The organism is Bacillus sp. BD59S, assembly GCF_007363175.1.
In the GTDB taxonomy this organism is placed as follows: domain Bacteria; phylum Bacillota; class Bacilli; order Bacillales; family Bacillaceae_G; genus Bacillus_A; species Bacillus_A pacificus.
On sequence record NZ_CP034686.1, the window covers coordinates 1,807,133 to 1,864,319 of the forward strand.

General features: G+C 34.4%; 66 protein-coding genes and 1 pseudogene (2 of these 67 cut by a window edge). 47 read left to right on the plus strand and 20 right to left on the minus strand.

Annotated features, from left to right (window positions below):
- Together EKQ63_RS11325 and EKQ63_RS11330 are read left to right on the plus strand one after the other, a co-directional pair.
- Positions 1–543, plus strand: partial view of an aldo/keto reductase gene (locus EKQ63_RS11325; RefSeq protein WP_087952857.1) — the 3' portion only. The gene continues 393 nt to the left of window position 1, outside the view; only the last 543 of its 936 coding nucleotides appear in the window; the start codon falls outside the window, past its left edge; its stop codon occupies positions 541–543.
- 49 nt (positions 544–592) lie between these two features.
- On the plus strand, positions 593–1,768 hold the full coding sequence (locus tag EKQ63_RS11330) for an MFS transporter (protein WP_087952855.1): 1,176 nt from the start codon (positions 593–595) through the stop codon (positions 1,766–1,768).
- A 186-nt stretch (positions 1,769–1,954) separates the two neighbouring features.
- Here EKQ63_RS11330 and EKQ63_RS11340 read toward each other — a convergent pair whose 3' ends face one another.
- Both EKQ63_RS11340 and EKQ63_RS11345 read right to left on the minus strand, forming a co-directional pair.
- Positions 1,955–2,179, minus strand: a complete 225-nt coding sequence (locus EKQ63_RS11340) for a hypothetical protein (RefSeq protein WP_000162601.1) — start codon at positions 2,177–2,179, stop codon at positions 1,955–1,957.
- A gap of 84 nt (positions 2,180–2,263) precedes the next feature.
- Positions 2,264–2,611 (minus strand): DUF4257 domain-containing protein, encoded by a 348-nt coding sequence (locus EKQ63_RS11345; protein WP_000426313.1) that lies wholly within the window; start codon positions 2,609–2,611, stop codon positions 2,264–2,266.
- Between the two features lie 196 nt (positions 2,612–2,807).
- Between EKQ63_RS11345 and EKQ63_RS11350 the strand changes: the two are divergent.
- The 5 genes and pseudogenes from EKQ63_RS11350 (at position 2,808) to EKQ63_RS11370 (ending at position 7,922) form a co-directional block, all read left to right on the plus strand.
- Positions 2,808–3,334: pseudogene (locus tag EKQ63_RS11350) on the plus strand (DinB family protein).
- Positions 3,335–3,516: 182 nt separating this feature from the next.
- Entirely contained in the window at positions 3,517–4,566 is a 1,050-nt protein-coding gene (rsgA, locus tag EKQ63_RS11355; RefSeq protein WP_142940683.1) for a ribosome small subunit-dependent GTPase A, read from the plus strand.
- A 203-nt stretch (positions 4,567–4,769) separates the two neighbouring features.
- The gene (locus EKQ63_RS11360) at positions 4,770–6,752 is read left to right on the plus strand and encodes a HAMP domain-containing methyl-accepting chemotaxis protein (protein WP_143881039.1); all 1,983 of its coding nucleotides are present in this window, start codon (positions 4,770–4,772) and stop codon (positions 6,750–6,752) included.
- Positions 6,753–6,952: 200 nt separating this feature from the next.
- Entirely contained in the window at positions 6,953–7,258 is a 306-nt protein-coding gene (locus EKQ63_RS11365) for a hypothetical protein (RefSeq protein WP_000539568.1), read from the plus strand.
- Positions 7,259–7,553: 295 nt separating this feature from the next.
- Positions 7,554–7,922, plus strand: a complete 369-nt coding sequence (locus EKQ63_RS11370) for a DUF3979 family protein (protein WP_087952850.1) — start codon at positions 7,554–7,556, stop codon at positions 7,920–7,922.
- 37 nt (positions 7,923–7,959) lie between these two features.
- On the opposite strand, the gene EKQ63_RS11375 is transcribed toward EKQ63_RS11370, so the two are convergent.
- Complete coding sequence (locus EKQ63_RS11375; RefSeq protein WP_143881040.1) at positions 7,960–9,000, minus strand: YkvI family membrane protein; 1,041 nt, start codon at positions 8,998–9,000, stop codon at positions 7,960–7,962.
- Positions 9,001–9,241: 241 nt separating this feature from the next.
- Between EKQ63_RS11375 and EKQ63_RS11380 the strand changes: the two genes are divergently transcribed.
- The 3 genes from EKQ63_RS11380 (at position 9,242) to EKQ63_RS11390 (ending at position 11,448) form a co-directional block, all read left to right on the plus strand.
- Positions 9,242–9,685: a Dps family protein gene (locus EKQ63_RS11380; RefSeq protein WP_087952846.1), complete on the plus strand. Its 444-nt coding sequence runs from the start codon at positions 9,242–9,244 to the stop codon at positions 9,683–9,685.
- 155 nt (positions 9,686–9,840) lie between these two features.
- Positions 9,841–10,296 carry a DUF3939 domain-containing protein gene (locus tag EKQ63_RS11385; protein WP_087952845.1) on the plus strand — a complete coding sequence of 152 codons (456 nt, stop codon included), beginning with the start codon at positions 9,841–9,843 and terminating at the stop codon, positions 10,294–10,296.
- Between the two features lie 207 nt (positions 10,297–10,503).
- The gene (locus EKQ63_RS11390) at positions 10,504–11,448 is read left to right on the plus strand and encodes an alpha/beta hydrolase (protein WP_087994526.1); all 945 of its coding nucleotides are present in this window, start codon (positions 10,504–10,506) and stop codon (positions 11,446–11,448) included.
- Positions 11,449–11,493: 45 nt separating this feature from the next.
- On the opposite strand, the gene EKQ63_RS11395 is transcribed toward EKQ63_RS11390, so the two are convergent.
- Together EKQ63_RS11395 and EKQ63_RS11400 are read right to left on the minus strand one after the other, a co-directional pair.
- Positions 11,494–12,495, minus strand: coding sequence for an LLM class flavin-dependent oxidoreductase (locus tag EKQ63_RS11395; protein ID WP_087952841.1), 1,002 nt, complete (start codon positions 12,493–12,495; stop codon positions 11,494–11,496).
- A 105-nt stretch (positions 12,496–12,600) separates the two neighbouring features.
- The gene (locus EKQ63_RS11400) at positions 12,601–12,792 is read right to left on the minus strand and encodes a DUF3896 domain-containing protein (protein ID WP_000805517.1); all 192 of its coding nucleotides are present in this window, start codon (positions 12,790–12,792) and stop codon (positions 12,601–12,603) included.
- 177 nt (positions 12,793–12,969) lie between these two features.
- On the opposite strand from EKQ63_RS11400, the gene EKQ63_RS11405 reads away from it, so the two are divergent.
- A complete protein-coding gene (locus tag EKQ63_RS11405) occupies positions 12,970–14,433 on the plus strand; it encodes a flavin monoamine oxidase family protein (protein WP_140168472.1) in 1,464 nt (487 codons plus the stop codon).
- An 84-nt stretch (positions 14,434–14,517) separates the two neighbouring features.
- The gene (locus EKQ63_RS11410; RefSeq protein WP_143881041.1) at positions 14,518–15,102 is read left to right on the plus strand and encodes a GNAT family N-acetyltransferase; all 585 of its coding nucleotides are present in this window, start codon (positions 14,518–14,520) and stop codon (positions 15,100–15,102) included.
- Between the two features lie 24 nt (positions 15,103–15,126).
- Here EKQ63_RS11410 and EKQ63_RS11415 read toward each other — a convergent pair whose 3' ends face one another.
- Positions 15,127–16,029 (minus strand): aldo/keto reductase, encoded by a 903-nt coding sequence (locus EKQ63_RS11415; RefSeq protein WP_143881042.1) that lies wholly within the window; start codon positions 16,027–16,029, stop codon positions 15,127–15,129.
- Positions 16,030–16,193: 164 nt separating this feature from the next.
- Here EKQ63_RS11415 and EKQ63_RS11420 point away from each other — a divergent pair, with 164 nt between their 5' ends.
- Entirely contained in the window at positions 16,194–17,144 is a 951-nt protein-coding gene (locus tag EKQ63_RS11420; protein WP_143881043.1) for a CobW family GTP-binding protein, read from the plus strand.
- 96 nt (positions 17,145–17,240) lie between these two features.
- On the opposite strand, the gene EKQ63_RS11425 is transcribed toward EKQ63_RS11420, so the two are convergent.
- Together EKQ63_RS11425 and EKQ63_RS11430 are read right to left on the minus strand one after the other, a co-directional pair.
- Positions 17,241–17,711, minus strand: coding sequence for a GNAT family N-acetyltransferase (locus tag EKQ63_RS11425; protein ID WP_143881044.1), 471 nt, complete (start codon positions 17,709–17,711; stop codon positions 17,241–17,243).
- A 135-nt stretch (positions 17,712–17,846) separates the two neighbouring features.
- Positions 17,847–18,797, minus strand: a complete 951-nt coding sequence (locus EKQ63_RS11430) for a metal ABC transporter substrate-binding protein (protein WP_087994528.1) — start codon at positions 18,795–18,797, stop codon at positions 17,847–17,849.
- A 267-nt stretch (positions 18,798–19,064) separates the two neighbouring features.
- On the opposite strand from EKQ63_RS11430, the gene EKQ63_RS29885 reads away from it, so the two are divergent.
- Positions 19,065–19,214, plus strand: coding sequence for a hypothetical protein (locus tag EKQ63_RS29885; RefSeq protein ID WP_000540927.1), 150 nt, complete (start codon positions 19,065–19,067; stop codon positions 19,212–19,214).
- A gap of 115 nt (positions 19,215–19,329) precedes the next feature.
- Positions 19,330–19,989: an oxidoreductase gene (locus EKQ63_RS11435; protein WP_001992819.1), complete on the plus strand. Its 660-nt coding sequence runs from the start codon at positions 19,330–19,332 to the stop codon at positions 19,987–19,989.
- A gap of 29 nt (positions 19,990–20,018) precedes the next feature.
- Here the strand turns inward: EKQ63_RS11435 and namA are convergent, their stop codons facing one another.
- Positions 20,019–21,056 (minus strand): NADPH dehydrogenase NamA, encoded by a 1,038-nt coding sequence (namA, locus tag EKQ63_RS11440; protein WP_087952832.1) that lies wholly within the window; start codon positions 21,054–21,056, stop codon positions 20,019–20,021.
- Between the two features lie 133 nt (positions 21,057–21,189).
- Between namA and EKQ63_RS11445 the strand changes: the two genes are divergently transcribed.
- The 6 genes from EKQ63_RS11445 to EKQ63_RS11470 all read left to right on the plus strand — a co-directional run bounded on the left by EKQ63_RS11445 (position 21,190) and on the right by EKQ63_RS11470 (position 26,062).
- Positions 21,190–21,642: a methylated-DNA--[protein]-cysteine S-methyltransferase gene (locus tag EKQ63_RS11445; RefSeq protein ID WP_087952830.1), complete on the plus strand. Its 453-nt coding sequence runs from the start codon at positions 21,190–21,192 to the stop codon at positions 21,640–21,642.
- 25 nt (positions 21,643–21,667) lie between these two features.
- Complete coding sequence (locus EKQ63_RS11450; RefSeq protein ID WP_140421224.1) at positions 21,668–22,651, plus strand: DUF2628 domain-containing protein; 984 nt, start codon at positions 21,668–21,670, stop codon at positions 22,649–22,651.
- An 89-nt stretch (positions 22,652–22,740) separates the two neighbouring features.
- Positions 22,741–24,402 (plus strand): peptide ABC transporter substrate-binding protein, encoded by a 1,662-nt coding sequence (locus tag EKQ63_RS11455; RefSeq protein ID WP_087994531.1) that lies wholly within the window; start codon positions 22,741–22,743, stop codon positions 24,400–24,402.
- Between the two features lie 58 nt (positions 24,403–24,460).
- The gene (gene fosB, locus EKQ63_RS11460; protein ID WP_087952825.1) at positions 24,461–24,877 is read left to right on the plus strand and encodes a FosBx1 family fosfomycin resistance bacillithiol transferase; all 417 of its coding nucleotides are present in this window, start codon (positions 24,461–24,463) and stop codon (positions 24,875–24,877) included.
- A 14-nt stretch (positions 24,878–24,891) separates the two neighbouring features.
- A complete protein-coding gene (locus EKQ63_RS11465) occupies positions 24,892–25,437 on the plus strand; it encodes a short-chain dehydrogenase (protein ID WP_087994532.1) in 546 nt (181 codons plus the stop codon).
- 13 nt (positions 25,438–25,450) lie between these two features.
- On the plus strand, positions 25,451–26,062 hold the full coding sequence (locus EKQ63_RS11470; protein ID WP_087994533.1) for a phosphoserine phosphatase 1: 612 nt from the start codon (positions 25,451–25,453) through the stop codon (positions 26,060–26,062).
- 55 nt (positions 26,063–26,117) lie between these two features.
- Here the strand turns inward: EKQ63_RS11470 and exsB are convergent, their stop codons facing one another.
- Positions 26,118–26,696, minus strand: coding sequence for an exosporium protein ExsB (exsB, locus tag EKQ63_RS11475; RefSeq protein ID WP_029439421.1), 579 nt, complete (start codon positions 26,694–26,696; stop codon positions 26,118–26,120).
- Positions 26,697–26,877: 181 nt separating this feature from the next.
- Here exsB and cotH point away from each other — a divergent pair, with 181 nt between their 5' ends.
- The 8 genes from cotH (at position 26,878) to EKQ63_RS11515 (ending at position 34,588) form a co-directional block, all read left to right on the plus strand.
- Complete coding sequence (gene cotH / locus EKQ63_RS11480) at positions 26,878–27,954, plus strand: spore coat protein CotH (RefSeq protein ID WP_087953069.1); 1,077 nt, start codon at positions 26,878–26,880, stop codon at positions 27,952–27,954.
- 106 nt (positions 27,955–28,060) lie between these two features.
- Complete coding sequence (locus tag EKQ63_RS11485; protein ID WP_087952820.1) at positions 28,061–28,678, plus strand: NUDIX hydrolase N-terminal domain-containing protein; 618 nt, start codon at positions 28,061–28,063, stop codon at positions 28,676–28,678.
- A gap of 104 nt (positions 28,679–28,782) precedes the next feature.
- Positions 28,783–29,385, plus strand: a complete 603-nt coding sequence (locus tag EKQ63_RS11490; RefSeq protein WP_087952818.1) for an undecaprenyl phosphate transporter UptA — start codon at positions 28,783–28,785, stop codon at positions 29,383–29,385.
- Positions 29,386–29,482: 97 nt separating this feature from the next.
- A complete protein-coding gene (locus EKQ63_RS11495) occupies positions 29,483–30,862 on the plus strand; it encodes a putative polysaccharide biosynthesis protein (RefSeq protein ID WP_087952816.1) in 1,380 nt (459 codons plus the stop codon).
- A gap of 184 nt (positions 30,863–31,046) precedes the next feature.
- Positions 31,047–31,988, plus strand: coding sequence for a magnesium transporter CorA family protein (locus EKQ63_RS11500; RefSeq protein WP_000932390.1), 942 nt, complete (start codon positions 31,047–31,049; stop codon positions 31,986–31,988).
- 198 nt (positions 31,989–32,186) lie between these two features.
- Positions 32,187–33,083, plus strand: coding sequence for a permease (locus EKQ63_RS11505; protein ID WP_000418724.1), 897 nt, complete (start codon positions 32,187–32,189; stop codon positions 33,081–33,083).
- Positions 33,084–33,086: 3 nt separating this feature from the next.
- Positions 33,087–33,962, plus strand: coding sequence for a TIGR03943 family putative permease subunit (locus tag EKQ63_RS11510; protein ID WP_143881045.1), 876 nt, complete (start codon positions 33,087–33,089; stop codon positions 33,960–33,962).
- 119 nt (positions 33,963–34,081) lie between these two features.
- Positions 34,082–34,588 carry an acyl-CoA thioesterase gene (locus tag EKQ63_RS11515; protein ID WP_000141171.1) on the plus strand — a complete coding sequence of 169 codons (507 nt, stop codon included), beginning with the start codon at positions 34,082–34,084 and terminating at the stop codon, positions 34,586–34,588.
- A gap of 126 nt (positions 34,589–34,714) precedes the next feature.
- Here the strand turns inward: EKQ63_RS11515 and EKQ63_RS11520 are convergent, their stop codons facing one another.
- Positions 34,715–34,801: a YjcZ family sporulation protein gene (locus EKQ63_RS11520; protein WP_000505094.1), complete on the minus strand. Its 87-nt coding sequence runs from the start codon at positions 34,799–34,801 to the stop codon at positions 34,715–34,717.
- A gap of 160 nt (positions 34,802–34,961) precedes the next feature.
- On the opposite strand from EKQ63_RS11520, the gene cls reads away from it, so the two are divergent.
- The 4 genes from cls (at position 34,962) to EKQ63_RS11540 (ending at position 37,724) form a co-directional block, all read left to right on the plus strand.
- On the plus strand, positions 34,962–36,146 hold the full coding sequence (gene cls / locus EKQ63_RS11525) for a cardiolipin synthase (RefSeq protein ID WP_140421225.1): 1,185 nt from the start codon (positions 34,962–34,964) through the stop codon (positions 36,144–36,146).
- A gap of 30 nt (positions 36,147–36,176) precedes the next feature.
- A complete protein-coding gene (locus tag EKQ63_RS11530; RefSeq protein ID WP_000340557.1) occupies positions 36,177–36,635 on the plus strand; it encodes a spore coat protein in 459 nt (152 codons plus the stop codon).
- A gap of 187 nt (positions 36,636–36,822) precedes the next feature.
- The gene (locus tag EKQ63_RS11535; protein WP_001045960.1) at positions 36,823–37,002 is read left to right on the plus strand and encodes a hypothetical protein; all 180 of its coding nucleotides are present in this window, start codon (positions 36,823–36,825) and stop codon (positions 37,000–37,002) included.
- Between the two features lie 101 nt (positions 37,003–37,103).
- On the plus strand, positions 37,104–37,724 hold the full coding sequence (locus EKQ63_RS11540) for an NAD(P)-dependent oxidoreductase (protein WP_087952809.1): 621 nt from the start codon (positions 37,104–37,106) through the stop codon (positions 37,722–37,724).
- 24 nt (positions 37,725–37,748) lie between these two features.
- Here the strand turns inward: EKQ63_RS11540 and EKQ63_RS11545 are convergent, their stop codons facing one another.
- The 3 genes from EKQ63_RS11545 to EKQ63_RS11555 form a co-directional block, all read right to left on the minus strand.
- Positions 37,749–38,231 carry a DUF456 domain-containing protein gene (locus tag EKQ63_RS11545; protein ID WP_087952807.1) on the minus strand — a complete coding sequence of 161 codons (483 nt, stop codon included), beginning with the start codon at positions 38,229–38,231 and terminating at the stop codon, positions 37,749–37,751.
- A gap of 1 nt (position 38,232) precedes the next feature.
- The gene (locus EKQ63_RS11550; RefSeq protein WP_087952805.1) at positions 38,233–39,540 is read right to left on the minus strand and encodes a hemolysin family protein; all 1,308 of its coding nucleotides are present in this window, start codon (positions 39,538–39,540) and stop codon (positions 38,233–38,235) included.
- 208 nt (positions 39,541–39,748) lie between these two features.
- Complete coding sequence (locus EKQ63_RS11555) at positions 39,749–40,618, minus strand: hypothetical protein (protein ID WP_087952803.1); 870 nt, start codon at positions 40,616–40,618, stop codon at positions 39,749–39,751.
- Positions 40,619–40,862: 244 nt separating this feature from the next.
- Between EKQ63_RS11555 and cbpA the strand changes: the two genes are divergently transcribed.
- The 4 genes from cbpA (at position 40,863) to EKQ63_RS11575 (ending at position 44,235) form a co-directional block, all read left to right on the plus strand.
- Complete coding sequence (cbpA, locus tag EKQ63_RS11560; protein WP_088327321.1) at positions 40,863–41,510, plus strand: cyclic di-AMP binding protein CbpA; 648 nt, start codon at positions 40,863–40,865, stop codon at positions 41,508–41,510.
- Positions 41,511–41,956: 446 nt separating this feature from the next.
- Positions 41,957–43,294: a branched-chain amino acid transport system II carrier protein BrnQ4 gene (brnQ4, locus tag EKQ63_RS11565; protein ID WP_411469471.1), complete on the plus strand. Its 1,338-nt coding sequence runs from the start codon at positions 41,957–41,959 to the stop codon at positions 43,292–43,294.
- 66 nt (positions 43,295–43,360) lie between these two features.
- The gene (gene csaA, locus EKQ63_RS11570; protein ID WP_001263035.1) at positions 43,361–43,690 is read left to right on the plus strand and encodes a chaperone CsaA; all 330 of its coding nucleotides are present in this window, start codon (positions 43,361–43,363) and stop codon (positions 43,688–43,690) included.
- Positions 43,691–43,707: 17 nt separating this feature from the next.
- Complete coding sequence (locus tag EKQ63_RS11575; RefSeq protein ID WP_088327323.1) at positions 43,708–44,235, plus strand: DUF1572 domain-containing protein; 528 nt, start codon at positions 43,708–43,710, stop codon at positions 44,233–44,235.
- On the opposite strand, the gene EKQ63_RS11580 is transcribed toward EKQ63_RS11575, so the two are convergent.
- Together EKQ63_RS11580 and EKQ63_RS11585 are read right to left on the minus strand one after the other, a co-directional pair.
- A complete protein-coding gene (locus EKQ63_RS11580) occupies positions 44,208–44,513 on the minus strand; it encodes a hypothetical protein (protein ID WP_033677760.1) in 306 nt (101 codons plus the stop codon). The two genes, EKQ63_RS11575 and EKQ63_RS11580, sit on opposite strands and share 28 nt — an antisense overlap.
- A 1-nt stretch (position 44,514) precedes the next feature.
- The gene (locus EKQ63_RS11585) at positions 44,515–44,814 is read right to left on the minus strand and encodes a hypothetical protein (protein WP_087952786.1); all 300 of its coding nucleotides are present in this window, start codon (positions 44,812–44,814) and stop codon (positions 44,515–44,517) included.
- 88 nt (positions 44,815–44,902) lie between these two features.
- Between EKQ63_RS11585 and spoIIP the strand changes: the two genes are divergently transcribed.
- The 5 genes from spoIIP (at position 44,903) to EKQ63_RS11615 (ending at position 49,661) form a co-directional block, all read left to right on the plus strand.
- Entirely contained in the window at positions 44,903–46,057 is a 1,155-nt protein-coding gene (spoIIP, locus tag EKQ63_RS11590) for a stage II sporulation protein SpoIIP (RefSeq protein ID WP_087952784.1), read from the plus strand.
- Positions 46,058–46,279: 222 nt separating this feature from the next.
- Positions 46,280–46,777: a GNAT family N-acetyltransferase gene (locus tag EKQ63_RS11595; protein WP_139867518.1), complete on the plus strand. Its 498-nt coding sequence runs from the start codon at positions 46,280–46,282 to the stop codon at positions 46,775–46,777.
- Between the two features lie 11 nt (positions 46,778–46,788).
- Positions 46,789–47,529, plus strand: coding sequence for a M15 family metallopeptidase (locus tag EKQ63_RS11600; protein WP_088327325.1), 741 nt, complete (start codon positions 46,789–46,791; stop codon positions 47,527–47,529).
- A 23-nt stretch (positions 47,530–47,552) separates the two neighbouring features.
- Positions 47,553–47,999, plus strand: a complete 447-nt coding sequence (locus EKQ63_RS11605; protein WP_000217587.1) for an NUDIX hydrolase — start codon at positions 47,553–47,555, stop codon at positions 47,997–47,999.
- A gap of 186 nt (positions 48,000–48,185) precedes the next feature.
- Positions 48,186–49,661, plus strand: coding sequence for an amidase family protein (locus EKQ63_RS11615; RefSeq protein WP_087952778.1), 1,476 nt, complete (start codon positions 48,186–48,188; stop codon positions 49,659–49,661).
- A gap of 45 nt (positions 49,662–49,706) precedes the next feature.
- On the opposite strand, the gene EKQ63_RS11620 is transcribed toward EKQ63_RS11615, so the two are convergent.
- Complete coding sequence (locus EKQ63_RS11620; RefSeq protein WP_143881046.1) at positions 49,707–50,921, minus strand: MFS transporter; 1,215 nt, start codon at positions 50,919–50,921, stop codon at positions 49,707–49,709.
- 272 nt (positions 50,922–51,193) lie between these two features.
- On the opposite strand from EKQ63_RS11620, the gene EKQ63_RS11625 reads away from it, so the two are divergent.
- The 4 genes from EKQ63_RS11625 to EKQ63_RS11640 all read left to right on the plus strand — a co-directional run bounded on the left by EKQ63_RS11625 (position 51,194) and on the right by EKQ63_RS11640 (position 54,232).
- Complete coding sequence (locus tag EKQ63_RS11625) at positions 51,194–51,622, plus strand: NfeD family protein (protein ID WP_087952774.1); 429 nt, start codon at positions 51,194–51,196, stop codon at positions 51,620–51,622.
- Positions 51,623–51,624: 2 nt separating this feature from the next.
- Entirely contained in the window at positions 51,625–52,593 is a 969-nt protein-coding gene (locus EKQ63_RS11630; RefSeq protein ID WP_087952772.1) for an SPFH domain-containing protein, read from the plus strand.
- 265 nt (positions 52,594–52,858) lie between these two features.
- Entirely contained in the window at positions 52,859–53,449 is a 591-nt protein-coding gene (locus tag EKQ63_RS11635; protein ID WP_088327393.1) for a histidine phosphatase family protein, read from the plus strand.
- Positions 53,450–53,455: 6 nt separating this feature from the next.
- Entirely contained in the window at positions 53,456–54,232 is a 777-nt protein-coding gene (locus EKQ63_RS11640) for a Cof-type HAD-IIB family hydrolase (protein ID WP_087952770.1), read from the plus strand.
- Between the two features lie 7 nt (positions 54,233–54,239).
- Here the strand turns inward: EKQ63_RS11640 and EKQ63_RS11645 are convergent, their stop codons facing one another.
- Complete coding sequence (locus tag EKQ63_RS11645; RefSeq protein ID WP_087952769.1) at positions 54,240–54,701, minus strand: DinB family protein; 462 nt, start codon at positions 54,699–54,701, stop codon at positions 54,240–54,242.
- 171 nt (positions 54,702–54,872) lie between these two features.
- On the opposite strand from EKQ63_RS11645, the gene alr reads away from it, so the two are divergent.
- Complete coding sequence (gene alr, locus EKQ63_RS11650) at positions 54,873–56,048, plus strand: alanine racemase (protein WP_087953066.1); 1,176 nt, start codon at positions 54,873–54,875, stop codon at positions 56,046–56,048.
- 21 nt (positions 56,049–56,069) lie between these two features.
- On the opposite strand, the gene EKQ63_RS11655 is transcribed toward alr, so the two are convergent.
- Both EKQ63_RS11655 and EKQ63_RS11660 read right to left on the minus strand, forming a co-directional pair.
- Complete coding sequence (locus EKQ63_RS11655; protein ID WP_087952767.1) at positions 56,070–56,783, minus strand: class I SAM-dependent DNA methyltransferase; 714 nt, start codon at positions 56,781–56,783, stop codon at positions 56,070–56,072.
- Positions 56,776–57,187 carry the end of a GNAT family N-acetyltransferase gene (locus EKQ63_RS11660; RefSeq protein ID WP_143881047.1) on the minus strand. Its footprint extends 476 nt past the window's final position, so only the last 412 of its 888 coding nucleotides appear in the window; its start codon lies off the right edge, out of view; the stop codon is at positions 56,776–56,778. Before EKQ63_RS11660 ends, EKQ63_RS11655 begins: the two co-directional genes overlap by 8 nt.

Here is a 57,187-nt window from a genome sequence, read left to right on the forward strand (position 1 = left end):
AGTTACATAGATTCAATTGGAGAACTTACTCGCCTAAAAGAAGAAGGGAAAATTCGTTCAATTGGCATATCTAACGTAAACGTAGAGCAATTAAAAGAAGCGAATCAGCATGGACACATAGATGTTGTACAATCACCGTATAATATGTTAGATCGTACTGCTGGGCAAGAACTTTTGCCATATTGTATAGAATCAGGTATTTCATTTATTCCTTACGGGCCTCTTGCTTTTGGGATACTAGGCGGTAAATATACAGAAGATTTTAAATTGAATAAAGGAGATTGGCGTCAAAGTGTAAATCTATTTGAAGAGAATACATATAAGAGCAACTTTAAGAAAGTTGAAAAGTTAAAAGACATAGCTAAAGAAAAGGATCTCGAATTATCGCATGTAGCTTTAGCATGGTTATTAAACCAAAAAGGAATTGATACTGTTATTCCTGGTGGGAAACGAGCGGAGCAAATAAGAGAAAGTGTAAGAGCGGTGGAAGTTTCATTGAATGAAGATGTCATGAAAGAGATTGAATCTATTTTAGAAGATTAGTTGAAAGGAGGGATAATTCCCTACTTTTATATAAAAGGAGAAGATTTAAATGAAAAGAGTACTAGCTGTATTCTTTACAATCATGTTTATGATCGGTACAGATACTTTCTTAATTTCACCACTTTTACCCACATTACAACAGGTGTATCATATTTCAACTGAGTTGTCAGGGTGGATGGTGAGTTCATATGCTTTAGGATATGCTGCATTTGCACTTATCGCTGGTCCTATATCAGATAGTTTAAACAGAAAAAAAGTGATGGTAATAGGAATGAGTTTTTTTGCGTTAAGTACGTTTTTATGTGGAATTGCACCGAGTTTTCTATGGATGTTAATATTTAGATTTTTAGCAGGTGTAAGTGCAGCCTTTGTATCTCCACAAGTGTGGGCATCTATTCCACTGCTTATAGAGAAGGAACAAATTGTAAAGGCAATTGGGATTGCAACAGCAGGATTGTCACTCTCTCAAATTTTAGGACTGCCAGTTGGATCATATTTAGCAATGATACACTATACAACACCATTCTTCATCATTGGTATATTATCAGCACTACTTGTTATTCTTATTTATGGAGTATTACCAGAAATACAACCGGTTCATATAAGGGAAAAGAAAACAAATATCTTAAAGCGCTATAAACAATTACTTTCAGATTCTAAGGTTTCTCTTTCTTATTTTGCATATTTTGTTTTTCAAACTGGTAATTTTGCTGCATTTTCATTTTTTGGTGTATGGCTTTCCATTCAATTTGGCTTACAAATTGATGAAATAGGAACAGCTATGCTCGTATTAGGATTAGGAAATTTAACTGGTAATATTTTTGGACATAGAATCGTAAATAAAATTGGTTATAACCTTTCATTCTATGGTGGAATTATATTTACAGCAGTTCTATATGCATTACTTCCTCATGTAAACAACATTATAATTGTGGAGTTATTATTCTTTATTTTGTTTTTTGTGACAGGAATTTTGTTTGTATTAATGATGAGACACTTACAAAACATATCTATCGTAGCAAGAGGAACAGGAGCGGCTCTAGCTAATGCTTCTATGTATATTGGTCAAATGATTGGAGCGGCAATGGCAGGAATGTTATTTGCAGCATCTCACAATTTTATATTTGTAGGTAGTTTTACTGCGTTATTATATATTTTAGCTTTATTTCTGTTTAGAAAAAGTGAAAGACTAACTGAGAATCGTGAAACAGGAATTGCGTCATAAAGTCTTTACAAATAAAAAAAGCCCAAAAATAAAAATCCCTATAGAGATAGGGATTCATATATCGGCATATAGCTCCTTGGAAAAGGATATACTGAGTATAACATATAGGACTACTTATAATTGTGAAATAGATGTGAAAGTAATGTGAAAAATAACATAATAAAAAGCACTGTTTTAGCTAATGAACTAAAACAGTGCTTTTCTCTTTGATTGAACAGTTGCTGCATTTTCATCATGTATGCCTGCATCTTTAATAATTCGTTGTTTAGCTTTATTTAATAGATGGTTTACTGCTTCTCCAAAATAGTTAGCTTCGCTTTTTGTGCGGGCTTCTCGTAAACATTTATAGTTTTCTAGCAGTTCCTCTTTTTCAGTGTCTGTTAAGAAATCTTCTATTTTCTTTTTTGTCATACGAAACACCCTTTCTTCTGACAAACGACGCAATAGAAAATATTTATTGTTTATTATAGCAATAATTTTCAAAAAAAGTATAGACTAACGTCGCAATAATTTGTCAATTTCTTGAATCTTCTCATCAGCTTTCCCGATTTGCGTATTTTTAGCCTGTTCGCCACCAAGAGCTTGATGTAGTAAAAAAGTCTGACCGGAAATAGCAGTCACAATGGATACTTTTATAATTTCTTTTATTAAGGTGACATCAAATAAAACGAGTCCAAGAAGTGCAGCTAGACTACCAGTGAAAATATCAGTCAAAAACCCAAAGTGAAAAAAAGTCTTCAAACGGCGTGGAAGCAATAACTTACCTTGGTTATTGATTAGATGGGAAACGAAACCGGTGATGCCACCAACGAGTATAGCAGTTAGCCATTGATACATTTCCATCGAATCCACTCCTTTTAGTGAATAAGATTCGATTATTTTATATTGATTCCTTTTAATATTTCATAGAAGCATATTGAGAAAGTTTGTTTGGGGGTATTACGTATTCAATTTAATTATAACAGAAAAATCTGATATATTTCAGTCTATTATATGAAGCTGTTATTCCTTAATATGAATACAGAAAGGGGTGCGTGATATGAATATAGATTACCGAATAAGAAGTGTGGATGGTTATACAAAAAATATAGGGGAATTAGTAAGCATGCTGGAGCATACGAGGGCTGTAACATTACAGGAAATAAACAATCTATCAGTTGAGCAATTAGATTCAATTATGCCAAGTGGAGGGAATTCATCGGAGCTTTATTAAAGCATATTGCAGCTATTGAAAAAGCACATCAGCTTATTTCATTTGAAGAGCGTGACTTTACAAAGGAAGAATTAGAAATATGGGAAGACGCACTGTATTTAGGCGAAGTGGGGAGAACAATCCGTGGTCATGAAATGAAGTATTATGTACAACTTTTACAGAGTGTTCGAGAAGAATCCCTGCAGTATTTGAGTAAACAAGATGATGCATGGCTAATGTCAGAAAGAAAGTGGCCTAACGGTGTAGCGCATAACCAGTACTATTTGTGGTTTCACGTGCTAGAAGATGAGATTAGTCACCGTGGGCAAATTAGAATGATGAAAAATAAATTATTTGAAAATTACGTTAAATAAGGTAGCTTTTTAAATAAATATTCCATATAATGAGAGTAATTAAAATGAGAACGGGGTGATGTATTATGGCGAAAATAACTTATATGAATCATAAACCAAATACAAAGGTGGATGGAAAGGGCGATACTATATAAGTGAGCGCACGATCCTTCCACTTAGCTTACACTAGGGAGGATATAAATTTGAATCAAAATATTTTAGAATTGTTCGGCTGGGATTCTTTCTTTGAGGAACAAGCTGTAGAGAACTTTGAGGTAGGGCGTATTTTACTTGAGCATAAGCATATATATCGAATTATTTGTAATGATGGTGAATATATGGCAGAACTGTCTGGAAAGTTTCGGCATGAAGCAGTAACGAAGGGAGATTATCCAGCAGTTGGTGATTGGGTGTATATAAAGAAAATAGAGAATGAAAAGAAAGCAATCATTCATCGTATTTTTCCAAGAAGAAGCTCTTTTTCTAGACAAGAGGCTGGTAATCGAACGGAAGAACAAGTAATAGCAGCAAATGTAGATTATCTATTTTTAGTAAATGCACTTAACCATGATTTTAACGTAAGAAGAATGGAACGTTATTTACTCTTAGCGTATGAAAGTGGTGCAATGCCTGTAATTGTTTTAACAAAGAGTAGCTTATGTGAGGATATGGAACAGAAAATTGTTGAAACGGAAGCTGTGGCAATTGGTGTTCCAATCTTCGTCGTTGATAGTTTAGAGCATACTGGCATTGAATCGTTGCAGCAATTTGTTACTGCAGGAAAAACAATTGCTTTAGTCGGATCATCCGGGGTTGGAAAATCTACTTTGTTAAATGCACTTATAGGAATTGAAGTAGCAAAAACGGGAGATATTCGTGAGGAAGATAGTAAAGGAAGGCATACGACAACTCATCGTGAATTGTTCCGATTACCGAGTGGTAGTTTAGTTATTGATACTCCGGGTATGAGGGAGTTGCAGCTTTGGGAAGGAAGCGATGCAATTCAAACGACATTTTCTGATATTGAAGAATTAGCAAAAACATGCCGTTTTAGGGACTGTAAACATGAAAATGAGCCAGGGTGCGCAGTGCATAATGCAATTGAAACTGGAATTATTACGATAAATCGTTTGCAAAGCTATAAAAAATTACAAAGAGAACTGGCGTATTTTATGAGAAAACAAGATGCTATTCTTGCAAGAGCAGAGCGTGACAAGTGGAAGAAGATTTCCAAACAACATAAAAAAATGTAAGAAACCAAAGGAATATTCCTTTGGTTTTTTACATTTGTAAATTTTATAATAATATTATTCAAATATATAGACAAATAGAATTTATTTGTTTAAACTTTACAAAGTATTCATCATAATAGGTTATGAAAATAATAATTCGGGAATGGGAAATATTTATAATTCACAAGATTTACCTTATAAAATTGAAAAGCAGGAGGTTTGTAATGGGTAGACTATTAAATTGGTTTCGTGATATGAAAGTAGCAAAAAAACTACTAATTTCATTTTTCATCATTTTAATTGCGGCTGTTTCTATTATCGGAGGTATGTCTTATCAAACAGCTAAAAAGAATTTTGAATCACAAATTACGAGTAGTGCTCACGACAATATAAAAATATTAGATAATTTAATCAATCAAATGATTGAGGCAAAATTTAATGATATAAATAATTTTGCGCGAGTGATTCAAGGGAATATGTATCAAGGGGAAAATCAAGATGAATTAAGAAAAATGCTTTCTCAATATATCAATTTAAATAAAGATATTGAACAAGTATACGTTGCTGGAAATGATAAGAAATTTGTGCAAGAACCAAATATACAAATGGCAGCGGACTATGATCCAACAGAACGTTCTTGGTATAAAGATGCAGTGGCAAAACAAGGTGGTATTGTAATTACTGAGCCGTATAAGGCGAAAGGCAATGGACATATTGTCGTAACGATTGCAAAACAAACAGAAGATAAAAACGGTGTTGTAGCAGTAGATTTAAGTTTAGATAATTTATTAAAAACAACAAAGTTAATCAATATTGGTAAAAAAGGATATGCTTTCATTTTAGATGGGAAACAAAAAATAATTACGCATCCTCAAGAAAAATCAGGAGAAAAAGCAGCTGATTCTTGGGCAAATAAAATTTATGAAGATAATCATGGCGCTTTTTCATATACGTATGACGGTAGCGAAAAACAAATGGTATTTGCTACAAATGTAAAAACAGGTTGGAAAATCAGTGGGACGATGTACTCAAATGAAGTAATTGAAGCTGCGCAGCCTGTATTTTATAATATGTTAATTGTTATGTTCATTTCATTAGTTATAGGCGGGGCACTTATTTATTTTGTGACACTTTCTATAACGAAGCCATTAAAAAGATTAGTTGTTACTTCTAAAGAAATAAGTGAGGGAGATCTAACGCAAACCATCGAAATTCATTCTAATGATGAAATTGGTCAACTTGCAAAAGGATTTAATGAGATGACTGATGCATTGCGAACGTTAATCGGAAGAATTAATACTTCGGCTGGACATGTTGCAGCAGCATCAGAAGAGCTAACGGCAAGTGTAAGACAAGCGAGTGAAGCGACTGAGCAAATTACAATGGCAATGGATGAAATATCGAGCGGGGCAACAACGCAAACGGCAAGTGTAGAAAATGGTGCAATGTTACTATTTAATGTAACAGAAGGAATTCAGCATGTAGCAAATAGTTCATCATCAATTAGTACGGCTTCTGCGCATACTCGTGAAAAAGCAGAAGATGGTGGAAAACTAGTAGGAAAAACAGTAAATCAAATGCAGTCTATTGCAGAATCTGTTTCACAGTCAGATGAAGTTATACAGTTATTAAATAATAAATCAAAACAAATTGGTGACATACTAGAAGTAATTGAAAATATTGCAGATCAAACAAATCTCCTAGCTTTGAATGCGGCAATTGAAGCTGCAAGAGCAGGAGAGCACGGAAGAGGATTTGCAATCGTTGCAGATGAAGTACGTAAATTGGCGGAGAAGTCTAGCGTATCTTCTAGTGAAATTAGTAAATTAATAAGTGAAATACAAGATGACATGAGTAAGACGGTAAAATCAATGGGGCATGTAAATGAAGAAGTTCAATCTGGACTTGTAATTGCGAATGAAACGAAGCAAAACTTTACTGAGATTTTACAATCTACAAATGAAATTGCAGTTCAAATTAAAACGATGGTTGAAACGGCTAATGGAATGTCAAAAGGGGCAAATGAAGTATCTATTTCAGTAGGTCAAATTGCAATGACGGCACAGAATAATGCGACGAGTACCCAAAACGTTGCAGCGTCAGCAGAAGAACAACTAGCATCCATTGAAGAGATTAGTTCTGCGGCTGGTACATTATCTCAAATGGCTGAAGAGTTACAAGGGTTAATTGAAAGATTTAAAGTTTAGCAGAGGACAGGCAACTCCAAAATAGTAGTATGCTATTTTGGAGTTGCCTGTTTTTATTATATAAAAGTAAATGGGGATGGAGAGTATTTTTATAATATTTAAAGGTATATTTTATATAATATTTGTCGAAAAATAGAGGTATTTGTTAACTTTGTGTATAATAATAATAATCATATAGAATACAAATAAAGGAGATAAATATGGGAGTGTACTGGGGTACCAAAAGACATTCTTGGCTTAGTTATGTCTCATTTTGGTTAAGTATTTCATTTTTTATTGTTTTTCTAATTGAAGTGTTTATTTTAAAAACACTTTCGAATAGTTCGGTACAAATTGTTAAATATTTTTATTTTATATTTGTACCAATAAACATCTTCCTTAGTTTAAAGTTACTTTTGAAGAAGAATGAAAAGAAAGCATTACCTATTTTTAGTTTCATTGTATCATTATTATTTACTATTTTAATACTAGTATTAGCGTTAGCAGCTACTGGGAAATTCTTTTAAGGAGAGTGATATAAGTCACTCTTCTTTTTTTATTGCATGGAAATAATAAATTGGAGGATGGACAAAGAAAGCATTTACTTAAGTTTGATATGATTTGAAAGCTTTAGAAGGGGATTAAGAAATGCATTAAGAGACAATCCAGAAAGTAATGCAGAGAATCAGGTGTTTTATATACAGTTATGAAGCAAATGAATACGGTAAGAACGGCGATATATGGTACAATACATATGGATAGTGATAGAGATAAAGGGTATATAAAATACTCATCGTTTTTTAGTAAGAGAGGGGTTATCTTATGCTATATGAGGATTTGATGACATTATTTCAAGCAGCTCCGAAAGAAGAAGGTAGAGGCGGCTGGAAATATATAATCCAGGAACGAAATGATAAATATGAAATTGTTGATGAAATGTTGAAAAATCAAATGAGTGTTGAATTGTATTTTAATGAATATGATGAGGTGAAAATCACTTTATATAAAGATGGAATGCCTATTTCGACGATGCAAAGAATTGCGATTTCAAAAGTTGAATTAGACGAAGAGGAAGAAGGGATTCAATTCGTTTTAGAACGTATGCCTAGTCGGATGATTCGGTTGCAATTAAAGCCGTATTTAGCACTCGAAATGGCGCCGTACTGGGAAGTATGTGCTGATTGTGAATAAAATATAAAAGAAGCATCCAATAACATGGATGCTTCTTTTATGTTTTTTGCAGTTGTTTAAAAGCAATAATCGGAAGTAAAATGATGCTTACCCACCCGATTATAGGATATAGAATGTGGAGTAATTCACTGTAGCCAACGTAACTAAAGCAATAGCTTATTAGTAAAATGAAGAAAATAATATTGTTACTTTTCCAACCAGTGATGGACTGCATTTGTTTTGTCATGCCGAATGCGTTGCCAACTAAAGTTGTGAACACTTCACCGAAAATGATAAGAACAAAGAAAAAGTGAAAAGTTGCATTGAATTTTCTGATGACTTCAGCCATTGGGATATTATATTGATAAAATTGATCGACTGATAAGATAGCTAAATGGCTGCATAATAAAATTAAAGAAAGTCCTGCTCCGCCTAAAATACCCCCCCATAAAATGGCCTTTCGATCTTTTACTTCACTGGCTAACGGGACGAGAACGCTTTGGGCGAGAGAAAGATTTAAGGCGACATATGTAATAGGACTAGTTATCCACTTCATATTCCAACTTTCTGCAGGAATAGTGTTACTAATAGGTGTTGTACCGTGAATAAAAGTTGTAATAGCAAGTCCGATAATAAAAATCATCATAATAGGTACGACAAGTGTATTTACTTCAAAAACACCCTGCAATCCGCGACTACTTATCATGAGACAGGCGATCACTGTAATGAAAATACCGAGTTGTCTTGGTAAATGAAGTTGCTCTTCAAATACCGCCCCAGCTCCTGATAACATAACGCTCGTTACACCGAATAATACGAGTAATAATAGTGTGTTTACCACATTTCCAAATACATCCCCAAATAAATATTTGTTAAATTCCTGCGCTGAAAATGCACCGATTTGTGATGAAAGTAACATCATCTTTGTGCCAAGCCAAATAAAAAAAAATCCACTTACACATATGCCAATTGTTCCATAAAATCCGTTCACTGTAAAAAATTCAACAATTTCTCGTCCAGTAGCAAATCCAGCTCCAACGACTGTTCCAATATAAGTAGCAGCGACTTTCTTTGCTACTTGCCATTGTTGATTGTCCATGTTATCCCTCTTTCTACTACGATGAGCTTGATTTACTATTATGCATATGTAGGAGCTTGGACAATTAGACGTATGAAGTGTTTGAAAACATACATGAATTAATAGATATTAGGGAAGTATTAAAGGTGTTAAAACTTTGTTACATATGAACTAATCGTTCAAAAGGATAGGGAATGTATGGTAAAATGTAATTGGGTTATTAAAAGATAGTCATTACAAAATGATAAGAGGAGTGGATTGTATGAGTACGAAAGCAAATGTTGTTGAAGTATTAAACAAGCAGGTAGCAAACTGGAATGTGTTATATGTGAAATTACATAATTATCACTGGTATGTGACAGGACCACACTTCTTTACATTACATGAGAAATTTGAAGAGTTTTACAATGAAGCTGGAACGTATATTGATGAATTAGCAGAACGTATTTTAGCATTGGAAGGTAAACCGCTAGCGACAATGAAAGAATATCTTGCTACTTCTAGTGTCAGAGAAGGAACAAGCAAGGAATCTGCAGAAGAGATGGTACAAACATTAGTGAATGATTACTCTGCACTTATTCAAGAATTAAAAGAAGGTATGGAAGTTGCTGGTGAAGCTGGGGATGAAACATCAGCGGACATGCTGTTAGCAATTCATACAACATTAGAACAACATGTATGGATGCTAAGTGCGTTCTTAAAATAAAGTGAAACTTTAATCAGTGGGGGTCTTACTGCCCATTAAAGCGGGATAAATATAAGAATATAAAGAAAAAAGTCATTGAAAAATTCTTTCAATGACTTTTTTGTGATTTTTCAGTTTTCTTTTATGCTATAATATAGTAAAAAGGAGGCGATGCGATGTTTCGCTTTTTCAAAACTGGAAAAGAAGAGCGTGAAATTACGAAAGATGAATTGGAACAAGCGATGGCCAAGTTTCTAGAAAAGAATGCTAATATCGTTTATACAGTATTAGTAAATGATGATTATACAGTAAATTATGATTTGTTAAAGCCATATTTACCTGCATTTCCAACAAACCTTTTTCTTATTACGAAGGAAACGCTTGAGGTATTTGAACATACAGAAGAAAATCTAAACCTAGTTAAAGAAATTGATATCGTACAAAAGGCAGTAGATCAATATGTAACAGAAAAAGAAATGTTTCCAATTGTAGAAGGTAGTGAAGATCGCCTCATATGCGGAATGAAACTAGGACCTTACTTAGATCGTATATTAAAAAGAGACTTATATATTTCAGAAAAACATTATTTAGTTTCAAGTAAACCAGATAGAAAAAAACAAAAGAGTGGATAGATATATTGAAAACAACAATAAATATATTGTTGTCTTTTTTTGTTTATAAAAATATTGATTTTTCAGTTTATTAAACTTTATACTAAAATCATTGGACGAAGAGGAGTAATGATTAAGTACTATTAGCGTGAGTTATATATAGTGATTACAAAATAGTAAAAAGGTTTGAGAAATACATATTATAAAAGAATATGGGGGAATGGGTGTATGAAAAATAGTATGACTTACATTCAATTATTAAATGAAACGTTACATCGTTATGCAAATAAAGGAAGTTTGGAAGCATACACTTATATAATGGAGCATGCGAAAGGCATAGTGGGGAATGAGGCGCAAATATATAATTTCAAATATGCACTAGCGGGTGCAGCAGGACTTGAAGAAGAAGCGATGAATTTAATGAAGGAAGCCATTATAGAAAAGGGTTTTTGGTATGGAAATGAATATTTAATTACTGACGACGATTTAAAACCACTACATAAATTTGAAGAGTTTCATAAAATGGTTCAATTATGTAAAGAGAGAGAAGAATTAGCAAAGAAAACAGAACGAGCAGACGTGAAATTTATAGATGGTAAGAAAAAAGAAAAACTATTTATTGCAATGCACGGAGATCAAGAAAATATAGGAATAGTAGAACCATATTGGAAATCTGTTTTGGATCAAGGTTATACGTTGGCTTTACCACAGTCTTCGCAAATTCAGTTTTCAGATGGGTTTGTTTGGGATGATATACATAGAGGGAAAGCGGAATTAAAAGAGCATTACGTTAATTTTAAAGAAAATCATACAGTAGAAAGTGTAATAATTGGTGGCTTTTCTGCTGGTGCAAGAGTAGCTTTGTATACAATTTTACAAACAGATATAGAAGTAGATGGTTTTATTTTTATCGCGCCGTGGCTTCCGGAGATTGATGAATGGAATGAGTTGTTGGAAGTGCTACAAGATAAAAATATAAAGGGATATGTAGTGTGCGGGGATCAAGATGAAGATTGTTTCGAATGTACGCAGCAATTTGTACAAGTATTAAAAGATAAGAATATAGAACATAAGTATAAAGTTGTGTCCAATTTAAATCACGATTATCCTAGGAATTTTGAAGAGTTATTAGAAGAAGCTATTAAATATATAGAAGACAAAAGTAAAAACTAGTAAGAAAGGGAGATGCATCATAATGGATGCATCTCCCTTTTATCATTATAAATGAAAAGCATTCGCTAGTAAGCGATAAGAATTTAATTTATCTTCAAATCGATGAGTAATTGTGACAATCATAAATTCATCAGTATTGTACGCTTTGCTTAAGTTTACGATTTGTTCTTTCACAGAAGATGGATCACCGACGATCATACGTTGACGATTTTCTTTTATACGGAATAAATCATAAGCGCTATATGAATAATTTTGTGCAGTTTCAATAGAAGGTGTACCAGTTGTACGCTTTCCTTGTTCTAGTAATAAGATTGATAAATCTAAACTAGAAGCAATTTTTTCCGCTTCTTCATTTGTTTCTCCACAAATAACAAAAATGGAGACGATTGATTTTGGTTTATCTCCTAAATAGGAAGGTTGGAATTGTTCCTGATAAGCCTTCATTACTTCAGCGCCACCGTATCCGTTGATGAACTGTGCGAATGCAAAAGAAGCACCTTGTTTTGCCGCAATCATTGCACTCTCTCCACTAGAACCGAGCATCCACATCTCGGGAGATGTTGGAATTACAGGAGTAGCCTTTAAATTTGCGTAATGATGGTTTTCGGGTACTTGATCATGTAAGTACATTGCAACATCTGCAATTTGTTCTGGATATTGATCAAGTGAGACCATTTTTCCTTCTTGTAGTGCGCGAGTTGCAATTGGCATACCACCAGGTGCTCTGCCGACACCAAGGTCAATACGATTTGGATAAAGAGCTTCTAAAACGCGGAAATTCTCGGCAACTTTATACGGGCTATAGTGTGGCAACATGACACCACCCGAACCGACTCTCATCCGCTCCGTTTTCGCTGCAATATGAGAAATAAGTATTTCTGGACTTGAGCCAGCAAGGCTTACAGAATTGTGATGTTCTGATACCCAAAAGCGTGTATATCCAAGTTTTTCAACTTCTTGCGCAAGCGTAACTGTATGTGAAAAAGCTTGGGCTGCCGTACTACCATCTGAAATAGGGGATTGGTCTAATACACTTAATTTGATCATAGAATATACCTCTCAATCTTAATGTACATCCTATTATATATTTACTTACGAAAAATGCGTAATGAAATGCTCAAAATAAAAAGTGGATAAATTACATATCCACTTTTAACGTGAAAATCCTCGTTCATAATGATTCATTTCGACTACATTTAGAATATATTCGTAGTTATCAATCTCAAGTTTTAGTTGTTCACGTTCTTTTTTAGATAGATGCATATTACTAAGTTTGTTGCATAGCTGTTGTTTCTTTTCTTCTAAATACTTCTTTGTAGCATTGTAGTCGTAAGTTGGTTTCATTTTCAACCACTCCTTATTTGCTGTTGCTATATTATACGAAGCGTAAAGAGATGTGAGAGCTATTTCTTATGTGTTTTTAGTGAATATTCAATTTGCTCTGTTGTTATGTTTATGGAATTTTATGAATAAAATGCACTAAACGACTAATGCCCATTTGATGAAGTAAGGGGTGGAATTGTGCAGAAAGATATAATGTATAACACAGAGATGGATGAAGCATTAAAAATTATAGATAAAGGATTAAAGAAGACGACGAGCCCGAAGCAAATTATTGTAGTAGGGGCTGGCATGGCTGGATTAGTTTCGGCATCTTTATTAAAAGCTGCGGGACATGAAGTGAAGATTTTTGAAGCAAACAACCGGGTAGGTGGCCGCATAGAGACAGTTAGAATGGAAGATACCGGTTTATATTTGGATGTAGGGGCAATGAGAATTCCGTATTCGCATACATTAACGATGGCATATATAAGAAAATTTGGGCTACAGGTGAGCCCTTTTATTAATAGGAATGAGACTGATATTATTTACGTAAACGGCCGAAAAACGATATTAAAACAATATGAAAAAGATCCAAGTATATTAAAGTATCCTGTGGAAATGAATGAAGTTGGGAAAACGTCTGAGGAACTATTATTGTTAGCGGTGCAGCCTATTATAAATTTTATTAAAAAGAACCCAGAGAAAAATTGGGATGTTGTAGTAAAGGATTTTGGGAGATACTCTACAGGGCAATTTTTAAAGTATCATCCTTATCAATATAATACATATTTCTCGCCGGTAACAATTGAGATGATTGGTGTTCTGTTAGATTTAGAAGGTTTTTTAGAAAGGTCATTCGTTGAGACAATGCGTTTTTTATACATTATGCAAGAGGAGAGCGGATTTTGTGAAATAATAGGCGGGAATGATAGATTACCAAAGTCTTTTTTACCACAATTAGAGAAAGATATTATATATAATCAAAAATTAATGAAGCTACATCAACATGATAATGGTGTGACAGCTTTCTATCGAAACGAAAAAACGTTTGAATATAGTAGTATTACAGGGGACTTAGTTATTGTTACTATTCCATTTTCGACAATGCGGTTTGTAGAAGTAGATCCATTTGATTCTATATCTCATGAGAAATGGAAAGCAATTCGTGAATTGCATTATATGCCTGCGACAAAAATAGGAGTTCAATTTAAAAGTAGATTTTGGGAAGAACAAGGACAATTAGGTGGCAGAATTATAACGGATTTGCCAATTCGTTACGCCTATTATCCAAGCTATGGAATTGGAGGAAAGGGACCAGCAATGATGCTAGGAAGCTATACATGGTCATACGATGCGTTGTTATGGGATGGATTATCAAAGGGTGACCGTATTTATTATACTTTACAAAACTTAGCAACGATATTAGGTGATCAAGTATATGATGAATTCTTATCTGGTATATCAAAAAGTTGGACGTTGGATCCATATGCACTTGGAGGATTTGCTCTATTTCAGGCAGGTCAAGAATCAGAGTTGCAACCAGCGATTGTCAAACCAGAGGGAAGAATATTCTTCGCTGGAGACCATACGACGTTATATCACGGATGGATACAAGGGGCGATTGAATCTGGAGTTCGTGTAGCGGTAGAGGTGAATGAATAAAAGGTGTAAAATTCAGAAATTTATTTACTATATAGTTTGAGATGGATATTATTATATATAAAAGAGTTATAGGGAGTGTTTACAGTGGAGCCATTATTATTCGATTTTCCTTCTGAATTTTATACGGAAAGGCTATTTATTCGAATGCCGAGACCAGGTGACGGAAAAGTTGTATATGATGCCATTCAAGCTTCTATGAAAGAATTAAAACCATGGATGGTTTTTGCACAAAAAGAGCAAACAGAGGAAGAAGTAGAAGTGAGCATTAGAAAATCGCATATTCAATTTTTACAGCGTGAGGACTTAAGATTACTAGTTTTTTCGAAAGAAACAGGTGAATTTATTGCATCAGCTGGATTACATCGCGTTAATTGGAATATACCACAATTTGAAATCGGATATTGGATTGATTCAAGATTTAGTGGAAAGGGCTATATGGTCGAGGCTGCGAAAGGCATAACAGATTATGCTTTTTCTGAACTGAAAGCAAACCGCGTAGAAATTCGTTGTGATTCTTTAAATAAGAAGAGTAGGGCGATCCCTGAGAAATTAGGTTTTAAATTAGAGGGTGTTTTAGAAAGTGCGAGTGTTGCAGTAGATGGAAACGGATTAAGGGATATGTGTGTATTTGCGATGACTAGAAATACATATGAAAAAGAAGAGCTGTAGAGAAACGGCTCTTCTTTTTGTGCATTATGGTACAGGATGTCCGTTAGAGCTTTCGAAAATTGTAAACCATTGTTGACGGTCTAAGTTAACTTTTGTAGCAAGAGCGGCTGTTTTAACACGATCTAATTTACCAGAGCCGATGATTGGCAACATTTTAGCTGGATGTGTAAGTAACCAAGCATACATAACCGTATCGATACTAGAAACACCTAGCTCAGTAGCGACTTTTTGCACAGTTTCACGTACACGTACAGCACGTTCTGATTGACCAGTAAAGATTTCTCCGCCAGCAAGAGGTGACCAAATCATTGGATTGATTCGTTTTTCCTGACATAAATCAATTGTTCCCTTTTCAAAATGCTCAAGCTGCAGAGCTGATACTTCAATTTGGTTCGTAATAAGCGGGAAATCTAAGTATGAACTTAACATATTGAATTGGGAAGGTAAAAAGTTAGATACACCAAAATGACGAACTTTTCCTTCTTGTCTTAAGCGTGAGAACGCTACTGCCACTTCATTTGGATCCATGAAAGGATCAGGACGATGGATAAGTAATACGTCAATATAATCTGTATGTAAATTTTTAAGTGAAGCTTCTGCACTTTGAATAATATGTTCTGCACTAGTGTTGTAGTGAGCAACATAACGCTCTGGAAATTTCGGTGATGGGGGAGCGATTCCACATTTTGTGATGATTTGCATGTTTTCACGTAAGGAAGGCTTTAGTTGTAATGCCTCTCCGAACAGTCCTTCACACGTATAACCACCATAAATATCAGCATGATCAAAAGTAGTAATTCCCATATCCATACAATCTTCGATGAAAGAAAGTAATTCTTGTTTCGTCATATTCCATTCTGCTAAACGCCAAAAACCTTGAATAATACGAGAAAATTCGAGTGTTTCGGCCATTTGAACTCGTTCCATTATAAGTACCCCCTTGATGAATGATTATTATTTTGAAAAGGCTTTCTTACTACATATTATTATATAGTTAGAGGGGCGTACAAACAATAAATATGTTTTGCTATAAAAACGATTTTTTCTATATGCTATAATGTAGAAACATATAGCTAGAAGGAGAGGACGAAATGATTCCAGTAACAATATTAACTGGTTTTCTTGGATCAGGGAAAACGACATTATTAAATCGTATTTTATCAGAGAATCACGGTCAGAAATTAGCGGTGATCGTAAATGAAATCGGGCAAATTGGTATTGATAATCAGTTGATTATGAATGTTGAAGAAGAAATTATGGAAATGACAAACGGCTGTTTGTGCTGTACTGTACGTGAGGATTTACTCGTTGCGTTAAAACAATTACTGGACGTAAAAGCAGAAGGGAAAATGGACTTTGATGGATTAGTAATTGAAACGACTGGTCTTGCAAATCCAGGTCCTATTATTCAAACATTCTTTTTAGATCCTGTTATTCAATCTGCATACCAAATTAATGGTGTTGTAACAGTAGTAGATAGTTATCATATACATAAACATTTTGAAAAAGGGCTAGAAGCAAAAGAACAAATCGCCTTTGCTGATGTTGTATTAGTGAATAAGTTAGATTTAATTGAAGAGAGTGAAAAAGAAAATCTTTTGCATGAACTTCAAGGAATAAACCCGACTGCAAAGTTAATTCAGTCGACTAATTGTGATGTGGATATTCCATCGTTACTACAAATTCAAACGTTTAAAACGAAAGATACGTTACAAATTTATCCTCATACAGAGCATAATCATTTAGAAGGTGTAAAATCGTTTGTACTACGCGAAGAGCGTCCGTTAGATTTACAAAAACTAAATGAATGGATGTCAGCTGTCGTTCAAGAACTAGGTGAATATTTATATCGCTACAAAGGAATTTTATCAATTGATGGAGTAGATAAACGCATCGTTTTCCAAGGTGTGCATACACTGTTTGCTGCATCATATGATAGAGAGTGGCAAGAGGGCGAAGAACGAGTAAGTGAAGTTGTTTTCATTGGAAAAGATATTAATAAAGAATGGTTCCAAGAACATCTCGAGGAGTGTGTGAAATAAGTCTGCGTTTATTGCAGGCTTATTTTTTGGACTTAACTAAGTGTTTTGTAGAAAAATACTAGATTGCCAAAAACGAAGGACTAAAAAAACCTGTTTTCACAGGCTTGTTTGTTTATCTAAAAGTAACTCCATTACAACACCTACAACAGGGCCTTCATCATCAATATCGCCATTTAAACGGAAGCCAAATGACTCATATAATCCCATTGCAAGTTTGTTGTCTGGGTGTAAACTTAAATAAATTGTTTTACATTCAAATTTATTTTGTAAGAATCGAATAAGCAAGCGAAGGAAACGTTTTGCGTATCCTTTTCCTTGATATTGTTGGTCAATCATAAAGCGGTCTAACCATACGCTTTTACGTTTTTCACAATGCCATCCATACATTGCGTATCCTACAAGTGTTTCTCCATCATATAAACCTACTGACGTTCCGTTTCCCTCATATAATGATTCTGCTAGAGAAAACGCATTGCTTTCAATAAATTGCTGCTGGTCTTTTGCGACGTTTAAAGCAGCTACCGAACGCCAATTTTTTTCTGTTACTTCACAAATGTGAAGAGTCATAATTCCAACTCACCTTCTAAATTAATATAGCTTAAAAGCTAATATGGATAATTTTACTTGTTATTTTAGTCCAGTCAAGCAGAAACACATAAAAAAGAAGCTGAATGTCATATTCAGCTTCTTATAAAAAGTTGATTAGTTAGTAGCTTCTTTCAATGTGTTTACGTTTTCTTCCATTAAAGTGAAGTAATCTTTATTGCTCTTCGCATCATCTTCAGAAATAGTAGCAAGATGATTTAAGCGTAAAACTTTTGTACCCGTTTCTTTTTGAATAACGGATGCTACTTTTGGAGTAGAGAATGTTTCAAATAAAATATATTTTAGATTATGTTCTTTTACTGTTTTTGTAATATCAGCAAGCTGTTTTTGAGAAGGTTCATCAGAAGCTGAAATACCAGCGATAGCAATTTGTTTTAGGCCATAGCGTTGTTCCCAGTATCCATAAGCTGCATGAGAAACTAAAATATCTTTCGTTTTTGCATTCGAAACAACTGCTTTAAATTGATCATCTAAATCAGTAAATTTTGTTTGAAGTGCTGCAAAGTTTTTTTCGAACTCTTGTTTATGGTCAGGTTGTAATGCTACAAGTGCATTTTTAATTTTTTCTGCCTGTTTCATTGCTAGAGTAGGGTCTAACCAAATGTGTGGATCTTTATCGTGATGATGTTCATCCTCTTTATGGCCGTCTCCGTGATCATGATGCTCTTCTTCAGTAGAAGTACGCAGTTCAATCCCTTTTGATGCATTTACAATTTTAACGTTTTCTTTTTGTAATGTTTTTTCCATTTTTTCAGCAAATGGTTCTAATTCAGCACCGTTATAAACGAATAAATCGGCTTTTGCAACTTGTACTGTTTGTTTCTGACTTGGTTCAAATGTATGAGAATCTGCACCAGGTGGGTAAATTGCTTCAACAGTTACATAGTCGCCACCAATTTTTTTTGCGAAATCTGCAAGAGGAAAAATAGTTGTATAAACAGTTAGCTTTCCGTCTTTCTTGGCATTACCTTCTTTTGTATTTGAGCAGCCAGTAAAAATTAAAGTGAAAATAAGTAAGAATGAAAGTATAGTCAATCTTTTAGGCATGAAGTTCTCCTCTTTTCTTTTTTTACGGATATATTTTCCCCAATTATAGAAGAAAAATATCATTTTAATACAAAACGGAATAATTACGTTTTAGTTTGCGAACTTAGTATAATACATCTTTTATAAAGTTGCAATAAATAATAATCATTCCGATTTGATTTTGTTATAAAGTTGTCAAATATAGATGTGTTATTTTTGCGAATACATGCATATGTGACAACGTAGTGTTCATATATATGAAAGGAGGGTGTAGAGGGGGATGAGTGTTTGGGTTACTTAATGGAAGCTATTTTATTGATATTAGCGGTAGTACTACCATTAGCCGTAGTCTTAATTTTTTTAAGAAGATTAATAAGTAATTTAGGAGATGCATCAACCGTAACAAAATTACGAGAGAAAGATGAGAAAAAAGAGTGAGTAAAGCACTATGCGTACGCATAGTGCTTTACTTGTGGTAAAATGAGAGAAGGAAACTCCTAAAAGTTGTATTTTACTATAGGAGAGAAAAGTAAAATAAGAGGTATATGCATATATGAATAAGCGAACAGCGTTAGTACTTGGTGCAAGTGGTTTAGTTGGGCAAGAGATAACGCGTCTATTACTTGAATCAGATTACTACGATTCGGTTACTATTTTTGTAAGAGAACCAATGCAATGGCAACATGAAAAGTTACAGCAAAAGCAAGTAGATTATTTGGCATTAGAGGAATATAAAGAGTTCTTTGCTGTAGATGACGTATTTAGTTGTCTAGGAACAACAATCAAAAAAGCAAAAACGAAAGCTAATTTCAAAAAGGTAGATTATGAATATACGTTACGAGCGGCTTGTTTAGCTGAAAAACAAGGGGTGCAAAATTTTCTTGTTGTGTCCTCAATGGGAGCGAATCCTAAATCGTTTTTCTTTTATTCACAAGTGAAAGGAAGAATGGAAGAGGAATTGCAAAAGTTAGTAATTGGTGGTATTCACATTTTTAGGCCATCTTTATTAGTAGGAAATCGACAAGAATTTCGCTTAGGTGAACGAATGGCGGAAAAATTATCTCGTATTATTCCTTTTATATTTAAAGGAGCCTTCAAAAAGTATAAACCAATTTCAGCAAAAGATGTTGCAAAAGGGATGTATATAACTGCATTGCGAGAAGAATCAGGTATCCACATTTATAATTCGAATGAAATTACAACGATAGAATAAATAAAACCGAGAAGAAAAGCTTCTCGGTTTTATTTATTTATACTGATTTTCCCAGGCGCTCGCTCGTATTGATACGGTTCTTCTAACTCAAAGCCAAGTTCATTGGCAGCTATTCGTGGGAAGTAAGGATTGCGAAGTAACTCACGTCCGATAAAAATTAAATCTGCTTCGTTATTATTTAAAATTTGCTCTGCTTGTGCTCCGGTCGTAATCAATCCAACTGCACCAGTTGCAATGTTAGCATGCTCTTTAATATGTTTAGCATATTGTACTTGATACCCAGGATAAACATCGATGCGCGCAGGTACAACAGCCCCAGAGCTACAATCGATTAAATCCACTCCTTGTTCTTTCATCCATTTTGTATATTGTACATAATCTTGAACTGTTAACCCGTCAGGATGATAATCATTTGCTGAAATACGAACAAATAACGGTCCGTTCCAAACTTCATTTATCGATTCAATGATTTCGCGTAAGAAACGATATCGATTTTCAGGTGAACCACCATATTCATCAGTCCGCTTATTGGTAAGTGGAGAAAGAAATTCATTAATAAGATAACCGTGAGCACCGTGTATTTCAATAATGTCAAATCCAGCTTGTTTGGATCGTACTGCAGCTTGCTGAAAAGCTAATACAGTATCTTTAATTTGGTGTTTGCTCATTTCTATTGGCATTTTCATTGTTTCATTAAATGGAATCGCTGAAGGAGCTAACGCATCTGTTTCTAATTCTGCTTTTCTTCCAGCATGAGCGAGTTGAATGGCAGCTTTTGCACCATTATCGTGTATAAAAGTTGTTGCTTTATGTAAGCCTTCAATTAAACTGTCATCCCAAACGCCCAAGTCTTTATTTGAAATTCGACCTTCAGGTAACACGGCTGTTGCTTCAATCATAACTAAACCAACTTGACCAGCAGCTCTTGTTCCATAATGAATGAGATGGAAATTCGTTACTTGGCCATCCTCGTTTTTCGATGAATACATGCACATAGGTGACATAACAATCCGGTTTTTTAATGTAACATCCTTAATTGTATAAGGTGAAAAAAGTTTGGAATGCATCAAATAGCCTCCTAGATTGAATTTTCTTACATTGTATCATTCCCGTTTTTGTTTCCCTAATAAAATGCTTATACGAAAAATTTTGTCTATTCGTGTTACAATAATGAATATGAACTGAATTGGAGGATGGCATATGTATCAGGCTTATTATGAAAGTGAATTAGGCTTGTTAGAAATTACAGCAAACGATAAAGGAATTACGTCTGTTATATTTGTTGATGAGAGACAAGAAGAACATACAAATGAAATGATAGATCAATGTATAAATGAATTAGATGAATATTTTAAGGGAAAGAGAAAAGAGTTCACAGTTCCGCTGTCTGCTGAGGGAACAGCATTTCAAAAAAATGTATGGGATGCGCTCTATACTATTCCTTATGGCGTAAGTGCTTCATATTTAGATATTGCAGAGAAAGTCGGAAATATGAAAGCTGTACGAGCAATAGGAGGAGCAAATAGTCGCAATCCGATTTCAATAATCGTTCCGTGTCATCGTGTAATAGGAAAGAGCGGGAAACTTGTTGGGTATGCGGGCGGTTTATGGAGGAAAGAGTGGTTATTAAAACACGAAGGTATTTTGAAATGACGTATGGACGGGAAGAGGGATTGTTTTGAAATGTATAAATTGTGGGCAACTTTGCGAGGGAAATCAGTTAAATTGTGAAAGTTGCCAGCGGACTTTGCATACTGAACAAAGTGAAGGAAGTTCGCTAATAGACAAGGAATTAGAAGTATATGTAGGGAGACAATATCCGTATTACAAAAGGAAATGGGAGCTTGAGGAAAAGCGGATTGCTAGGTGGAGCTGGAATGGTTGGGCAGCTATTTTCAATGTAGGTTGGCTCGGATATCGTAAGTATTATTTACCTGCAGCTTTATTTGTATTGTTATTATTAGCGTGTGATGCGTTTTCTTATTATATGGGCTTCAACGTAGCATTGCCGATCATTAATATGGTGCCTCTTACGTTTCTATTACTCGTTTTTATTTTATTTGGAATGGCGATTTTTGCGAATGGATTATATTATCAATTTGCAGAAAGGCGTATATATCGAATAAAAGCACGAGAAATTCAAGATGCATCGGTTGAAAAGTACCTCATTCGTGATAGTGGTGGAACGAGTAAAATGGGAGCAACAATCGTTACGATTTTAGCGGTTGCTAGTATTTTTATCAGCCATTTCTTTTTCCCGACTGATCGAGATATTATTCAAAAGGTTCGTACAAGCTCGCTATATGAATATCCATTCTTTTCAATTGGTGAATCGTTTGAAAATTATTTTAGAAATCCGGGTTGGGCATATTATCGTGGCACTGAAGGATTAGAATTGGTAGAGTTCCAAGGGGATAGTCCGGATATGTCGAAGAAAAAGGTTACGATCCAATTTGTTGTTGATTATAAATTGGGTGAGATCGAGCCATACTCACTTATGATTAATGGCGAATCTAAAAATGAGGAAGAATTTTTAAAGATAATGGACGAAATATTTAAAGTTCAAAATCCATTTGACATAGAGGAGGGATTACAAGTAAAAGAAATAGAAAAAGAAGTGGATAGTAGAGCTCTCTATCCGCTTCTTTTTTTGTATATATGAAAATAATATTTGAAATAATCTGAATTTTTTGTATAATAATATGTATTATACTGGCTTTCATTTATACATATAGATTGGGGGAAGGAACAATGAAGAGAAAGGTAACAACGATTGCTGCAGTTGCATTATCGACTAGTGTATTAGTTGCAGGTTGCGGAAATGGGGAGAAGGCATCTACAACGAAGAAAGAAGCAGGTAAGGGGGCAGCAGATAAGCAAGTATTAAACTTACTAGAAACAGCAGAAATTCCTTCAATGGATACGTCAAAGTCAACAGACTCTGTATCATTCCGTGCCTTTGTAAATGCAATGGAAGGATTATATCGTTTGGATAAGGATAATAAACCAACTCCAGGTATGGCAAAAGACGTGAAAGTTAGTGAAGATAAAAAGACATATACATTTGAATTACGTGATGCGAAATGGTCAAATGGTGATCCAGTTCGAGCACAAGATTTTGTATATGCATGGCAACGTACATTAGATAAAGCAACGGCAGCTGAGTATGCATTTATTTTATTTGATGTGAAAAATGCACAGAAAGTAAATAAAGGAGAGTTACCGTTAGATCAATTAGGAGTGAAAGCGAAGGATGATAAAACGTTAGTAGTAGAATTAGAACAACCAGCACCATATTTCCTTGAGCTTACTTCATTCCCAACATTCTTCCCTTTAAATGAAAAATATGTGAAAGAACAAGGAGATAAATACGGATTAGAAGCAGATAAATTATTATATAATGGACCGTTTACGATGAGTGAATGGAAACATGAAAGAAGTTATCAGTTAAAGAAAAACCCTAATTATTGGGATAAAGATACTGTGAAGTTAGAAGAAATTAATGTGAATATTGTGAAGGAAACAAGCACAGGAGTAAATTTATATGATAGTGATCAAGCGGACCGTGTTATTTTAACTTCTGAATTTGTTGATAAATATAAAAAGAATAAGCCAGATGAATTTAAAACGAAGTTAGATCCACGTATGTATTTCTTACGATTTAACCAAAAAAATGCAACGTTTAAAAATCAAAAAGTTCGTGAAGCGATTGACCTGGCATATGATAAAAAAGGAATTGCAAATGTTATTTTAAATGACGGATCATTGCCAGCATATTTCTTAGTACCTGAAAAATTTACGACAGGACCAGATGGGAAAGATTTCCGTACTGTAAATAAAAATTTCCGTGACAGTCAAGATAATGCAGCAAAAGCGAAAAAATTATGGGAAGAAGCAAAGAAAGAACTTGGCCAAGATACAATTACAGTCGAATTACTAAATGATGATAACGGTAGTCGTAAAAAAGTAGGAGACTTTATTAAAGAAGAGTTAGAGAAAAACTTACCTGGTATTAAAGTGAATTTAAAACAGCAGCCATATAAACAGAAGTTAGATTTAGAAAAGAAATTTGAATATGAATTCTCTTTATCTGCATGGAGTCCAGATTATCCAGATCCAATGACTTATATTGATATGTTTGTTACTGGAAGCTCATTTAATGAAATGGATTATTCTAATCCGAAGTATGATGAGTTAGTAGCGAAATCAAAAGGAGAACTATTAAAAGATGATAAAGCACGCTGGAATGCACTTGCAGAAGCGGAAAAAATCTTAATTGGTCAAGATGCTGCCATTTCTCCTACGTATCAACAAAGTACCGCATACTTAGAGAAACCATACGTAAAAGGTATTGCAAATCATACGTTTGGTGGGGACTTCAGTTATAAATGGGCATATATTACAAAAAAATAGTATAATAAAAGATGAGTGAATTTTCGCTCATCTTTTATTTGTATAGGAGGAATTATAGTTGTTAAAAGGAATCAATCATCTTTGTTTTTCAGTATCTAATTTAGAAGATTCTATTACATTTTACGAAAAAGTATTGGAAGGAGAATTATTAGTTAGAGGAAGAAAACTTGCATATTTTAATATATGTGGAGTATGGATAGCGCTTAATGAAGAAATACATATTCCAAGAAATGAGATTCATCAATCTTATACGCATATTGCGTTTTCTGTTGAACAGAAAGACTTTGAACGTCTACAGCAGCGATTAGAAGAAAATGATGTTCATATTTTAAAAGGAAGAGAACGTGATGTAAGGGATTGTGAATCTATCTATTTTGTTGACCCAGACGGGCATAAGTTTGAATTTCATTCAGGGACATTGCAAGACAGGCTTAATTATTATAGGGAAGATAAACCTCATATGACGTTTTACTAAGGGGGCAAAGAAAGTTGCATGCGCTAGTAATTGGTGGAACAGGAATGCTAAAGAGGGTGTTTATGTGGCTTTGTGAGCAAGAGTTTCATGTTTCTATTATTGGAAGAGATGAAGTGAAATTAGAAAATGTTAAACGAGAGAGTGCTATACCAGAAAATATCACATGCCTTCCGTTAGATTATCATAATGATGACGATGTAAAGGTAGCTATTAAAAACACAATTGGGAGGAATGGCCCAATAACATTAGTTGTCGCATGGATACACTCAAGTGCAAAGGATGCGTTATCACTTATTTGTAGAGAATTAGACTTGTCGTCTAAAACATACAACGTTTTTCATATTTTAGGCAGTAAAGCGTCGAGAATAGCCTCACAAAAAATAGGTGGTACGCGATGTAGCTATCATAGAATAATATTAGGTTTTATATTAGAAGATACATACGGAAGATGGCTTACTCATGAAGAAATATCGGATGGAGTAATAAAAGGAATTGAAAGTAAATGTAATGAATGGATTGTAGGGCGAGTAGAGCCGTGGGAATTGCGGCCAACATGGTAAGGGGGAATGGCAAATGAAAACAACTGTATATGTGACGAGGCACGGTGAGACGGAATGGAATGTAGCGAAGCGAATGCAAGGACGGAAAAATTCTGCTTTAACTAAAAACGGTATGTTGCAAGCTAAGCAATTGGGAGATCGAATGAAAGATTTATCTATCGATGCGATCTATAGTAGTCCGAGTGAAAGAACTCTTCATACTGCAGAGTTAATTAAGGGCGAACGTGATATACCGATAATCGCGGATGAGCATTTCTATGAAATTAACATGGGTATATGGGAAGGACAGACAGTCGATGATATAGAAAGGCAATATCCAGACGACATACAGTTATTTTGGTATGAGCCACATCTTTTTCAGTCAACATCAGGAGAAAATTTTGAGGCTGTTCATAAAAGGGTAATTGAGGGGATACAGATTCTTTTAGAAAAGCATAAAGGAGAAAGTATATTAATTGTCTCCCATGCGGCAGCGGCAAAACTACTTGTAGGACATTTTGCGGGTATTGAAATAGAAAATGTGTGGGATGATCCATTTATGCATAGTGCTAGTCTAAGTATAATAGAATTTGAAGAAGATAAAGGTGAAGTGAAGCAATTTGCAGATATAAGTCATTTTCAATAAAGTGGGATAAACGTAAAAAAGGCCGCAAAACGGCCTTTTTTTGTAGGTACAAAAACTAGCAATTACGTTTTTTATACCAGAAGTGATCAAATTTCTTGTGTTTGCAAGATGGGAATTTATGTCCGCCTTTGCAATCATTCCACTTATGCCCGTCATCGTGACAGTCTCTACCATGATCGCATGAATCATCGCAAGAGTGACCGTGTCTGTTAGGGAAGAATTCGCATTTTTTACAGAAACTTCTTTTTGTCCAGAAAAATTTCTTTTCAAAGCGTATGCATTTTGTAATGAATGTACAATGTTTTCTGCGAGTACGTTTTGTAACTAAAACGCATTCTTTTCTACGCGTCACTTTCGTAACGAACGTCCATTTTTGAACGCGTACACGAGTACATTTTGTAACAAATGTCCATTTTTTTACATGCGTACATTTTGTAACGAACGTACAATGTTTCACGCGAGTACATCTTGTTCTTGGGCATTTACCCCCAGTTGTACATTTACATCCAGTTGTACAATTATGATGAGTGAATTTATCATCATCGCATTCAAAAGTACTTGGATCTTGGTGTAAGAAATCCTCCATCCCAGCACTTTTGATTTCTTCAACCGCTTTTCTAATATCACGTTTCATAGAAATCCTCCTTATCATGTATTTAGTTGAAAAGGTATTCTTTTTCCTTAACAGGATATGTATGGAGGTATCTTTCTGAACAGGACAAGAGTGTAATTTTATATAAATAGTTGATAGCGGATGTATGGACAAGACGAGGTGCATACATTGAATGAAGAGAACTGAGAAGGGATGTGGAAATATGCTACCTTCATATGATTTTTTTATTCATCCAATGAACCTAGTGGAATTGAAAAAAGACATTTGGTCAGACAGTCCAGTGCCAGCAAAATTAACGTATGGTAAAAAGAAGTATGATATTGATATCGTATACCGGGGTGCTCATATTCGTGAATTTGAGAAAAAGTCTTATCATGTTATGTTTTATAAACCAAAAAAATTTCAAGGTGCGAAAGAGATTCATTTAAATTCTGAGTTTATGGATCCGTCTCTCATACGAAATAAATTATCTTTAGACTTTTTTCATGATATTGGTGTACTTTCACCGAAATCACAACATGTGTTTATAAAAATTAATGGTCAAATTCAAGGTGTATATTTACAGTTAGAATCAGTTGATGAAAACTTTTTGAAAAATAGAGGATTACCGAGTGGTTCTATTTATTATGCGATAGATGATGATGCGAATTTTTCTTTAATGAGTGAGAGAGATAAAGATGTTAAGACCGTGCTTTTTGCAGGTTATGAATTTAAATATTCGAATAAAAATAGTGAAGAACAGCTGAGTGAATTTGTATTTCAAGCGAACGCTTTGTCGAGGGAATCTTATGAAAAAGAAATTGGAAAGTTTTTGCATGTTGATAAATATTTACGATGGTTAGCTGGCGTTATTTTTACACAAAACTTTGATGGTTTCGTTCATAACTATGCACTATATCATAATGATGAAACAAATTTATTTGAAGTGATACCGTGGGATTATGATGCGACTTGGGGGCGAGATGTACAAGGGAGACCACTTAATCATGAATATATTCGTATTCAAGGTTATAACACGTTAAGTGCAAGATTGTTAGATATACCTGTATTTAGAAAGCAATACCGAGGTATTTTGGAAGAAATATTAGAAGAACAATTTACCGTTTCATTTATGATGCCGAAAGTAGAAAGTTTGTGTGAGTCGATTCGGCCTTATTTACTACAAGATCCATATATGAAAGAAAAATTAGAAACATTTGATCAAGAAGCTGATATGATTGAGGAATATATAAATAAAAGAAGAAAGTATATACAAGATCATTTACATGAATTGGATTAATTTTGAAAGAGATTGGAACATTATCAATCTCTTTTTTTGTATAATAAAGATGAATTGGTAGAATTGACGTAATATGTACTTAATAAAGAATGGGGATGTTGGAAACATGACGATAAAATGGATTGAGTGGGCAAAACAAATACAATCTATAGCTCAAGCGGGTTTAACGTATTCTAAGGATGTGTATGATATAGAACGTTTCCAACAATTACGGGATATTTCTATTTCGATGATGTCACATTACACTAAGACAGATTGGGAAGTTGTAGAGAAGTTATTTGCAAGCGAGACAGGCTATCAAACACCTAAAGTTGATATAAGAGCAGTTGTTTTTCAAAATGAAAAGTTATTATTTGTGAAAGAAAAAAGTGATGGGAAATGGGCATTGCCAGGTGGGTGGGCTGATATCGGTTATACGCCGACAGAAGTAGCAGCAAAAGAAGTTTTAGAGGAGACAGGGTTTGAAGTAGATGATTTTAAGCTACTCGCTATATTTGATAAAGAAAAACATCAACCATCGCCTTCAGCAACGCATGTATATAAAATTTTTATTGGATGTAAAATTATTGGTGGTGAAAAGAAAACTAGTATTGAAACAGATGATGTGGAGTTTTTTTGTGAGGATGAATTGCCTAATTTATCGATTGCTAGAAATACAGAAGAGCAAATTAGAGAAATGTTTGCCTACATAAAAGAACCTCAGAAAGAAATAGTAATAGATTAATAATGCATATGTCGGTGATATTATCGGCATGAAGATATTGGCAGAATGCAACCTTTATGTAATAATGGGATGGTATGTGAAGAAAAAAGGAGATAGAAAATAAAATGTTAGCAAGCATAATAGATCAGTTATTGCAGTTCTTTGCAAGTTTAGGTTATTTTGGGGTAGCGCTCGGTTTAATGATTGAAATTATCCCAAGTGAAATTGTACTTTCATATGCCGGTTTTTTAGTGGCAGAGGAGAAAATTAGTTTTGTTGGTGCTGTTATTGCAGGAACGATCGGTGGTACGCTAGCACAGATTTTTTTATACTGGCTTGGATACTACGGAGGACGTCCAGTTGTAGAGAAATATGGGAAATATCTGCTTATTAATAAACACCATTTAGACATAGCAGAAAATTGGTTTAAGCGTTACGGAGCAGGAGTAATCTTTTCGGCACGTTTTATCCCAGTCGTACGTCATGCAATTTCTATTCCAGCAGGATTAGCTAAGATGCCATTAAAACTATTCACACTGTATACAGTAGTTGCGATTATTCCGTGGTCAATACTATTTATATATTTAGGTGAAAAGCTTGGTGGAAATTGGCGACATATTAAAGAATATGCATCTGATTACACACATTACATAATTATAGGAGCGATTCTCTTCGTTGCTTTATACTTCGGTTTAAAGTATTTCAAAAAGAAAAAAGCAGCGCGTTAAAGTCAATGATTTTTCATTGGCTTTTTTTACTTGTTTCGGTTCTAAAAAAAAAGAGTTGTCCATAATGTGTAATAATAAAGTGTAGCGGGGGAATGTGATGAAAGGATCACCGTTTATACGTGGAACGATATTTTTAACAATGGCAACGATGATATCTAAAATGTTAGGGTTTATATATGTTATACCATTTACAGCTATGGTCGGTACGAGTGGTTACGTTTTATACACATATGCTTATCGTCCATATACAATTATGCTTAGCATTGCGACGATGGGACTACCACTTGCCGTTTCGAAGATGGTATCAAAATATGATCAACTAAATGATTACCATACGGTTAAGAGGGTGCTGAAAAGTGGAATTGTTTTTATGTTTATAATGGGAATTATTTCATGTTTTACGTTGTATATGCTAGCTCCGCATTTGGCTAAACTTGTAATCGATGGAAAGGATCAAACGGGGAATAGTATAGCGGCGGTCACTACTAATATTCAAATTGTAAGTTTTGCGTTAATACTTGTACCAGTCATGAGTTTATTAAGGGGCTTTTTTCAAGGGTTCCAATCGATGGGGCCTTCTGCTCTAAGTGTAGTTGTAGAGCAATTTTTTCGGGTATTAACCATCTTGATAGGAAGCTTTGTCGTTATATATATTTTAAAAGCTTCTATCTCACTAGCTGTTGGTATTTCAACATTCGGTGCTTTTATGGGAGCGATAGGCGGACTAACTGTTTTAAGTGCGTATTACATAAGGAGGAGAAAGCACTTAAAGAAAAAAGAAATGGCAAGTATACCACAAACAACGAAATCTTTTTTCTCACTCTATAAGGAGCTCTTTACATATTCAATACCATTTGTTGTGGTTGGTTTAGCAATTCCGTTATATCAGACGATTGACACATTTACAATTAATAAATTGCTTATACAAATGGGATATATGCAAGGAGAAGCAGAGAAGATTAATGCAATAATTGGACTTGTTCAGATGGTTGTACTTATCCCAGTTTCCGTTGCGACTGCTTTTAGTATGTCACTCGTACCTGAGATGACAAAAGCTTATACAGTAGGAAATGTGAAGTTACTGTACAAACATTTTACGAGGACGAATCTATTAGTAGTAGGTATTACGGTACCAGCGGCGATTGGAATGATGATGTTAGCAAAACCGGTATATACTCTTTTATTCGGTGCCGGAAATGATCCAGAGATGGGAAGTGTTATTTTACAGTATTACGCTCCTGCCTGTATACTATTTTCGCTTTTTACAGTAACAGCTGCGATGCTGCAAGGAATCAATCAGCAACAAAAAACGGTGCTAGGGTTAGTGATTGGCATTATTGTAAAGATAGTTTTAAATATTGTATTGCTTCCGTATTTCGATTATGTAAGTTTTATTATTTCAACATACGCTGGTTACACGATTTCAGTTGGCTTTAACTTGTGGATGCTTTCTAAATATGTTATAAAGGCAACATAAGCTTTTTAAGGCAGAGAGCGCTCTGTCTTTTTCTTTGTTTAAAATATTTTTCTTGTAAAAACGTTTTCAAAATAATTTTTCTATTGAAATTTAAACGTATGTTTCATATGCTGAGAATGGCGGTTCAAAAACTGTTATGTAAGAGAGGTAGATTCCTACATGTAAAAAGAATCGGGGTGATAGTATGTTAAATATTTATTTAACAGACCGAAACGGAAAACTACAAGAGATTGAGGAAATGCAAAAGGGTTGCTGGATTAATGTACTTCATCCAACGGAAGAAGAAATTCAATATCTAGTACAAACTTTAAATGTAGACTTAGATTTCATTAAAGACCCTTTAGATGACGAAGAACGTTCTCGTATTGAAAAGGAAGACAGTAATACTTTAATAATCGTGGATATTCCAACAGTTAGACATGATGAAGAAGGAAATTCGATTTATGACACGATTCCAATAGGTATGATTGTTATGCCAGATTGTTTTGTGACAATTTGTTTAGAGGAAAACCCAATATTTGAACGTTTTATTAATCAACGTATTAAAGAATTTTATACGTTTAAAAAGACACGATTTGCACTTCAGCTCTTATATACGATTTCTACTTATTATTTAAGATACTTAAAGCAAATTAACAGAAAAACAATTGATTTAGAGCATCAATTAAATCAGTCGATGAAAAATAAAGAGATTTTCACATTGCTAGGTCTTGAAAAAAGTTTAGTTTACTTTACAACATCATTAAAGGCGAATAAAATCGTAATTCAAAAGTTAATGCGTAACAGTACATTTTTAAAAATGTATGAAGACGATCAAGATTTATTAGAAGATGTATTAATTGAAAATAAACAGGCTATTGAAATGGCGGAAATATATAGTCACATTTTAAGTGGAATGATGAATACTTTTAGTTCCGTTATATCAAATAACTTAAATAGTGTTATGAAACTGTTAACGTCTATTACAATCATTTTATCGTTACCAACGATGGTTTCTAGTTTCTTTGGAATGAACGTAAAAGTTCCATTTGAAGGGGAAGCGCACGGTTTTGTAATTGTACTTATAATATGTGTAACACTATCTTTCACATTAGCATTTGTTTTTTGGAAGAAACGTTACTTTTAACGATAAGAAAGCTGCTCTAGCATAGTTATATAACTGCGCTAGAGCAGCTTTTTTGCTATGAAATCGAAAGTTTTGAATAGAATATAGCTTAGGAAATGTAATGTATATGATAGAGGGGAATTTCGTATAAGTCTTGTTCAATTAATGAAATAGGGTTAAAATTACATATTGTTAATGAAAAGTTGGAGGAAATACATCATGGAATTGTTTCAATTACCGAAAGCATTCCTGCAAATGAATACAATCTTTATCTCCATATTGATCGAAGCACTTCCTTTTGTGCTCATTGGTGTATTTATTTCAGGATTCATTCAAATGTTTGTTACAGAAGATATGGTAGCAAAATGGATGCCGAAAAACCGATTTCTGTCTGTTTTAATGGCTACTTTTTTAGGGATGATGTTTCCGGGCTGTGAATGTGGAATCGTTCCGATTGTAAGACGATTAATCGGAAAAGGGGTTCCGCCATATGCTGGGATTGCATTTATGTTAACAGGACCAATTATTAATCCAGTCGTATTATTTGCAACATACGTTGCCTTTGGAAGTAGTATGCACATGGTATGGTATCGTTCTATTGTAGCGATTATCGTAGCAATTATCGTTGGAATTATATTATCATTTATGTTTAAAGAACATCAATTACGAGATGACCACTTCCCAGAAGTGAATCATAAGCGTCCATTACGTAAAAAAATGTGGGATGTATGTACGCATGCTGTTGAGGAATTTTTCTCGATGGGAAAATATTTAGTATTAGGTGCGTTAATTGCAGCTGCAGTTCAAACGTTCGTACAAACTTCAACACTGCTTGCTATAGGACAAGGGCCGTTTTCTTCACCAGCTGTTATGATGGGACTTGCTTATATTTTATCACTTTGTTCAGAAGCGGATGCATTTATTGCTTCTTCATTCCAAAGTACATTTTCAACAGCATCACTTGTCGCGTTCCTCGTATACGGACCGATGGTGGATATTAAAAATATGTTTATGATGCTTGCGACATTTAAAACAAAATTTGTAATTGTCGTTACAGTTACAGTTACACTTGTTGTTTATGCAAGCTCACTACTCATTTATGCGATGGGGTGGTAGGTTATGTTTCGAGCATATATATTATTAGGTTTTACAATCTTAATCGCGCAGCTTCATATTTCAGGTAATATTACGAAGTACATTAATATGAAGTATGCCTACTTATCAAAAACAGCAGCTATTATATTAGGTTTTTTAACTGTTGTTCAAATTATAATCGTTTTCCAAAAAGAACATCAAAAAGAAAAAGAAAGAGAACAGCACAATTGTGGTTGTGATCATAGCCATTGCGGGCATGATCATTCGAAAGATGAAAATACTTGGTGGAAAAAAGCATTTTCGTACACATTGTTTTGTTTTCCGATAGTCTCAGGTTTGTTTTTCCCAATTGCAACGTTAGATTCAGATATTGTTAAGGCGAAAGGGTTTCATTTTCCAGTAGCACAAGCAGAAAGTAAAGATCCATTTATGACAAGGCAATTTCTAAGACCTGATACGAGCATTTATTACGGGAAAGAAGGATATCGTGGTGTAATGGAAAAAGGGAAAAAAGAGTTTGTTATGAAAGATAGTATTGCTTTAAAAGATGAAGATTTCTTAAAAGGGATGGAAACAATTTATAATTATCCTGGCGAGTTTACTGGGAAGAAATTATCTTTTAAAGGGTTTGTTTTCAAAGATGATTCTTCTAAAAAAGAACAATATTTCTTATTCCGTTTCGGTATTATACATTGTGTAGCGGATTCTGGTGTATATGGTATGTTAGTGAAAAAGCCAGAAGGAGTAGAATGGAACAATGATGATTGGATTCAAGTTGAAGGAGAAATATCAACGGAATTTTATCAGCCATTCCATGCGAACATTCCTGTTTTAGAAGTAACGAAATGGAATAAAGTTGAACAACCGAAAGAGCAATATGTATTTAGAGGAGCCGATTGATAACATCGGTTCTTTTTTATGGACTAAGAGTTCTGAATGTTGTTAATATTAAACGTGTAGTTCATTTAGTATAGTGATGATTGAGATATTAGGGATACATCATTAAAGGGGTGATAACAATGACAGAAGTAAAGGGGAAAACAGCCAATGAATCAAGGGTGTTCAAAACGAGCCGAGTATTTCCAACAGATTTAAATGATCATAATACGTTATTTGGTGGAAAGATATTAGCCGAGATGGATATGGTTGCTTCTATTTCAGCAACGAGGCATGCAAGAAAAGAATGCGTCACAGCATCTATGGATTGGGTAGATTTTTTACATCCTGTTCGTTCTACCGATTGTGTGAGTTATGAATCCTTTGTAATTTGGACGGGTAGAACGTCTATGGAAGTATTTGTGAAGGTAGTAGCGGAAGATTTAATTTCAGGTGAGAAGCGCATCGCAGCAACGTCATTTGTTACTTTTGTTGCACTTAGTAAGGAGAACAATCCAGTTCCAGTTCCTCGAGTAATTCCTGAAACAGAAGAAGAGAAAGAATTACATCGCATTGCTGTATTGCGTGCAGAACAACGTCATATACGTAAGGCGGAGAGTAAGAAAGTAGCCACATTACTAACTTTTTAAGTTGAATATTAAGTCGTTAAAGGTATTATAACGGACTGAAATGTTTTTCATATGAAAAGCGGACACCTAAAAATAGGTGTCCGCTTTTATAGTTTTTTCATCCACATATCATATGACTGTAACTACTTAGCAGAAGCAAGCAGCACCGACGATGATTAAGAGGATAAATAATACGACTAATAGCGCGAATCCATTACCATGTGCGAAGCCCATTGTTATTTCCTCCTTTTATTTTAAGATACAACATACAATATGCAAATGAGCTATCGTTTGATATGGACATATATCATGCAATGACATATTTTCTTGAATGATATTGTATTAAAAAAGGGAAGATATAGAAATAACAGTAAGTGGAGAAAGGAAAATATCCATGAAACACTTTTTCGTTGTAATCCTTTGTGTAATAGGTGTATTCATTTGGATGAACATCGATGTGGAAATGGGGAAAAAAATGGCTAGTGAATATGAAGTAGGACAAGTTCGTTTAGGTGAATTTCAACTGTATACGAACGGTGAAGAGTTATATACGAAATTATTTGAGGATATACGTAATGCGGAGAAGTACATATATATCCATTTTTATATTGTAGGTAAAGATGAAATAAGCAAAGAGTTTTTGCAGTTGCTCGAGAAAAAGGCATCTAGCGGAGTAGAAGTGAATTTGTCAGTCGATCGAATAGGTGGATATAAGCTGAAGAAAAAGATAATTCGTCAACTACAAAGCAATGGTGTCCAGTTTACGTTTAGTAAAAAACCTAAATTGAAACATTTATTCTATTCGTTGCATCAGCGAAACCATAGACGAATTGTTACGATAGACGGAAAAGTATCATATATCGGCGGCTTTAACATCGGAAAGGAATACCTTGGACAAGATCCGAAATTTGGCCCGTGGCGTGATTATCATGTACGAGTTAAGGGGAATGGTGCCACGGATATGGAAAGAAAATTTGCAGCTGACTGGAAAGAAGATACGGGAGAAAAAATGCCTGTACATGAAAGTCTACCTGCAATTGGGAATGTAAAATACCAATATTTATTTTCAGACGGAAAAGGTTTATGGGAAAAATATGGAGCGCTTATAAAGCAGGCTAAAAAGTCTTTAATTATTGCTACGCCATATTTTGTACCAAGTAAAGAAATGATGAAAGCGTTAAAAGGTGCATTAAACCGCGGTGTCAATGTGAAAATTCTCGTACCATTTAAAAGTGATGCAGTATTGTTAAAACAAGCTGCCTACCCGTATTTGAGAGAGATGAACCATGCTGGAGCGGAGATCTATCAATATCGGAATGGTTTTTTTCACGGGAAAGTAACAATCATTGATGGAGAAATTGTTGATATAGGCACAGCGAATTTTGATAATAGAAGTTTTTATTTAAATTGTGAATCTAACTGTGTCGTATATGATAAAACAGTTGTTGCTGACGTATGGGATCGACTAAAAGAAGACTTCCATAAATCAAAAAGATTTTCGGAAGAAGATTTTGAGAAAATTAGTAAATGGGATTGGTTTTTAGCAAGAATAGCAAATGTTATAGCATCATATTTATAGCATATAGACAAAAAGTAGGGAGGCATTTTCATGGATTGTATGAAAGAATTGATGAGGTATAGTTATATGCTTATATATAAGGTTGGGGAGTATACAGGACAGGTAAGAGACGAAGAATTAAAGGAGCTATTACAGCATCATTTACCATATATGTTGCAAGCATATAATGAACAAGTGAATTTTCAAGAAGGAGAGAATGTACAGCATATAACTTGTGAACCAATTTCATTTCATTTTCATGAAATGGAAAAGGAAACTGATAGTAAATATACAGGTGATATTTATATTGCAACTTGTTATATTTCGCATTTGAAACGGTTAGCGTTAAAGTTTGCTCAAGTGGCAGTTGAAGTTGCAAATCCAGAATTTCGCTCATTTTTAGAAAACTGCTTCCTGAAAATGAATCGTTATGCCTATAGTGTATGGCAATATGTCGTGAAGAAAGAGTATAAGATTAAACATGTATATGAAAAGGAGAAGTTTGCATAAGAAACTAAGGCGGAAAGATAGGTGCCTTAGTTTTTTACTTTTCGTGGAGAAAAAATGACTATATGTACATATCTATTATCAGAAAATTTACAAATATTTACCGTTTATTTACTATTTTTCAATCTTTCCTTTAAAAATAGAGAGTAATATGGGATTGTACATATTCTATCAAAAGGAGGAAACGCAAATGAACAAATGGGTTAAATCATTAACTGCTATGGCACTTGCAAGTTCTTTATTAATGGTAGGTTGTAGTAAAGGTGAGGACAAGAAGAAAGAAGACGATACAACAACACAACAAGAGGATAAAAAGGATAAAGAAACAAGTGGAACTGAGAAGTCTACGGATTCTAAAGAAAAGAAATAATGTAATAATAGAGCTTCCTCTTATATGTGAGGAAGCTTTTTTGTTGTAAATTGATTGAGATTATTGAAAAATAGAGAAAGAATGAAAGAGGGGGAAAACAAATGAAAGTATGTATATTGGGAGCAACAGGGCGAGTAGGTTCGAACATAATTACATTAGCATTAAAAGATTTAGCAGAAGTGACTGCATTAGCGCGTGATTCAAGTAGAGTAGAAATAAATCATGAAAGATTACGAGTTATAGAAGGTAATGTATTAAATGAAAATGATATAAAGAAAGCGATAGAAGGAACCGATATAGTAATTAGTGCACTTGGAACGGATCAAAATGGGACGTTAGCGAAGAGTATGCCACAAATTATAAAGAAAATGGAAGAAGAAGGAGTTCGTAAAATCATTACAATAGGAACAGCCGGTATTTTACAAGCAAGAACAAATCTAAATTTATATCGTTTTCAATCAACGGAATCAAAGAGAAAGTCGACAACAGCAGCAGAAGATCATTTAGCTGCATATAAGATACTTAGTAGTAGTAATTTATGCTGGACGGTCGTTTGTCCGACGCATTTAATTGACGGTGATATGACAGGTATATATCGAACTGAAAAAGATGTATTACCAGAAGGAGGAGCAAAAATAACAGTTGGTGATACAGCGCAATTTACGTGGAATCTGTGTAGTGAAAACCAATACGAGAATAGCCGAGTAGGTATTTCCTATTAAAAAAACCATCCCGAAATGGGATGGTTAAAAGATGATATAACATACAAATATGATAATCATAATGATTTGGAGAATGGCTTTCGCTACTGTACTGCTTAAAAAACCACCTACAGTAGCAACTCCTACTAGAAAGGCGTCTTTTGGCGCTTTTTTATGTACTAGTTCTGTAATAAATACCGATAAGAACGGTATGATAATTAAACCGAATGGTGGGAAAAAGAAAGAGCCGACAATGATAGAAATCATACCGACACGTTCTCCCCATTTAGAACTTCCGTATTTTTTTAAGAAATATCCATTTGCAATAAAATCAGCAACGAAAATGAATAGTGTGAAAATGACTTGAATAATCCAAAAGGAAGTTGTTAGTTCGCCACCATTTATACCGAAATGGTAAATGAAATATCCAGCCCAGACAGCGAGGATGCCTGGAATGATAGGGTAAATAAAGGAAAGAAATGAAACAATAAAACAGGCAATGATACAGATTGTCAATAATACTGTCACTTTATAGCTCCTTCTTCGTGTCTAATTTATGTACCGCAATTTTTTTCACTTGATGTCCATCAAGTTCTAGTGCTTTAAACTGAAAACCGGCAAATTCAATGGAATAACCAGCCTCAATATTTAAGTCCACTGCTTGAGAGAGGAGCCAACCTCCAATGGTATCTAAATCACTATCATCAATATGTAGGCCAAACATATCATTTACTTCAGAAATGAGCACCTTACCGTCTAAAACAGTAAGCTTCGGCGTACGCTTTTCAATCATAGGTGATTCATCCGCATCAAACTCATCTTGAATTTCTCCAATAATTTCTTCGAGAATATCTTCCATTGTTAAAAGTCCGGCCGTACCACCATATTCATCCATAACGATTGCCATCTGAACGCGATTCTTTTGTAGGTGAACTAACGTTTTGCGAATTGGAACAGTTTCAAAGACAGTTAGTACTGGATGTATGTAAGATTCAAGTGGCTTATGAATGCCTTTCGTTTGATCATGAAATACTTCTTTCGTATTGATCATACCGATAATATCATCTTTATCTTTTTCGATGATAGGGTAGCGTGTATACTTTTCAGTTGCCACGATATCCATATTTTCTTCTAACGTATTTTCAGTAGATAAGCAAATCATTTCTGTACGAGGGACCATAATTTCTTTCGCAACTCGATCATCAAATTCAAAAATATTATTTACATATTTATATTCGGCTTGATTTATTTCGCCGCTTTTGAAACTTTCACCTAAAATGAGTCGTAGTTCCTCTTCAGAATGGGCCAGTTCATTTTCTTTCGCAGGTTCTAAACCGAGTAGTTTTGTGAAAAAGATAGCCGTACTATTAAGTAACCAAATGAACGGATACATAATTTTATCAAATAAAATAAGTGGTCGTGCAAACTTAAGTGTGATTGCCTCTGCTTTTTGAATTGCAAAAGACTTTGGAACTAATTCACCTAATACAACATGGAAAAATGTAATCACGCTAAAAGCGATAATAAAGGATAAAGTATTTGCCATTGTTCCAGTAATATTAATCTTTTCAAAGAGCGGTCGTAGTAAATGTTCCACAGTCGGTTCACCAAGCCAACCAAGTCCTAAAGAAGTGATTGTAATCCCGAGCTGACAAGCTGATAAATAAACATCTAAATTAGATATGACACTTCTTGCAGCTAAAGCTTGTTTATTGCCTTCATTTGCAAGCTGGTCAATTCGACTTTTTCGTACTTTTACAACAGCGAATTCTGATGCAACGAAAAAGCCGGAAATAAGGATAAGTACAAAGATGAGAAAAATATTTAATATGTCCAAGTGTATTCTCTATTCCGTCGCTTGGAATAAAGATGTCACCTCCTGCAATTATGTTATACTTTTATAATAAATCCAAATGAAAAGAATAGTCAAAGAAAAAGGGGAAATATTGGTATGTTTCTGCAATGGTTTTTGAATTTGCTGTTATTTTGTCCGCTATACAAAAGGAATAACCCCCTACTTTCAGATTCTAGAGGGTTATTTCAAATTAAGGTTTTGGAATACTTCTCGTTAAAGCGTATGATTGTTGTTTAAAGTGGTTTGTCGTCCATAGTGTTTGAAGGAATGAGAGTACGCAATACGGGATATACAAAAGCAATAAGCTAATTGTAACAATAATAGGGGTATTTCCGCCGAATTGAACAATAAATTGCAATAGTCCATTTGCGTGAAAAACGCATTCCATAAAAACGAATGAAAGAATAATGGAACCTAAAATAGATTTATGATTCGAAGTAAGAGCTAAAAACAATGTATCTACAAGGAAAGAAGCTTGTTTTATTTCATATTCATTTGTATTACTTAAGAAAGGAATCCATTTTTTTATTGCTTGCATAACGATAATCATGGAAGTACTACAAACGATGATAAAAGATGAGTAGTAAGGAATCTTTATAAATTTTGTGATGTATAGGAGTAGTAATAAGACTGCGCATTGTAATAATACAGTACATAAAGAATAAGGTATCCATCTTAATAAAGAAGTGAACTTTTTAACCGATTGAGGTGCTTTAAAAAATAAATGGCCAATCCCTAAGCTGATGAAGAATCCGATCGCAAGTGTAAAGGTAAAACGAACAATCGATAAAAAATATATTTCCCACATGTAAGGGAATAACGGTGTTGATTGATTAGCAGTATGTACCATCTGATTTGCTGAGAAAAAGATAGATTCGTGCATCCAATCAATCTTTGGAATTGTCATCGAAGAAAGTTGTGCAAAGTTATGGAAAATGCTTATAAAGCCGGTGATGTATGAGTATTTATGTGTAATGAATAAAGCTGGAATAGGACTAATGATAAATATAATGAGAACACCAACGATAAATTTATATATATGTGAGCGCAATAAAGACATGTAATCACCTACTCTTTGAATATTCAGAAAATTATTATTCTTATTTTAGCTTTTTTCGGAGTAAGTTACAATATATTTTTCTTAAAGAAGTTTAGTATTGTAGTGGATAGAATTGAATGAAACGTGAATAAATTATGACAAGAAAATGAATAATTTTCAGAAAAATAAAATAAATTATTTATTTTTTTCTGAAAATATAATATAGTTATGGCACAGAAAGTATTTTAACATAAGGAGGCTGTTTATGAGGATTAAAGGGAATTATGTGCCGAAAAGGGAAGTTTTATTTTGCTCAAGTTCAATTACGATAGGGGAAGCACTAGAGCATTTAAATAAAACTGGTTATCGTTGTGTACCAGTTTTAGATGAAAAAAAAGAGAAATATTTAGGGAATATATATAAAGTAGATATTTTAGAATATAAAGGTCCACTGGAAGAAAATGTATTACAATTATTAAATGATAAAGAAGGATATGTCAGAGAAGATTCTTCGTTCTTTAAAGTATTTTTTACAATAAAAAAATTACCTTATTTATCAGTAGTTGATGAAAAAGGAGTATTTCTTGGGATTTTAACGCATAAAAAGGTTTTTGAGCTATTAGAAGATGCCTGGGGTGTTCATTCTAGTAAATATTCTGTCATGATTGGGACACAAGATTATAATGGGGCTATTCAAAAATTATCGACAGTATTAAAAAAATATACAGGTATCCAAAGTTTAATGACTTTTGATAATGATGCCTTATTAGTTCGTAGAATTATGTTTACATTAGGAGAAGAGTTTAACGATGGTGAATTAGAGACGTTATTGAAAGATTTAGAAGATCACGGATTTAGAGTTGTGTATGTGGAAGAGATGAAAAATCCACGTGAAGTTGAAACGATAGAATAACATGCAAAAGCCGTCTATGTTGGATGGCTTTTGTTATGTTATGGGTATAAAGTTATTTGAAAATAACGATAGGATAATAAGTGAGTCTGAAACAATATTTGTGCAAAAGAATAAAAAATGTAGATAATTTTGATTTTCAAAAAAGTCAATTTGAAAATATGTTTTTATTTTTCAACTAAATATGTTACTATATGTGTGATAAAAACAAAGAGGTCTGACAACTATACTCCGCGCAATACCACTCTGATGATTTGAAAATTCAAAAAAATCAAAAATCAAAAATCAAAAATTAATAATTAGAGTAAAAATAAGGGGAATGGAGAAATTATGGAGAAAGACACTGCTTTGTAAGGGGCATATTTTATCAGCTTGAACAGAGAGGAGGATGCATAGCATATTGTGAAAATAGAGATAAACAATGAATAAGTGCTATGCAAATGAAAAGCATGAAGGGACGTTTAAGGCCAGGTGATACGGTAGCAATTGGTTTAATGTTATTTGCACTATTTTTAGGAGCAGGAAATTTAATTTTCCCACCAGTTTTAGGGCAACAAGCTGGAGAGAATGTTTGGTTTGCTACAATTGGATTCCTTGTAACGGGAGTCGGATTACCCCTATTAGCTGTAACAGCTGTCGCGTTTGTAGAGGGGGACTTGAAAGCGCTATCTTCTAGAGTTCACCCTATATTTGCGTTTGTTTTCCCATTGATTAGTTATTTAGCAATCGGACCTTTTTTCGCGATTCCGCGTACGGGAGCCGTTTCATTTGAAATGGGTATGAAGCCATTTTTATCAGAGGCATTAGTTTCCGAATGGTACATGCTATTTCTTTTCACTATAATTTTCTTCGGAATAACTTGGTATTTATCTTTAAATCCATCAAAATTAGTGGATTGGTTCGGGAAATTTCTTACACCATTGTTAGTATTAATTGTTGCTGTAATTGTCGGAAAGGCAATTGTTGATCCGATTGGAGAACCAGCTGCACCGCTAGAGGCATACAAGGAAAATGCTTTCTTTGGTGGATTTATTCAAGGATATTTAACGATGGATGCAATTAGTGCGCTTGTATTTGGAATTGTAGTTGTACAAGTTATCCGCTCTAAAGGAATAAAAGAGAGTAATCAAATTGCAAAAATAACAGTAGTATCAGGTATTATCGCTGTACTTGGTTTAACGTTAATCTATTTATCACTTGCTTATCTTGGTTCAACAAGTACATCACTTGGGGTATCAGAGAATGGTGGACTTATTTTAACGAATGTTGTAAATGAGTTATATGGAACAAGTGGTAAAATTTTATTAGGACTTGTTATTGTACTTGCTTGTTTAACAACTTCGGTTGGATTAACATCAGCCTGTGCTGGCTTCTTTACAAACTTATTCCCAAAACTTTCGCATAAAACGATTGTAACAATGGTATGTGTATTTAGTTTAATTGTATCTAACCTAGGTTTAACACAATTAATCGCAGTTACTTTACCAGTGTTAATGATCATTTATCCAGTTGCAATCGTATTAATTGTACTTTCTTACTTCCATAAATGGATTGGGAAGCGTAATACCATTTATATTGGAGCTATTTTAGGTGCGTTGTTAATTAGTTTCTTTAACGGTTTAGAAAGTGCGAAGATTAAAATTGACGCGATTTCTAACGTACTACAAATGTTACCATTATATAAAGAAGGAATAGGATGGTTAATCCCATCATGTATTGGCGGGATCCTCGGTTTCTTCTTCTATAAAACAAATGAATCAAGTGAACTACAAAAGAAAGGTGCTTAGGCGCCTTTCTTTTTTTAAAGGAGATTTTTTTGTTTTGTCTAAGTAATAAATGGAAGGGGTGATAAAATGGCTAATTTTGAAGATTTTTTAACTTTGGATTTACGGATTGGGACTGTAACACATGCAGAGGAATTTAAAGAAGCGAGAGTTCCAGCGATTAAACTAGAAATTGATTTTGGAGAGCTTGGAATGAAGCAGTCAAGTGCTCAAATTACGAAGAGATATACCCCAGAAGATTTAATCGGTCAACAAATCGTTGCTGTTGTAAATTTCCCGCCAAAACGTGTAGCTGGATTTAAATCAGAAGTGCTTGTTTTAGGAGGAGTACCTGAAGCGGGTGATGTTGTATTACTACAGCCTAATATGGAATTACCAAATGGAACAAAAATTAGTTAATGTAAAGGCGGGGGAACATGGATATTGGACGCGAATACGTACAGTGTGCCATTTCGAATTTTGAAGCAACAAAGAAACAAGGGGAACGGGTGCTTTCACAATTATCATATGAACAGATTGAATGGTCTTCTCATGAAGCAACAAATAGCATAGCAATTATAATTAAGCATCTGCACGGTAATATGCGATCTAGATGGACGGATTTTTTAACATCTGACGGTGAAAAAATAGATCGTAACCGAGATGCTGAATTTGAAGGTGGTTATTCTTCTAAGAAAGAGGTACTCGCAGCATGGAATGAAGGTTGGGAATATGTTTTTAAAACGATGAATGCGCTAACGCCAAAACATTTATTGCAGACGGTATATATTCGCGGTGAAGCACATACTGTCATGCAAGCAATTGAAAGACAAATTTCTCATTATGCTTTGCATATTGGACAAATGATTTACATCGGTAAAATGTTAAAAGAAAATGAGTGGGAATGTTTAAGTATTCCTAGAGGAAAGTCTAATTTTTATTTAGAGAAAAAACGTTCAACATAATAATAGGAAAGAAACCGATATAAAATTGGAAGTAAGAAAACAAGCCAAATGATAGATGGCTCTGCAGTCATAAGAATGCTACCAACAATCAGCCCATATATAATAAGAAAAAAATTAATAAGTGTATTCACAGGGATAAATCGTGAGATAAAAACTTGCTGTCGTTTAAAACAATCACTATGAAATACATAAAAGCGGAAGTACCATGTGGTAGTAATAAGATCTTTCTTTCGCGTAATTCTTTTTTTGCATGTATGACAGATGAACGGTGGTTGCATTTCATTGCGCTCCATTTTTTATATTTGTAATCATGTAGGACAAAAGTAGGTACAAAGTGTATATCCCTATATACGCTCCTGATATAAGAAAAAATGGATTTAGTAAAATCCCATGAATACTTGTCATAAAAACTAAGTCTTGTATTAAAACATCATATATATGAATAGAAATGATTGTACCGAGTACATAAAGTGCTAGATATGCTGAAATATGTAACGCAACACGGATGGTAGGATGCTTAGCAAGCCAATAAAAAATAAATGATAGTACAATGGGTAGTGTTCCTATTAGTAGTTTCAATTCATTTCACCTCATTAACAATATAGCCGGAATTTAGACGGTCTATTCTCTAGAGCTTGTACATAACTTGAAATAGAGAGGTGATAGTATGAATCGAGGCTTTTTTTATGTGAAATTCACGAGTGTACGTAAGTTAGTATTATTTATTATTGCAACAGTACTAGCGACTTTTTTTCTTATTAGTATGATGGTAACCTCTATGAAAGAGACAAAGTCAACGTATTTATATAATTGGTTAAATGAGTTATCAATGAATGGTTACATGTACGTTCTTGGGAAAGAGAATCATTATTTTACACAGGAATATCGAAATTTAAATCAAGATTTTTCAATATCTTCGTTTCTCTTTTCTATGGCTACGAATATTCGTTTTAACGATGTACGCAGTTTTGTCGGCAAAGAGCTACCTGGTTTCGGTAAGTACGATACAGAAATTGTTATTGCGGGTGAAGGAACAAATTATTCTAACTTGCCTATAGAGTCGAGCGTTCCACTTGAAGAAGTAGTAAAAGAACGGACTGGAGAAGGTGGACAGGTCCAAAAGCCGGATACGAATAAAGAGAAAAAGCAACCAGCTCAAACGACAGGAAAACGACAAGTTGCATTTATTTATCATACGCATAGTTGGGAATCTTATTTGCCACTACTGAATTTAGCAAATGATCCAAATCCGAATAAAGCGACAAGTTCAGTCACAAATATTTCAATAGTCGGCGACCGATTTCGTGAACAATTAGCAAATGAAGGAATCGGAGCAACTAACGACAAGACTGATGTTGGTCAAAAGTTGATTAGTAAAGGGTTAAATAGTAATAGTTCTTATAAAATGTCACGGGAAATTGTACAAGAAGCAATGGCCGGCAATAAAGAATTACAATACTTCTTTGATTTACATCGTGATAGTGCTCGGAAAAATGTCACGACAAAAATAATCGGTGATAAATCATATGCGAAGCTTGCGTTTGTAGTAGGGAAAGGTAACAAAAACTATGAAAAAAACTTGCAATTAGCAACGGCTTTACATGAGACGATTAGTAAGAAATATCCAGGCGTTAGTCGTGGTGTCATTCAAAAAGGATTCCAAACAGGAAATGGTGTCTACAATCAAGATTTGTCAGGACAAGCGATATTAATTGAAGTTGGTGGCGTAGATAATACAGAGGAAGAATTAAATCGATCGATTGATGCGCTAGCTAAAGCGTTTGGTGAATATTTCTGGCAGGCTGAAAAAGTGAATGGATAAAGTGAAACATAAACTAGTGGGAGAGTCTGAAAAACGTGAGTGTAATGCTTGCGTTTTTTTGTAATGATGAGATGTCACATAATAGACATAATTTGTCGTTGTTATACTAATATCGAAATTTGTCAAATTATACTGGGAGATTTACAAAGGGATTTTCGGGAAAGTAGAGAAAATCTTTTTACAAGGAAAGCTTTTTATTATGAAATTGGTAGGGTGATTGAAGTGATTAGGGAAATCAAAGTAGAAGATGCAGCATCATTTTTGCAATTAAGTAAGCAATTAGATGAAGAAACGAAATTTATGTTGTATGAACCAGGAGAAAGGAAATTCACAGCTGAGCAACAAGAGCAAATGATTCAGCGCTTTGTAGAAAATAAATATGCAACAATATTGGTAGCAGTTGAAGAAGAGAGAATAGTAGGGTTTATTTTAGTGAATGGAAATCATATTCAAAGAAAGAGACATGTAGCAAGTATTGTAATTGGGATTTTGCAAGAGTATAGTGGGCGAGGTATTGGGACTAAATTGTTTAAAGAGGTCGAGAAGTGGGCAAGATTACATGATGTATGGCGTTTAGAATTAACGGTAATGGCCCACAATACAAGAGCTCAGGCACTATATAAAAAAGCTGGATTTGAGAAGGAAGGTGTCAAAAGAGCTGCTCTTATTATCGATGGAGAGAACATCGATGAGTATGAAATGGCCAAATTATTAAAATAAGAGGTCGTTATATGAAAAAAAGATGGATACTACTTGGTATCGTAGCGGCGATACTCATTGTTGGAGTAGCGGGAATCAATTATAAAATGTATAAGGATAAGCAAGCGCGCGAGGTGAATGTAAATAACATATTTCCGAAAGCGAAAGAAACGATTGCGAATATGGATGGGAATATTGCGGTAATTAGTAATCCGAATTCGATGCTTGTGCTTGTGAATAAAAGTAGACGCTTACCAGATGGGTATAGACCGCCAGATTTAGTTATTCCGAAAGTGCGCTACTCTAGTGAAGGTGATCAAGAAAAGAAAAAAATGAGGAAAGAGGCAGCCGGTGCGCTTGAGGAAATGTTTCAGCAAGCGGATAAAGAGCGTGTTTTCTTATTTGCAGTCTCTGGATTTAGATCTTTTGATCGGCAAAAAGCGTTAAATACGATGTATAAAAAGCAAGATGGAGAAGCAAAAACAGCAATGTCGAGTGCAGTTCCTGGAACGAGTGAACATCAAACAGGACTAGCTATGGATATCACATCACAATCTGCTAAGTTTCAGTTAGAGACAATTTTTGGTGAAACGAAAGAAGGGCAGTGGCTTTCTGAAAATGCCCATAAATTTGGTTTTGTCATTCGATATACAAAAGAGAAAGAATCGATTACGGGCTATCGATTTGAACCATGGCACGTGAGATATGTGGGAAATCCACAAGCTACATATTTATATGAAAATCAACTGACACTTGAAGAAGTAGCGCAGTGAACAATTGAGGGGAGAGAAGGATTATGACGGTGTTATATAAGAAAAAAGTACACGCATATGTGACAAGAGAAAAAGAAGGAGTTATGCAACTGCTTGTTTTTAAACATCGTGATATACCTGAAGCTGGTATACAAGTGCCAGGGGGAACAGTTGACGAAGGGGAAACGCTAGAAGCAGCGATTTTACGTGAAGTACAAGAAGAGTCTGGGTTACGTCATTTATGCATAGAACGATTCCTAGCTGATTACATCATACATGTGAGAGAAAAAAAGGAATATGAAAAACGCCATTTCTTTCACGTAACATTACTAACAGATGTAAAAGATCGTTGGGAACATATTGTAAGTGCCGGTGAGGAAGATGAAGGCCTAGTATTTTGCTACGAATGGATTGATATTGCAAAATGTCCTGAATTAGCGGGGAAACAAGGTGAGTTTTTACATTTGTTAGATGAGGTATATGTAAAATAATAAAAGAGTCTGAAGCGGAAGTTGATTCGTTTCAGACTTTTTCTGTTTTTCAGGAAATAAAAGGTTTTTACAGTGGTAAGTTGAATTCTTTTAATTGGATTGTATTTGTATATGCGAGGAGCGGAGAAAATGAACAAGTAATAGATACATGTTATCAATAAAAGGCTTTATAGAAGGAGAATGACGATGAAGATTCAGTTCAATACACTACTACAAAAAGAATTAACAATTTATGATATACAAGCAATGATGGAAGCTGGGCAATTAACTTCAAAAGAATTAGTTATGTATTACCTTCATAGAATCGCAAAGTATGATCAAGACGGACCGAAAATCAATTCTATTTTAGAAATCAATCCAGAGGCTATCTTTATTGCAGAAGCGTTAGATCATGAAAGAAAAACAAAAGGTGTAAGAGGCCCATTACATGGTATACCGGTTTTACTTAAGGATAATATTGAAACGAATGACTCTATGCATACAAGTGCAGGTACGATTGCGCTAGAACAACATATAAGTAGTGAAGATGCATTTCTCGTTACGAAGCTGCGAGAAGCAGGAGCAGTGATAATAGGGAAAACAAATATGACAGAATTAGCAAATGCAATGTCATTTGAAATGTGGGCTGGATATAGTGCAAGAGGTGGGCAAACAATAAACCCTTACGGTACGGGTGAGGATGATATGTTTGTTGGGGGCTCAAGTACAGGATCTGCCATAGCAGTTGCTGCTAACTTTACAGTAATATCGGTTGGAACAGAAACGGATGGTTCTATTTTGAGTCCAGCTGTTCAAAACTCTGTAGTCGGTATTAAACCGACTGTTGGTTTAATTAGTCGTAGAGGCATTATTCCGTTTACGTATTCGCAAGATACAGCGGGGCCGTTTGCTAGAACAGTAACAGATGCCGCTATTTTGCTAGGGAGTTTAACAGGGGTAGATGAGAAAGATGTAGCTACTCGTAAAAGTGAAGGGATAGCAGAATATGATTATACAAAGTATTTGGATGTTAACGGTTTAAATGGAACAAAGATTGGTGTATATAACAACGCACCAAAAGATTATTATGAATCTGGTGAGTATGATGAGAATTTGTTTAAGGAAACAATTGAAGTATTACGTAGTAAGGGTGCGACAGTAGTAGAGGATATTAATATTCCGTCTTTTCATAGAGAATGGAGCTGGGGTGTATCGCTCTATGAATTAAAGCATAGTTTAGATAACTATCTTTCGAAATTGCCTTCTACTATACCAGTCCATTCTATTTCAGAGTTAATGGAGTTTAATGAAAACATAGCAGAAAGAGCTCTGAGATATGGACAAACTAAGTTAGAAAGAAGAAAAGATTTTCCTAATACGTTAAGAAATCCACAATATTTAAATGCAAGATTAGAAGATATATATTTTTCACAAGAACGAGGCATTGATTTTGCACTGGAAAAATATAATCTTGATGCGATTCTGTTCCCTTCTTATATAGGCTCCACTATATGTGCGAAAGCAGGTTATCCGTCTATAGCAATACCTGCGGGATATATGGATAACGGGAGACCATTTGGAATTACGCTTGCAAGCACTGCTTTTCGTGAGGGGACTTTAATTAAACTCGCATACGCTTTTGAACAAGCGACAAAGCATCGGAAATTTCCTAACTTATCATAAACAAAATAAATAGGGCAGGAAATCCTGTCCTATTTATTTTGTTTATTAAAGTGACATGTTTTCTTGCTTTGTCTTATCATATTTTAATAAGTTAAATGATAAACAAGCAGAGCACAATATAAGGATTGAAGCAAGGATATAAATCGTACGAACACTGAACAAATCGGTAATAATGCCAACACTCAGCATAGAAAGGCCAGAAGCTGTTGAGAGAAGAGCGCCGTGAGCTGTATACATCTTTGATAATAAAGATGGAGCGACGCTGGATTGTAAAACAGTTGTTTGAGAAATATCTCTAATTTGGTAACATGGGCCCATTAGAATGCATAGGAACAGCGCAATAAATCCGCTACTTGTCATACCATATAAAAATGTAAGAATACTAAACAGAAGAGAACCTATCGCCATAGAGCGTATTAAATTGTTTTGAATGTATGGACTCATTTTCCATGCTAATAGACCACCAATTAACGTCCCGACATAATAACTTGTATTAATATATCCCCACCATTCTTCTCCTTTATGAAGGGCGGTCGTTACATAAGCCATCGTAATAGCGCCGATCCATATCGTCCCTGCGAAAGTTTCAATTAAGTCCATACATGTAACGGTACGGAGAGAAGGATTTTGAAATAAGAGTTTCCAACCTTCCAATAAAGCAGCACCTTTTGAAGAAGGCTCTATTACTCGTTCAGTATGTATGGATCGTAATGAAAAGTGTAGTGCAACACATCCGAAAATCATCAAAATATTATTCATCATGAGTGTAGAAGAAGCACCGATAAGAAGCACAATAACACTTGTAAATGAATAAGCAGCGGCTTGTGCAATTTGTGTGGAAAAGGAAAAAATACTATTTACTTTTACTAATTTTTCTTTCGGTGTAAGGCGCGGAAGAATACCGTATAGTAATGGAGCGCTCCAGCCACTACATAATGAAATGAAAAAAATGAAAATGAATAGTGCTACAATGTTTGTGGAAAGGACCGGGAATAATATCATTAATAAAAATAATAGAGCAGTTTTTATCCATTGTAGTGTAAACAGTAATGAATAAGATGGAAAACGATTCATGATAAGTGGTGCAGATGTATTTGCTATAAGATTAGTTATGACTTGGAGCAATGGAAACAGAGCAGTTAATGTAGCTGATTTAGTTGTAATATACATATGAGTTGTAATAATCATTACGTATACGATGTCAGCGAGAGTAATGCATATTTTGGATCCTAAATAGTAAGTCAATGAACGTTTTTGCAATAAGCACACAACCTTTCTGGAAAAATATGAAAGTAGTTATAATAATTATAATTAAAAAATAAAATTTTGAAAGAATTAAATTTTTTGTCACTTTTTGAAAGGAAATTTCATGTATAATGAAGAATATATTAATATAGTATTTTAATAATACTCATTATAACAGTGAATATGTACAATAGCTTGTAGTAAGCGCCCGCGTATGAGAAAGGGCGGATAAACCATTCTTTTCTTCATATACATATAGAAAATGAGAAAGAAAGTGAGGGTTGCATATGGCTGCTTGGGTAATTTGGTTTATAATAGCTGGTATTTTATTTATCGCAGAAATGTTGTCGATTACATTTTACATGCTTTGGCTTGGGATTGGAGCTGTTGTCGGAGGTCTTATTGCTTTATTTGCTCCCGATGCTCTATTTTTACAAGTTATTGTTGGCGCGATTGTAAGTTTAACATTGACGTTCTTTACGAAAAGAATTTCAAAAAACTTTCGAGAAGCAAAAGGTTTTACTGATACAGTAGATATGCTAATCGGTAAAAAAGGGATTATTATGCAAGCGATTACAAATGAAACGAATGGTATTGTGAAGGTGGATGGAGATACTTGGACAGCTATTGCGGATGATCCAATTGATGCTGGAGAAAAAGTTATTGTTATAAAGAGGCATAGTACTATATTACAAGTAAAAAGGGAGAGTGAATAAATATGATAGCATTAACGCTAACGATTATTTTTGCACTAATTGTTGTGACATTTATCGCATTGACAATCAAAATTATTCCTCAGCAAAAAGTTGGAGTCGTTGAAAGATTTGGTAAGTTTCAACGTATTATGCACCCAGGATTAAATATTTTAATCCCGATTGTAGATCGCGTTCGTGTATATCATGACTTACGGATTCAACAAACGAATGTACCACCGCAGAAAGTAATTACGAAAGATAACGTACAAGTAGAGATTGATACGATTATTTTCTATCAAATTGTGGAACCAGAACTTGCGACATATGGCATTTCGAACTATGAATATGGTGTACGTAACATTACTTCTGCAACGATGCGTCAAATCATTGGTAAAATGGAACTGGATGAAACGTTATCTGGGCGTGAAAAAATTTCAACAGAAATTCGCTTAGCGCTTGATGAAGCAACAGAAAAATGGGGCGTTCGCATTGAACGTGTTGAAGTTGTCGATATTAATCCGCCGAAAGATGTGCAAGCTTCGATGGAAAAGCAAATGAAAGCAGAACGTAATAAACGTGCAATTATTTTAGAAGCTGAAGCTGCAAAACAAGATAAAGTTCTTCGTGCTGAAGGGGAGAAGCAAAGTAAAATATTAATGGCTGAAGGGGATAAAGAGGCACGTATTCGAGAAGCTGAAGGTATTAAAGAAGCGAAAGAGTTAGAAGCGCAAGGGGAAGCAAGAGCGATTGAGGAAATTGCAAAAGCAGAGCAAAACCGAATTGAATTACTTCGTGAAGCAAATTTAGATGAACGTATACTTGCTTACAAATCATTTGAATCATTAGCTGAAGTTGCGAAAGGACCAGCAAATAAAGTGTTTATTCCATCTAATGCAATTGAAACACTTGGTACTCTTGGAGCAATTGGAGAAATTTTCAAAGAAAAACAAGCGAAGAAACTACCTTCAAATGATACAGAAAAAGAACAATAAGAGTGAAAAAGAGAAATGGGATGCCATTTCTCTTTTTATTTTTGGGTAGGATAAAAATATTAGTCCTTTGTCATTATGGATAGGAATTTGTTGTTTGTCATTTTTGACAGAATAATAAGTTTAGAGTGCTTGGAATTGTTAAGTGGATTAACACGTTTACTAGATGGGTTAAAAAACTGTCAAAGTAATATATTTTTGTTAAAGAAAATTTCAAATATGATATAATGGGATTTTATGGATGTTAAATGGAGGGAGTGGGAAACAAGTGCAAATATTATTAATACGTCACGGTGAATCCGAAGCGGACATTTTACAGGTGCATGAAGGACGAGCTGACTTTGAATTAACAGAAAAAGGAAGGAGGCAAGTGCAAAGACTTGTACAGAAAGTGAAAGCAGATTTTCCGCCAGATTTCATTTGGGCAAGTACATTAAAACGTGCTCGTGAAACAGGTGAAACATTAGCAGAAGGAATTGGGTGCTCAATTCAATTAGAAGAGGAATTAATGGAGTTCAATAATGGAGTGCAAGCCGGATTATCGTTTGAAGAGGCGAAAAAATATCCAGAGCCAAAGTTTCTTCATGATCGTTTTGAAAATGGGGAATCATTTATTGAATTTAGAATGAGAATAGAAGGCATCTTTTCTAAAATCGTGACAGAGAATACATATGACCGAATTGCAATTGTTGCACACGGTGGTGTAATAAATAGTCTATTACGTGCGTTTTTCAAAATGCCAATTTCAATGGACTATTATTTTAAAATGGGAGATACGGGAATAAGCTTAATTGAAATTGACGGTGAACAAAAAATGGTACATTTCATTAATGATACGAATCATTTGGACGGGATGTAGAGACTTATGTACAAAGTTGTATTTTTCGATGTTGATGGTACGCTTTTAAGTGAGATTGATAGAAGTATGCACGAAAGTACAAAGGAAGCGATACATAGGTTAATAGATAAAGGGATTCATGTAGTTGTTACGACAGGGAGACCCTATAGCTTATGCATGCAATTTAAAGAGCTGGGCATAAATACAATTATTTCTGCAAATGGTGCCCATATCAAGTGTGAGGAAACAGTTATACATAAATCAGTACTTTCAAGTGAAATCGTTCATGATATCTCGAGATTTGCTGAATTACATGGTCACGGTATTTCTTATTTTACAGAGGATTTTGCAATGAACGGAATAGCCTCGGAAAATGAGCGTGTAATGCAAGCGCTTAGCGAGACGTTGAATTTAGAGAAGTATCCAGAAAAAAGCAGGGATTTGTCAGAAGAAATCTATTGTTTATGTCTGTATGCAGATGAAATAGAAGCTCAAAAATTTCTTGAAAGATATTCAACACTTACGTTTGAGCGTTTTCATGATTACGTTATGAATGTATTGGAAGATAGTAAAGTATCGAAGTTAACTGCAATTCAAAAAGTATTGGAGCACCTGAAAATTTGCAAATCAGAAGCCATTGCTTTTGGTGACGGTGGAAATGATATTGAGATGTTGCAGTATGTAGGACTGGGAATTGCGATGGGAAATGGTGGAGAAGAGTTAAAGAAAAAAGCTGATTTCGTTACAAAAAAATCAAGTGAAGGCGGTATTTTATTTGCCTTAGAAAAGTTTCATATCGTCTAACATACCTTTATTGAAATAAAGGTATGTTAGGGTCTTTCATATGCTCGCATAATAAAATATGTATTTGTCCACGATGATGATAAAAGTGTGCAACAATTTCAAGCAACCATTCAAATCGTGAATAAGAAATACCCCAATAAGTAGTCTTAATTTCTGCTAATTCTTCATCCGAATAAGATAAAGAAGTTTTAGATAGTAACTCATATCCTTGGAGCATCGTTTGCTGTATATGAGCAATTGTTTTAGGGTTATTCTCTTTATAAAAGGTACGTAACTCTTTTTCCGTACTGCCGTTTAAAATGAGTAGATCTGCATGGCAAATAAGAGAAAGATGTGCACACATTTCAAATAATGATCGCTTCGAGTGAATTGGTTGTATTTTTAATTCGTCTTCTTTATATTGGTTAAGCATTTGAATAGAACTATCAACAGCAATTTTTAATTGATGTAATGCAGATTGAACAAACATTGAAATTCTCCTCATCTCCGTATATAATAATTTCTTAAGGGTATTATATCATACTCAAAATTCCGAAAATTCTAGTAGTTTGACTAGCATATTGAAAAGTATTATATTGTAAAAGGTCATATGAAACGTGAAGTAGAATGGAATGCAATTATTGAGTTAGGAGTTAGACCAATGAGTTTGAAATATGGAAGAGATACAATTGTTGAAGTTGACTTAAATGCAGTAAAACATAATGTAAAAGAATTTAAAAAACGAGTAAATGATGAAAACATTGCAATGATGGCTGCTGTAAAAGCAAATGGGTATGGTCATGGGGCAGTTGAAGTTGCGAAAGCTGCTATTGAAGCAGGAATAAATCAGCTTGCAGTTGCATTTGTAGATGAAGCGATAGAGTTAAGAGAAGCAGGAATTAACGTGCCGATTTTAATTTTAGGCTATACGTCAGTAGCGGCTGCGGAAGAGGCAATTCAATATGACGTTATGATGACTGTTTATAGAAGTGAAGATTTACAAGGTATAAATGAAATCGCAAACCGTCTTCAAAAGAAAGCGCAAATTCAAGTGAAAATTGATACAGGAATGAGTCGTATCGGTTTACAAGAAGAAGAGGTTAAACCATTTCTAGAAGAATTGAACCGTATGGAGTATGTGGAGGTAATAGGAATGTTTACACATTACTCTACGGCAGATGAAATCGATAAATCATATACGAATATGCAAACAAGTTTATTTGAGAAAGCTGTCAATGCAGCAAAAGAATTAGGAATTCATATCCCATATATTCATAGTTCAAATAGTGCGGGCTCAATGGAACTTAGCAATACATTTCAAAATATGGTTCGTGTAGGTATTGGAATTTATGGAATGTACCCTTCGAAAGAGGTAGATCATTCAGTTGTTTCGTTACAGCCTGCGTTGTCGTTAAAATCAAAAGTAGCTCATATTAAACATGCGAAAAAGAATCGCGGTGTAAGTTATGGGAATACGTATGTAACGACTGGTGAAGAATGGATTGCAACTGTACCGATTGGTTATGCGGATGGCTATAACCGTCAGTTATCTAATAAAGGGCACGCATTAATAAATGGAGTTCGGGTACCTGTTATTGGCCGTGTTTGTATGGATCAGCTCATGCTAGACGTTTCAAAAGCAATGCCAGTACAAGTAGGAGACGAAGTAGTATTCTACGGTAAACAAGGCGAAGAAAACATCGCAGTAGAAGAAATAGCGGATATGTTAGGTACAATTAATTATGAAGTTACATGTATGTTAGATAGAAGAATTCCACGTGTGTATAAAGAAAATAATGAAACGACTGCTGTTGTAAATATACTAAGAAAAAACTGAATCGTTATGATTCAGTTTTTTTTATTTTTGACAAATGAAAAATGCTCTATTTGTACCGTGTGATTGAATGTTCTTAAAACCTACGGATTCTAGCGAAGAAATTATTTCTTCATTTGAATAACAAGCTTCTTCAAATGAAAAGTCACTTCTTGTCCAATTATGATCTATGTCATGTTGAAATAGTATAAAGTTCATGATTGCTTTTTTATTTTCATTATCATATGTAGAATCAATTGTACAAACATATTCCGTTTCTGAAATGTGAAAGGACGCGCTCCAGTTTTCTAGAAAACCTTTCTCCATATTCATATCAAATACGAATGTACCTTCGCTATGTAATACGGAGTAAACATTATGAAAAACACTTTTTAATTCATCTAATTTCAAAATATGGTTTAAGCTATCGCCAGTAGAGATAACATATTGAAATTGCTCATTTATATTAAAATAGCGAGCATCATCGACGATAAAGGCTGCGTCTGGAGCGTTTTGACGTGCGTATTCAATCATTTGAGCAGAACCATCTATACCAGTTACTACAAAATGATTATCAATTAATTTCTTAGTAAGGTGACCAGTCCCGCAGCAAAGATCTAAAATATAAGAATGTGGTGGTGCATATTGTAAAACGAGTTTTTCCAAAAGTAGATAGGCATGTTCAGCATAATGCCCCCAATGTTTATTATAAATGGATGCGAAAATATCATAATCAGAATAAATTAGTTTTTTAGACATATGTATTTACCCTGAAATTCATTACATTATAATAGTCATGCTTCGTTTTAATTTCAAAACCACATTGTGTATATAGTTTTAAAGCATTGTTATTTTTCGTTTCGACGTCTAATTCAATTGTTGAAACTCCTTCTGTAATAAGGGTATGTACCATGTACCTAAGAATATCTTTGCCGTATCCTTTACCTTGATAAGAAGGATGGATGGCGAATCCTGATAGTGTAGTAGATTGCTCTTGCTCAGAAACTGTAATCGTTCCTATCACTTCTTCACTGATACGAGCACTATAAACTTGATGGGAAGATGAATTCATCATCTTTTGTAACCATGTAGTAGTATTTTCTACGGAATCTCCAAAAGCTTTACTGGAAATTTTAATAAGATCAAGAAGTGATTCTGAAGAT

Excerpts from the sequence above, each read along its gene's own strand:
- EKQ63_RS11645 (WP_087952769.1), bottom strand. The coding sequence starts at position 54,701 with ATGTTTGTTCAATCTGCATTACATCAATTAAAAATTGCTGTTGATAGT.
- EKQ63_RS11330 (WP_087952855.1), top strand. The coding sequence starts at position 593 with ATGAAAAGAGTACTAGCTGTATTCTTTACAATCATGTTTATGATCGGT.
- EKQ63_RS11500 (WP_000932390.1), top strand. The coding sequence starts at position 31,047 with ATGTTAAATATTTATTTAACAGACCGAAACGGAAAACTACAAGAGATT.
- EKQ63_RS11455 (WP_087994531.1), top strand. The coding sequence starts at position 22,741 with ATGAAGAGAAAGGTAACAACGATTGCTGCAGTTGCATTATCGACTAGT.
- EKQ63_RS11485 (WP_087952820.1), top strand. The coding sequence starts at position 28,061 with ATGACGATAAAATGGATTGAGTGGGCAAAACAAATACAATCTATAGCT.
- EKQ63_RS11445 (WP_087952830.1), top strand. The coding sequence starts at position 21,190 with ATGTATCAGGCTTATTATGAAAGTGAATTAGGCTTGTTAGAAATTACA.
- EKQ63_RS11520 (WP_000505094.1), bottom strand. The coding sequence starts at position 34,801 with ATGGGCTTCGCACATGGTAATGGATTCGCGCTATTAGTCGTATTATTT.
- EKQ63_RS11630 (WP_087952772.1), top strand. The coding sequence starts at position 51,625 with ATGATAGCATTAACGCTAACGATTATTTTTGCACTAATTGTTGTGACA.
- cotH (WP_087953069.1), top strand. The coding sequence starts at position 26,878 with ATGCTACCTTCATATGATTTTTTTATTCATCCAATGAACCTAGTGGAA.
- cls (WP_140421225.1), top strand. The coding sequence starts at position 34,962 with ATGAAACACTTTTTCGTTGTAATCCTTTGTGTAATAGGTGTATTCATT.
- namA (WP_087952832.1), bottom strand. The coding sequence starts at position 21,056 with ATGCATTCCAAACTTTTTTCACCTTATACAATTAAGGATGTTACATTA.
- spoIIP (WP_087952784.1), top strand. The coding sequence starts at position 44,903 with ATGAATCGAGGCTTTTTTTATGTGAAATTCACGAGTGTACGTAAGTTA.
- EKQ63_RS11655 (WP_087952767.1), bottom strand. The coding sequence starts at position 56,783 with ATGTCTAAAAAACTAATTTATTCTGATTATGATATTTTCGCATCCATT.
- EKQ63_RS11625 (WP_087952774.1), top strand. The coding sequence starts at position 51,194 with ATGGCTGCTTGGGTAATTTGGTTTATAATAGCTGGTATTTTATTTATC.
- EKQ63_RS11390 (WP_087994526.1), top strand. The coding sequence starts at position 10,504 with ATGAAAAATAGTATGACTTACATTCAATTATTAAATGAAACGTTACAT.
- EKQ63_RS11470 (WP_087994533.1), top strand. The coding sequence starts at position 25,451 with ATGAAAACAACTGTATATGTGACGAGGCACGGTGAGACGGAATGGAAT.
- alr (WP_087953066.1), top strand. The coding sequence starts at position 54,873 with ATGAGTTTGAAATATGGAAGAGATACAATTGTTGAAGTTGACTTAAAT.
- EKQ63_RS11360 (WP_143881039.1), top strand. The coding sequence starts at position 4,770 with ATGGGTAGACTATTAAATTGGTTTCGTGATATGAAAGTAGCAAAAAAA.
- EKQ63_RS11535 (WP_001045960.1), top strand. The coding sequence starts at position 36,823 with ATGAACAAATGGGTTAAATCATTAACTGCTATGGCACTTGCAAGTTCT.
- EKQ63_RS11345 (WP_000426313.1), bottom strand. The coding sequence starts at position 2,611 with ATGGAAATGTATCAATGGCTAACTGCTATACTCGTTGGTGGCATCACC.
- EKQ63_RS11380 (WP_087952846.1), top strand. The coding sequence starts at position 9,242 with ATGAGTACGAAAGCAAATGTTGTTGAAGTATTAAACAAGCAGGTAGCA.
- EKQ63_RS11340 (WP_000162601.1), bottom strand. The coding sequence starts at position 2,179 with ATGACAAAAAAGAAAATAGAAGATTTCTTAACAGACACTGAAAAAGAG.
- EKQ63_RS11370 (WP_087952850.1), top strand. The coding sequence starts at position 7,554 with ATGCTATATGAGGATTTGATGACATTATTTCAAGCAGCTCCGAAAGAA.
- EKQ63_RS11555 (WP_087952803.1), bottom strand. The coding sequence starts at position 40,618 with ATGTCTTTATTGCGCTCACATATATATAAATTTATCGTTGGTGTTCTC.
- EKQ63_RS11615 (WP_087952778.1), top strand. The coding sequence starts at position 48,186 with ATGAAGATTCAGTTCAATACACTACTACAAAAAGAATTAACAATTTAT.
- EKQ63_RS11375 (WP_143881040.1), bottom strand. The coding sequence starts at position 9,000 with ATGGACAATCAACAATGGCAAGTAGCAAAGAAAGTCGCTGCTACTTAT.
- EKQ63_RS11540 (WP_087952809.1), top strand. The coding sequence starts at position 37,104 with ATGAAAGTATGTATATTGGGAGCAACAGGGCGAGTAGGTTCGAACATA.
- EKQ63_RS11430 (WP_087994528.1), bottom strand. The coding sequence starts at position 18,797 with ATGCCTAAAAGATTGACTATACTTTCATTCTTACTTATTTTCACTTTA.
- EKQ63_RS11490 (WP_087952818.1), top strand. The coding sequence starts at position 28,783 with ATGTTAGCAAGCATAATAGATCAGTTATTGCAGTTCTTTGCAAGTTTA.
- EKQ63_RS11505 (WP_000418724.1), top strand. The coding sequence starts at position 32,187 with ATGGAATTGTTTCAATTACCGAAAGCATTCCTGCAAATGAATACAATC.
- EKQ63_RS11420 (WP_143881043.1), top strand. The coding sequence starts at position 16,194 with ATGATTCCAGTAACAATATTAACTGGTTTTCTTGGATCAGGGAAAACG.
- EKQ63_RS11515 (WP_000141171.1), top strand. The coding sequence starts at position 34,082 with ATGACAGAAGTAAAGGGGAAAACAGCCAATGAATCAAGGGTGTTCAAA.
- EKQ63_RS11575 (WP_088327323.1), top strand. The coding sequence starts at position 43,708 with ATGGATATTGGACGCGAATACGTACAGTGTGCCATTTCGAATTTTGAA.
- cbpA (WP_088327321.1), top strand. The coding sequence starts at position 40,863 with ATGAGGATTAAAGGGAATTATGTGCCGAAAAGGGAAGTTTTATTTTGC.
- EKQ63_RS11425 (WP_143881044.1), bottom strand. The coding sequence starts at position 17,711 with ATGACTCTTCACATTTGTGAAGTAACAGAAAAAAATTGGCGTTCGGTA.
- EKQ63_RS11580 (WP_033677760.1), bottom strand. The coding sequence starts at position 44,513 with ATGCAACCACCGTTCATCTGTCATACATGCAAAAAAAGAATTACGCGA.
- EKQ63_RS11530 (WP_000340557.1), top strand. The coding sequence starts at position 36,177 with ATGGATTGTATGAAAGAATTGATGAGGTATAGTTATATGCTTATATAT.
- EKQ63_RS11385 (WP_087952845.1), top strand. The coding sequence starts at position 9,841 with ATGTTTCGCTTTTTCAAAACTGGAAAAGAAGAGCGTGAAATTACGAAA.
- EKQ63_RS11365 (WP_000539568.1), top strand. The coding sequence starts at position 6,953 with ATGGGAGTGTACTGGGGTACCAAAAGACATTCTTGGCTTAGTTATGTC.
- EKQ63_RS11495 (WP_087952816.1), top strand. The coding sequence starts at position 29,483 with ATGAAAGGATCACCGTTTATACGTGGAACGATATTTTTAACAATGGCA.
- EKQ63_RS11600 (WP_088327325.1), top strand. The coding sequence starts at position 46,789 with ATGAAAAAAAGATGGATACTACTTGGTATCGTAGCGGCGATACTCATT.
- EKQ63_RS11415 (WP_143881042.1), bottom strand. The coding sequence starts at position 16,029 with ATGGAACGAGTTCAAATGGCCGAAACACTCGAATTTTCTCGTATTATT.
- EKQ63_RS11435 (WP_001992819.1), top strand. The coding sequence starts at position 19,330 with ATGAATAAGCGAACAGCGTTAGTACTTGGTGCAAGTGGTTTAGTTGGG.
- EKQ63_RS11510 (WP_143881045.1), top strand. The coding sequence starts at position 33,087 with ATGTTTCGAGCATATATATTATTAGGTTTTACAATCTTAATCGCGCAG.
- csaA (WP_001263035.1), top strand. The coding sequence starts at position 43,361 with ATGGCTAATTTTGAAGATTTTTTAACTTTGGATTTACGGATTGGGACT.
- EKQ63_RS11605 (WP_000217587.1), top strand. The coding sequence starts at position 47,553 with ATGACGGTGTTATATAAGAAAAAAGTACACGCATATGTGACAAGAGAA.
- EKQ63_RS11400 (WP_000805517.1), bottom strand. The coding sequence starts at position 12,792 with ATGAAACCAACTTACGACTACAATGCTACAAAGAAGTATTTAGAAGAA.
- brnQ4 (WP_411469471.1), top strand. The coding sequence starts at position 41,957 with ATGAAGGGACGTTTAAGGCCAGGTGATACGGTAGCAATTGGTTTAATG.
- EKQ63_RS11640 (WP_087952770.1), top strand. The coding sequence starts at position 53,456 with ATGTACAAAGTTGTATTTTTCGATGTTGATGGTACGCTTTTAAGTGAG.
- EKQ63_RS11395 (WP_087952841.1), bottom strand. The coding sequence starts at position 12,495 with ATGATCAAATTAAGTGTATTAGACCAATCCCCTATTTCAGATGGTAGT.
- exsB (WP_029439421.1), bottom strand. The coding sequence starts at position 26,696 with ATGAAACGTGATATTAGAAAAGCGGTTGAAGAAATCAAAAGTGCTGGG.